Annotated in this window: 45 protein-coding genes and 2 tRNA genes; 23 read left to right on the top strand and 24 right to left on the bottom strand. The window is 68.8% G+C overall.

The window, feature by feature from the left end; genetic code table 11:
- Nucleotides 1-310: 310 nt before the first annotated feature.
- Complete coding sequence (locus tag KXC43_RS34975; protein WP_221380497.1) at nt 311-841, top strand: YbhB/YbcL family Raf kinase inhibitor-like protein; 531 nt, start codon at nt 311-313, stop codon at nt 839-841.
- 71 nt (nt 842-912) lie between these two features.
- Here KXC43_RS34975 and KXC43_RS34970 read toward each other — a convergent pair whose 3' ends face one another.
- Nucleotides 913-1,626: a class I SAM-dependent methyltransferase gene (locus tag KXC43_RS34970; protein WP_221380496.1), complete on the bottom strand. Its 714-nt coding sequence runs from the start codon at nt 1,624-1,626 to the stop codon at nt 913-915.
- A 239-nt stretch (nt 1,627-1,865) separates the two neighbouring features.
- Between KXC43_RS34970 and KXC43_RS34965 the strand changes: the two genes are divergently transcribed.
- Together KXC43_RS34965 and KXC43_RS34960 are read left to right on the top strand one after the other, a co-directional pair.
- Nucleotides 1,866-3,851 (top strand): DUF6311 domain-containing protein, encoded by a 1,986-nt coding sequence (locus KXC43_RS34965; RefSeq protein ID WP_221380495.1) that lies wholly within the window; start codon nt 1,866-1,868, stop codon nt 3,849-3,851.
- Nucleotides 3,852-3,919: 68 nt separating this feature from the next.
- The gene (locus tag KXC43_RS34960) at nt 3,920-4,309 is read left to right on the top strand and encodes a VOC family protein (RefSeq protein ID WP_221380494.1); all 390 of its coding nucleotides are present in this window, start codon (nt 3,920-3,922) and stop codon (nt 4,307-4,309) included.
- Here KXC43_RS34960 and KXC43_RS34955 read toward each other — a convergent pair.
- Together KXC43_RS34955 and KXC43_RS34950 are read right to left on the bottom strand one after the other, a co-directional pair.
- A complete protein-coding gene (locus KXC43_RS34955; RefSeq protein WP_221380493.1) occupies nt 4,306-4,809 on the bottom strand; it encodes a hypothetical protein in 504 nt (167 codons plus the stop codon). The two genes, KXC43_RS34960 and KXC43_RS34955, sit on opposite strands and share 4 nt — an antisense overlap.
- A gap of 92 nt (nt 4,810-4,901) precedes the next feature.
- The gene (locus KXC43_RS34950; RefSeq protein WP_221380599.1) at nt 4,902-5,621 is read right to left on the bottom strand and encodes a hypothetical protein; all 720 of its coding nucleotides are present in this window, start codon (nt 5,619-5,621) and stop codon (nt 4,902-4,904) included.
- 373 nt (nt 5,622-5,994) lie between these two features.
- On the opposite strand from KXC43_RS34950, the gene KXC43_RS34945 reads away from it, so the two are divergent.
- On the top strand, nt 5,995-7,524 hold the full coding sequence (locus KXC43_RS34945; RefSeq protein ID WP_221380598.1) for a peptide deformylase: 1,530 nt from the start codon (nt 5,995-5,997) through the stop codon (nt 7,522-7,524).
- 8 nt (nt 7,525-7,532) lie between these two features.
- Here the strand turns inward: KXC43_RS34945 and KXC43_RS34940 are convergent, their stop codons facing one another.
- On the bottom strand, nt 7,533-8,648 hold the full coding sequence (locus KXC43_RS34940) for a globin domain-containing protein (RefSeq protein ID WP_221380492.1): 1,116 nt from the start codon (nt 8,646-8,648) through the stop codon (nt 7,533-7,535).
- Nucleotides 8,649-8,743: 95 nt separating this feature from the next.
- On the opposite strand from KXC43_RS34940, the gene KXC43_RS34935 reads away from it, so the two are divergent.
- Complete coding sequence (locus KXC43_RS34935; protein ID WP_221380491.1) at nt 8,744-9,511, top strand: CPBP family intramembrane glutamic endopeptidase; 768 nt, start codon at nt 8,744-8,746, stop codon at nt 9,509-9,511.
- Here KXC43_RS34935 and KXC43_RS34930 read toward each other — a convergent pair.
- Complete coding sequence (locus tag KXC43_RS34930) at nt 9,472-10,128, bottom strand: hypothetical protein (RefSeq protein WP_221380490.1); 657 nt, start codon at nt 10,126-10,128, stop codon at nt 9,472-9,474. The genes KXC43_RS34935 and KXC43_RS34930 overlap by 40 nt on opposite strands.
- Nucleotides 10,129-11,474: 1,346 nt before the next feature.
- Here KXC43_RS34930 and KXC43_RS34925 point away from each other — a divergent pair.
- Nucleotides 11,475-11,565 (top strand) — tRNA-Ser (locus KXC43_RS34925).
- Nucleotides 11,566-11,601: 36 nt separating this feature from the next.
- Nucleotides 11,602-11,674, top strand: a tRNA-Arg gene (locus KXC43_RS34920).
- Nucleotides 11,675-11,750: 76 nt separating this feature from the next.
- Here KXC43_RS34920 and KXC43_RS34915 read toward each other — a convergent pair.
- Complete coding sequence (locus KXC43_RS34915; RefSeq protein ID WP_221380489.1) at nt 11,751-12,272, bottom strand: site-specific integrase; 522 nt, start codon at nt 12,270-12,272, stop codon at nt 11,751-11,753.
- A gap of 1,344 nt (nt 12,273-13,616) precedes the next feature.
- On the opposite strand from KXC43_RS34915, the gene KXC43_RS34910 reads away from it, so the two are divergent.
- Together KXC43_RS34910 and KXC43_RS34905 are read left to right on the top strand one after the other, a co-directional pair.
- Nucleotides 13,617-14,591, top strand: a complete 975-nt coding sequence (locus tag KXC43_RS34910; RefSeq protein WP_221380488.1) for a diacylglycerol/lipid kinase family protein — start codon at nt 13,617-13,619, stop codon at nt 14,589-14,591.
- Between the two features lie 109 nt (nt 14,592-14,700).
- Nucleotides 14,701-15,054 carry an STAS domain-containing protein gene (locus tag KXC43_RS34905; protein WP_221380487.1) on the top strand — a complete coding sequence of 118 codons (354 nt, stop codon included), beginning with the start codon at nt 14,701-14,703 and terminating at the stop codon, nt 15,052-15,054.
- A 10-nt stretch (nt 15,055-15,064) separates the two neighbouring features.
- On the opposite strand, the gene KXC43_RS34900 is transcribed toward KXC43_RS34905, so the two are convergent.
- Both KXC43_RS34900 and KXC43_RS34895 read right to left on the bottom strand, forming a co-directional pair.
- Nucleotides 15,065-16,321 (bottom strand): PP2C family protein-serine/threonine phosphatase, encoded by a 1,257-nt coding sequence (locus tag KXC43_RS34900; RefSeq protein WP_221380486.1) that lies wholly within the window; start codon nt 16,319-16,321, stop codon nt 15,065-15,067.
- Nucleotides 16,322-16,569: 248 nt separating this feature from the next.
- On the bottom strand, nt 16,570-17,157 hold the full coding sequence (locus KXC43_RS34895; protein ID WP_221380485.1) for an AAA family ATPase: 588 nt from the start codon (nt 17,155-17,157) through the stop codon (nt 16,570-16,572).
- Between the two features lie 349 nt (nt 17,158-17,506).
- On the opposite strand from KXC43_RS34895, the gene KXC43_RS34890 reads away from it, so the two are divergent.
- From KXC43_RS34890 to KXC43_RS34880, 3 genes are all read left to right on the top strand, one after another.
- On the top strand, nt 17,507-18,709 hold the full coding sequence (locus KXC43_RS34890) for an epoxide hydrolase family protein (RefSeq protein ID WP_221380484.1): 1,203 nt from the start codon (nt 17,507-17,509) through the stop codon (nt 18,707-18,709).
- Nucleotides 18,710-18,801: 92 nt separating this feature from the next.
- The gene (locus KXC43_RS34885) at nt 18,802-20,112 is read left to right on the top strand and encodes an epoxide hydrolase family protein (RefSeq protein WP_255645357.1); all 1,311 of its coding nucleotides are present in this window, start codon (nt 18,802-18,804) and stop codon (nt 20,110-20,112) included.
- Between the two features lie 185 nt (nt 20,113-20,297).
- A complete protein-coding gene (locus tag KXC43_RS34880; protein WP_221380483.1) occupies nt 20,298-21,881 on the top strand; it encodes a hypothetical protein in 1,584 nt (527 codons plus the stop codon).
- A gap of 93 nt (nt 21,882-21,974) precedes the next feature.
- On the opposite strand, the gene KXC43_RS34875 is transcribed toward KXC43_RS34880, so the two are convergent.
- Both KXC43_RS34875 and KXC43_RS34870 read right to left on the bottom strand, forming a co-directional pair.
- A complete protein-coding gene (locus KXC43_RS34875) occupies nt 21,975-22,433 on the bottom strand; it encodes a MerR family transcriptional regulator (RefSeq protein WP_255645356.1) in 459 nt (152 codons plus the stop codon).
- The gene (locus KXC43_RS34870; protein WP_221380482.1) at nt 22,430-22,768 is read right to left on the bottom strand and encodes a hypothetical protein; all 339 of its coding nucleotides are present in this window, start codon (nt 22,766-22,768) and stop codon (nt 22,430-22,432) included. The genes KXC43_RS34875 and KXC43_RS34870 overlap by 4 nt, the downstream gene beginning before the upstream one ends.
- A gap of 191 nt (nt 22,769-22,959) precedes the next feature.
- On the opposite strand from KXC43_RS34870, the gene KXC43_RS34865 reads away from it, so the two are divergent.
- A complete protein-coding gene (locus tag KXC43_RS34865) occupies nt 22,960-24,174 on the top strand; it encodes a WD40 repeat domain-containing protein (RefSeq protein ID WP_308129397.1) in 1,215 nt (404 codons plus the stop codon).
- Between the two features lie 51 nt (nt 24,175-24,225).
- Here the strand turns inward: KXC43_RS34865 and KXC43_RS34860 are convergent, their stop codons facing one another.
- The 3 genes from KXC43_RS34860 to KXC43_RS34850 all read right to left on the bottom strand — a co-directional run bounded on the left by KXC43_RS34860 (nt 24,226) and on the right by KXC43_RS34850 (nt 26,307).
- Nucleotides 24,226-24,675, bottom strand: a complete 450-nt coding sequence (locus tag KXC43_RS34860) for a hypothetical protein (RefSeq protein WP_255645355.1) — start codon at nt 24,673-24,675, stop codon at nt 24,226-24,228.
- A complete protein-coding gene (locus KXC43_RS34855; RefSeq protein WP_221380480.1) occupies nt 24,672-25,097 on the bottom strand; it encodes a hypothetical protein in 426 nt (141 codons plus the stop codon). The genes KXC43_RS34860 and KXC43_RS34855 overlap by 4 nt, the downstream gene beginning before the upstream one ends.
- Before the next feature lie 307 nt (nt 25,098-25,404).
- Nucleotides 25,405-26,307: a hypothetical protein gene (locus KXC43_RS34850; protein ID WP_221380479.1), complete on the bottom strand. Its 903-nt coding sequence runs from the start codon at nt 26,305-26,307 to the stop codon at nt 25,405-25,407.
- A gap of 149 nt (nt 26,308-26,456) precedes the next feature.
- On the opposite strand from KXC43_RS34850, the gene KXC43_RS34845 reads away from it, so the two are divergent.
- The gene (locus KXC43_RS34845) at nt 26,457-27,527 is read left to right on the top strand and encodes a glycoside hydrolase family 19 protein (RefSeq protein ID WP_221380478.1); all 1,071 of its coding nucleotides are present in this window, start codon (nt 26,457-26,459) and stop codon (nt 27,525-27,527) included.
- Nucleotides 27,528-27,609: 82 nt separating this feature from the next.
- The gene (locus KXC43_RS34840) at nt 27,610-27,954 is read left to right on the top strand and encodes a hypothetical protein (protein WP_221380477.1); all 345 of its coding nucleotides are present in this window, start codon (nt 27,610-27,612) and stop codon (nt 27,952-27,954) included.
- On the opposite strand, the gene KXC43_RS34835 is transcribed toward KXC43_RS34840, so the two are convergent.
- Both KXC43_RS34835 and KXC43_RS34830 read right to left on the bottom strand, forming a co-directional pair.
- Nucleotides 27,951-28,886 (bottom strand): aldo/keto reductase, encoded by a 936-nt coding sequence (locus KXC43_RS34835; protein WP_221380476.1) that lies wholly within the window; start codon nt 28,884-28,886, stop codon nt 27,951-27,953. The two genes, KXC43_RS34840 and KXC43_RS34835, sit on opposite strands and share 4 nt — an antisense overlap.
- Before the next feature lie 28 nt (nt 28,887-28,914).
- The gene (locus KXC43_RS34830; protein WP_221380475.1) at nt 28,915-29,781 is read right to left on the bottom strand and encodes a helix-turn-helix transcriptional regulator; all 867 of its coding nucleotides are present in this window, start codon (nt 29,779-29,781) and stop codon (nt 28,915-28,917) included.
- A gap of 121 nt (nt 29,782-29,902) precedes the next feature.
- Here KXC43_RS34830 and KXC43_RS34825 point away from each other — a divergent pair, with 121 nt between their 5' ends.
- Nucleotides 29,903-30,916: an alcohol dehydrogenase catalytic domain-containing protein gene (locus tag KXC43_RS34825; RefSeq protein WP_221380474.1), complete on the top strand. Its 1,014-nt coding sequence runs from the start codon at nt 29,903-29,905 to the stop codon at nt 30,914-30,916.
- Nucleotides 30,917-30,965: 49 nt separating this feature from the next.
- Here the strand turns inward: KXC43_RS34825 and KXC43_RS34820 are convergent, their stop codons facing one another.
- The 3 genes from KXC43_RS34820 to KXC43_RS34810 form a co-directional block, all read right to left on the bottom strand.
- Nucleotides 30,966-31,922: an FAD-dependent oxidoreductase gene (locus KXC43_RS34820; protein ID WP_221380473.1), complete on the bottom strand. Its 957-nt coding sequence runs from the start codon at nt 31,920-31,922 to the stop codon at nt 30,966-30,968.
- A gap of 90 nt (nt 31,923-32,012) precedes the next feature.
- On the bottom strand, nt 32,013-32,831 hold the full coding sequence (locus KXC43_RS34815) for an SCO2525 family SAM-dependent methyltransferase (RefSeq protein WP_221380472.1): 819 nt from the start codon (nt 32,829-32,831) through the stop codon (nt 32,013-32,015).
- A 222-nt stretch (nt 32,832-33,053) separates the two neighbouring features.
- Complete coding sequence (locus KXC43_RS34810) at nt 33,054-37,406, bottom strand: HEAT repeat domain-containing protein (protein ID WP_221380471.1); 4,353 nt, start codon at nt 37,404-37,406, stop codon at nt 33,054-33,056.
- A 151-nt stretch (nt 37,407-37,557) separates the two neighbouring features.
- Between KXC43_RS34810 and KXC43_RS34805 the strand changes: the two genes are divergently transcribed.
- On the top strand, nt 37,558-38,619 hold the full coding sequence (locus tag KXC43_RS34805; protein ID WP_221380470.1) for an SCO2521 family protein: 1,062 nt from the start codon (nt 37,558-37,560) through the stop codon (nt 38,617-38,619).
- A 2-nt stretch (nt 38,620-38,621) separates the two neighbouring features.
- On the opposite strand, the gene KXC43_RS34800 is transcribed toward KXC43_RS34805, so the two are convergent.
- Genes KXC43_RS34800 through KXC43_RS34790 form a run of 3 tightly spaced genes read right to left on the bottom strand, consistent with a single transcriptional unit; the run spans nt 38,622 to nt 42,369 of the window.
- Nucleotides 38,622-39,593, bottom strand: a complete 972-nt coding sequence (locus tag KXC43_RS34800) for an SCO2522 family protein (protein WP_308129396.1) — start codon at nt 39,591-39,593, stop codon at nt 38,622-38,624.
- Nucleotides 39,590-40,507 (bottom strand): SCO2523 family variant P-loop protein, encoded by a 918-nt coding sequence (locus KXC43_RS34795; protein ID WP_221380469.1) that lies wholly within the window; start codon nt 40,505-40,507, stop codon nt 39,590-39,592. The genes KXC43_RS34800 and KXC43_RS34795 overlap by 4 nt, the downstream gene beginning before the upstream one ends.
- Nucleotides 40,507-42,369, bottom strand: coding sequence for an SCO2524 family protein (locus KXC43_RS34790; RefSeq protein ID WP_221380468.1), 1,863 nt, complete (start codon nt 42,367-42,369; stop codon nt 40,507-40,509). Before KXC43_RS34790 ends, KXC43_RS34795 begins: the two co-directional genes overlap by 1 nt.
- Before the next feature lie 762 nt (nt 42,370-43,131).
- Between KXC43_RS34790 and efeU the strand changes: the two genes are divergently transcribed.
- From efeU to KXC43_RS34760, 6 genes are all read left to right on the top strand, one after another.
- On the top strand, nt 43,132-43,989 hold the full coding sequence (efeU, locus tag KXC43_RS34785; protein WP_221380467.1) for an iron uptake transporter permease EfeU: 858 nt from the start codon (nt 43,132-43,134) through the stop codon (nt 43,987-43,989).
- Between the two features lie 21 nt (nt 43,990-44,010).
- The gene (efeO, locus tag KXC43_RS34780) at nt 44,011-45,144 is read left to right on the top strand and encodes an iron uptake system protein EfeO (protein WP_221380466.1); all 1,134 of its coding nucleotides are present in this window, start codon (nt 44,011-44,013) and stop codon (nt 45,142-45,144) included.
- A gap of 59 nt (nt 45,145-45,203) precedes the next feature.
- Complete coding sequence (gene efeB, locus KXC43_RS34775) at nt 45,204-46,442, top strand: iron uptake transporter deferrochelatase/peroxidase subunit (RefSeq protein ID WP_221380465.1); 1,239 nt, start codon at nt 45,204-45,206, stop codon at nt 46,440-46,442.
- A gap of 31 nt (nt 46,443-46,473) precedes the next feature.
- Nucleotides 46,474-46,857, top strand: coding sequence for a BlaI/MecI/CopY family transcriptional regulator (locus KXC43_RS34770; protein WP_308129395.1), 384 nt, complete (start codon nt 46,474-46,476; stop codon nt 46,855-46,857).
- A 144-nt stretch (nt 46,858-47,001) separates the two neighbouring features.
- Nucleotides 47,002-48,570 (top strand): DHA2 family efflux MFS transporter permease subunit, encoded by a 1,569-nt coding sequence (locus tag KXC43_RS34765; protein ID WP_221380463.1) that lies wholly within the window; start codon nt 47,002-47,004, stop codon nt 48,568-48,570.
- Between the two features lie 262 nt (nt 48,571-48,832).
- Nucleotides 48,833-53,581, top strand: coding sequence for an ExeM/NucH family extracellular endonuclease (locus KXC43_RS34760; RefSeq protein WP_221380462.1), 4,749 nt, complete (start codon nt 48,833-48,835; stop codon nt 53,579-53,581).
- Between the two features lie 48 nt (nt 53,582-53,629).
- On the opposite strand, the gene KXC43_RS34755 is transcribed toward KXC43_RS34760, so the two are convergent.
- The 3 genes from KXC43_RS34755 to KXC43_RS34745 are packed head-to-tail and all read right to left on the bottom strand — an operon-like array spanning nt 53,630 to nt 57,554.
- Entirely contained in the window at nt 53,630-54,796 is a 1,167-nt protein-coding gene (locus KXC43_RS34755) for an aminotransferase class V-fold PLP-dependent enzyme (protein WP_221380461.1), read from the bottom strand.
- The gene (locus tag KXC43_RS34750) at nt 54,796-56,103 is read right to left on the bottom strand and encodes a pyridoxal-phosphate dependent enzyme (RefSeq protein ID WP_221380460.1); all 1,308 of its coding nucleotides are present in this window, start codon (nt 56,101-56,103) and stop codon (nt 54,796-54,798) included. Before KXC43_RS34750 ends, KXC43_RS34755 begins: the two co-directional genes overlap by 1 nt.
- Nucleotides 56,100-57,554 carry a type III PLP-dependent enzyme domain-containing protein gene (locus KXC43_RS34745; protein WP_308129394.1) on the bottom strand — a complete coding sequence of 485 codons (1,455 nt, stop codon included), beginning with the start codon at nt 57,552-57,554 and terminating at the stop codon, nt 56,100-56,102. Before KXC43_RS34745 ends, KXC43_RS34750 begins: the two co-directional genes overlap by 4 nt.
- Nucleotides 57,555-57,671 lie beyond the last annotated feature (117 nt).

Here is a 57,671-nt window from a genome sequence, read left to right as displayed (position 1 = left end):
TCTCACTCTGGGCACCCGATATAGCGGGATTCGTCCGAGGCCGGAGACGCAACTAACCCCATACAGCAGTCGGCACCCGCCTCGAGGGCGGGTGCCGACTTGCTATCTCGACCGGACGCGGGGATCTCTGCCGCACACACCCGGTCGGATGTCAGACAGAAGCATCACCCGGCGCCCTGGTTTACGTACGCACCAGCTGTGCGTCCGCCCGATCGGGTGACAGCGGGGTCACGCCGGCGAAAGGCGGGCGATACGAGAACGGACTACTCTGCGTGTCTGGAAGGTCTGCATCCCGCCGGAGGACATCACGATGAGTCTCGACCGCGCCGTTGCCCCGGATCCGTACGACATTCTGCCCCCGGTCCCGTCCTTCACCGTGACCAGCACCGACGTGTCCGACGGCCGGCCGCTCGACGAGTTGTTCGCCCACACCAGCGTGGGCGGCAAGAACCTTTCGCCGCAGCTCGCGTGGTCCGGCTTTCCCGCCGAGACGCGTGGTTTCGTCGTGACCTGCTTCGACCCCGACGCCCCCACGGGCAGCGGCTTCTGGCACTGGGTGCTGGTCAACCTGCCGGCATCCACGACCGAGCTGCCGCGGGGTGTCGATCCCCTGCCCGAGGGCGCGTTCTGCGTGCGCAACGACTACGGCGAGAACAACTACGGCGGTTCCGCCCCGCCGCCCGGCGACCGCCCACACCGCTATGTCTTCGCGGTGCACGCGATCGACGTCGACACGCTCGATGTGCCGCCCGAGGCCTCGCCGGCCTACGTGGGCTTCAACCTGGCCTTCCACACGTTGGCCCGGGCCACCATCCGTCCGACGTTCCAGGTCAAGGCCTGATTCCGGTACGACTCCGGGTACGCGAAAAGGCCGCCGGGTCGACCGGCGGCCTTTTCGTTGGTGCTTGCGTGTCAGCTGGGCGTGCGCGCCACGACGAAGACCGACTGACCGAACGGCGGCTTCATGATGCTCTCGGCGGCCTTGGTCACCGGCAGCACGAGCGAGTCGTACACCTTGACCATCGGGCCCTCCTTGGGCGCCAGCTTGAAGATGCTGGTCGCGCCGTAGTAGCCGATGAGGCCGAGCGCGTTCGCGTAGTGCATCTTCTCGATCTCGAGGCCGGCCTCGGTCATGGCCGCACGCATCGTCTTCTTCGTGTAGCGGCGGATGTGCCCGGTCGCGATGTCGACCTGGCTCATCGCGAACATGAACGCCGGCACGATGATGATGACCCGGCCACCCGGGCGCACGAGGTCGGCCATGCTGCGCAGCGCGCCGACATGGTCCTCGATGTGCTCGAGCACGTTGTACGACACCGCGGCGCTGTACTCGCCGTTCGCGTCGGGCGACGGCAGCAGCATCTGGCGCACGTCGATGTTCGGGTGGTCGGCCATGCGCTCCTTGAGCAGCACGAGCCGATCCGGGTCGGCTTCGGTCGCCGTGAACCGCGGAAGGTGCTCCGCCCACTCGATCGCGTAATCGCCGAGTCCGCTGCCGACCTCGATCGGGTTGTCCCCGAGGTAGGGGAGAGCGAGCTCGACGAACCACCGGCGGTGGTTGACGGCCGTGGCGAGGCCTTCGAGCACTTCGGACTGGATCCGCTGGTCTCCAGTGATGTCTGCCATATGTAAGGTTCCCTCGTCTTGCCGATCCGAGCTGACAGCGGGACCGGACGAGTTAACCATCCGGCGCGCGTATCCGAAAGTTGAGGCCGGGGCGGACGCTCATTATTTGCCTGATTGAGACATGCGGAGCCGGGTACTCCCGCTGGTTCGTCACCGAATACGACGTTCATATCGGCTCGATCACGCATGGGCAGCTCGTCACAGCAACGTTACCAACCTCGGTTAGGCTCGCCCTCGCTATGACGATTACGGGTATTGACTCGACAGGCCAGCCGGCTGGCGGGAACGTGCTGCCGCCCCGTCAAGTGACCGAGGCCGAGGAGCTCGAAGCCGAGCTGATCGCGCTCGGGACGGACGCTCCGACGACCGCTCCGACGTCGGTCGAGCCCGATGTCGAGGCCGCGCCTGAGCAGGTCGGAAGGCCTGCCAAGGGCTGGTGGCGGCGGCGGCCGAACTGGCGCGACGTGCTGGCGGCAGCGACGTTCGTCGTTGTCGCGTTCTATCTCACAGCACCGTTGTGGCTCAATCTCGATCACCAGTTGCGCGACGATCCGCAGGATCAGGCTTTCTTTGAGTGGATGCTGGCGCATGGTGCTCGCGTGCTCACCGATGGCGCATATCCGTTCTTCTCCGATCGCATGAATTACCCCGATGGGGTGAACATGATGGCCAACACCTCGGTGTTGGCCATATCGCTGCCGATGACGCCGGTGACCCTGCTGTTCGGCCCACATGTGTCGTTCAACTTATTTCTCACTCTGGCGTTGGCACTCACCGGTATCTCGTGGTATTTCGTGCTCTCCCGGGTTTTTGTTTCTTCACGGCTCGCGGCGTGGGTCGGCGCTCTCTTCTGCACCTTCGCGCCGAGCATGGTGTCGCACGCCGGCGGTCACCCGAACATCGTCTCGCAGTTCCTGGTCCCGCTGATCATCTGGCGGACGCTGCGGCTGCGGCAGCCCGGCCGGGCCGTCCGCAACGGCCTCATCATGGCCGCGTTGCTGATCTGGCAGGCGTTCATCAACCTCGAGGTCCTCTTCATGACCGCGGTCGGGCTGGGCGTGTTCTGCCTGGTCATGGCCGTCTCGCGACGGAAGACGCACCGCGGTGAGACCCGCCGGTTCCTGCGGGGACTGGCTGTCGCCGGCACCGTCACGCTGGCCGTGCTGGCGTACCCGTTGTCGGTGCAGTTCTTCGGCCCGCAGAGCTACCACGGCCTGCCGGAGTTCGTCCGCAACTTCGGCGCCGACCTGGGTTCGTTCACGGCCTATTCGAGCCACTCGGTCGCCGGTAATGCGGTGGTCGCCGAGCGCCTGGCCCAGAATCCGGCCGAGGAAAACGCGTTCTTCGGCTGGGGGCTGGTGATTCTCTTCGTCGGTCTGCTGGTCTGGATGCGCCGTTCGGCGGCGGTTCTTGCGCTGGGCGGGATCGCGGTTCTCTTCGCGGCGATGTCGCTCGGACCGCGTATTTTCCTTAACGGCATCAACACCGGCATCCCCGGCATCTGGGCTGTTCTGCACAGCGTTCCGGTGCTCAACTCGGCGGTTCCCACCCGATGGGCCATGGCCATCGCGCCGGTTGTCGGCATCCTGCTGGCGCTCGGAGTGCAGCGCGCCATCGACCTCACCCGCGCGCAGCCGGCCGCCCGCGGCCCGGTCCGGGTCGCGATGATCACGGCCGTCGCCATGGCGCTCGTGCCCCTCGTGCCGGTGCAGCTCGCGACGACCCCGATGGCTCCGGTCCCCGAGTTCGTGACGTCGGGCGCGTGGAAGCAGTTCGTCGACGACAACCACACGGTCGTCGCGCTGCCGCTGCCCGACTCCAGCTACCCCGACCCCCTGCGGTGGACGGCGATGACCGGTCAGGACATGCGCATCGCCGGCGCGTACGCGCTGCTGCCCAACCAGAACCCGCTCAACCCGACCGACCGCACCGCGCTGTTCTCGCCCCCGTGGCGCCCGACCAGCGGCTTGATGGCCTCGATCCGCCAGGGCAACCCGATCCCCGAGATCAACGACACCCGTCGCGAGATGACCCTGGCCGATCTGCGCTACTGGAAGGCGGGCGCGGTGGTGCTGACACCCCAGGTCCGCGACATCGAGATGCTGCGCGCGATGACCGGCCTGCTGGGCTTCCAACCCACGTGGACGGGCGGCGCCTGGGTCTGGGACGTCCGCCACCTGGTCGACGACCCCAACGCCGTCCTCACCGGCCCCGACATCGGCTGACCATCTCGCACGGCGTCATGCCACCCGGCGTGGCATGACGCCCCGGTCGCCCCACTAGGCTGCCCGGCATGGCGAGCCGGATCGGCGACATGGTGATCGATTGCGCGGACCCGGAGCTGATGGCCGCCTTCTGGAGCGCGGCCCTCGGTTATCGGATCTTCGCCCGGGACGACACCGGGGTGGCCATCCGGGGCGCTGCGACCAGCCCCGACATTCTCTTCATCCGGGTGCCCGAGCCCAAGCCGGCCAAGAACCGCCTGCACTTCGACATCTGCCCCACCGACCGCGGCCAGCCGGCGGAACTGGACCGTCTGCTCGGTCTGGGCGCCCGGCGGTCAGCCATCACCGCGAGCGGCTCCTGGGTCGTCCTGGAAGACCCCGAGGGCAATGAGTTCTGCCTGATGTCCAAGCAGATCCCGGCCGAGCCGCAGCCCTTCCACGACGCTGCTGAGGGTTAGAGGGCCTCGATGGGGCCGTGGGCGCCGGTTCCGTCCGCCAGTTCCTGCATCAGTTGAACGACGCGGGCCCAGTGGCGCTGCACGATGCGGTCGGCCTCGACCATCAGGTCGTCGCGGGACCGGGTGGCGTCGGACATGGCCTTCTCGAGGGCGGCCCGGTGGTTCTCGGTCAGCCATTCGAGGTTGTGGTCGCTGGCGTGGCCGAGCGCCTCAAGAAACCGTACCGAAGCCGACAGCGAGCCCAACTCGGTCAGCGCGGCGAAGTCGGGTCCGGCCGAACCGTTGGTCTCGTAGTGAACCGAGCCCATGAAGATGCCGTGCGGGGCGGGCTGGATCTCGTGGACCCGCGCGCCCAGGTGCACGCTGACGACGCTGCGTCCGGCCAGGCCGGACAGCAGGATCCCGGTGGAGATCTCGTCGACCTTGGTCGGCCGCAGAATCTCAGCCGGGTAGGCGATGACGAGCGGGACGGCGCCGCCTACAAATCGGAACGGTTTCACGCAGGCACTGTAGAACGGCCACCGAAGCGCTTCGACCTCGAAGGGGGTTGTCCTGTGAACTGCAACGCCGATGAAGCACGGATGAAACAGCGTCACGACTTGATGCAGCAGCCCTTGCAGACCTTGGGCTGGGGGAGAGTGAAGGCCAGGCAGCAGGTCTTGCGCTGGACGTCGAGCTTGCCGTTGGCCCCGGGGACCAGGTCGATCAGGTCTTCGACGCCGAGAGCGCGGTGCAGCTGGGCGATCGTCTCGGCGGACGGGCCGGGGAGGACGTCGGCCGAGCGCAGGACGCCGTAGGCCACGCCCGAGGAGAGCGAGCCCAGCAGGGTGCGCTTGCCCAGGCGGACCCGGTCGTGGATGGCGTCGAGCAGCGGGTTCAGGTGTTCGTCGAGCAGGGAGCGGCGCAGTTCGACCAGCAGCGCGGCCTCGTCGGCGACCACCCGCACCCGGGGATGGCCGGCCAGGGCGATCGGGTCGCCGGGCAGCACCGCGACCGGGATGTCGGCGCGCAGGCCCAGGGTGACCAGGGGGCGCGGGTCGGCGAAGTGCACGAGCACGTCGTCGGCGGTGAGCAGCGGGACGCGACGGGCCGAGGCCCAGCCGAGCACTGCGGGCAGCGTCAGCCAGTAGGTGTAGGCCTTCCAGGCCAGGGCGGCCGCGGCGTGGGGCTGGGCGTTCCAGCGGCGGCGGGCCGAGTCGAGCAGGGTGTCCAGGTTGTCGCCGGTGAGGGTCCGCGCGGGGAGCCAGCCGGTGGTGTCGTGGACGAGCAGGTCGGGGGCGACACCGGGCAGTTCGGTGCTGGTGCCGAACATCGCTCTCAAGGTCGCCGTGACCGGGCCCAGCGGCTGCGGGGTGGTGACGGTGCGTGCGGCGCGTTCGAGGGCGGTGGTCACTGGGTGTGTCCGCCCCGCGGCGACATCGTAACCAGGGTCACCGCATTCACCTCGCCGAATAGATAGGGAGCACGGTGGCCGATACGCCTCCGTGACGACGACCCACCGTACACCTCTTAGGCTAGGCTAACCAAGCAGAACTTTCGGACGAATACCCTACGCAGGGGTTACCTAACGGCGGGCGCGCACGTTGCCTGGTTCGTCAAGGTATCTGTCGTGTACTCGCTACTAGCACCATCCGGACACGAGCGGCGGCGACACTGAAATTCTCGTCGCGAAGGGGACATCGATGATGACCACCTCGCCCGTCGAGCGGGCCGCTGACCAATTTGTGACGGCGTTGGCTCACTGGCGGGTCGAACGCGGCATGAGCAAGAAGCAGCTCGCCGCTCGGATGGGGTTCGACCCCTCCTACGTCAGCCACGTCGAGGGGCGGCGCCACAAGCCCACCGAGGACTTCGCCCGGCGGGCGGAAGCGGTGCTCGGCGCGGGCGGGGTGATCTGGCAGCGGTTCCAGGAGTACGACGAACTGCGTCATGCGCGCGGCACGGCCCTGCACCGCGATCCCCCCGTACCGGTGCAGTGGCTGCCCCCGGGAACCGGGCTGATCGTCGAGCGTGAGGTGGCCGAGCTGCGCTACGCCGACGGCACCTACCGCTGTCGCGTGCGTCGTGCGCTCTACAACGCCGGCTCCGAGCCCGTGACGCGTTACCTGGTGAAGATCGCGGTCGACCGCTACCCGAACGACCCCACCGGCTCCAACCGCCACCACCGGGAACACCCGCTGAGCTTCGAGGAGATGGCGTTCAACGCCTGCGCCGGCGAGGGCGACGCGGTCGAACCGATGGACTGGCGGATAAAGCTCGACCGCGACGCCTCCAAGGAGGTGTGGTTGCTCTTCGCCAACGAGGGCGGCCAGTTCGCGCTCTACCCGGGTGAGAGAACCACCATTCAGTACGAATACACGGTCGGCGTCGAGAAGTGGGGCCAGTGGTTCCAGCGGGCTGTGCGGCTGCCCACCCGCCGTCTCACCGTGCGCCTCGACTTCCCCGCCTCGTTCGACCCCCAGGTCTGGGGTGTCGAGACGTCCCTGGCGGCTGAGGTTCCGGTGCGTACGCCGATGGAGCGGCACGACGACGGCGACCGCGCGGTCTTCGAGTGGTCGACCGACACGCCCCAGCTGAACGCGCGCTACCGGCTCGAATGGCGGTTCCGCGGCGTCGGTGCGCCGCCCTTCCCGTCGCTGGCGCCGGCGAGCAACGGTAACGGGCAGCCGCGCGCGTCGGGCCAGATGCGCGGGATAGGCATCGTGCAGCGGGGCTCCGAGATGCTGCGGCAGCGCGCCCGGCACTATCAGCTGCCGCGCGAAGAGGTCGAGGCCCGCGAGGTGGTGGCGGCGCTGCGCGAGGCGCTGGCCCGGCTCGAGCAGGTGCACGACTTCACCAAGGGCGTCGGGCTGTCGGCGCCGCAGATCGGCCACTCGGTCGCCGTCGCCGTGGTGCGCTCGGCCGATCCCGGCGCCGAACCCCAGGTGCTGATCAATCCGCGGGTGGTCGGCGAGTCGGCCGATCGGGACGAACAGTACGAGGGCTGTTTGTCGTTCTTCGACTACCGCGGACTGGTGCGGCGACCCCTGCGCCTCGAGGTCGAGCACGCGATGCCCGACGGCACGCGGGTCGTCACGACGTTCGAACGCGCGCTGGCACGGCTGGTCGCCCACGAGATCGACCACCTGGAGGGGCGGCTCTACGTCGACCGGATGAACGCCGAGTCCAGCCTGGTGCCGGACTACCACCAGAGCGGACGTCCCTGGGTCTACTGAGGCCTGGTTCAGAGGTCGCTGAAGCTGTCGTACTTCACGCGGATCGACGGCACCTGGAGTTCGGTGAGCGTCTTCAGGGTGGCCTTGACCATCGGGCCCGATCCCGAGACGAAGAAGTCGTGCTCGCTCCAGGGGCCGTAGCGGGCCACGACGTCCGAGATGTTGCCCTGCTCACCGGGGTAGGTGGGGTCCTCGCTGCACGCCGTCACGACCGACAGCCACGGGTAGCGCGCGGCCAGGCGGTTCAGCTCGGCCAGGTCGTACAGGTCCTCACGGTTTCTGGCCCCGACGAAGACGTGCACCCAGCGCGTGCGGTTGTAGCGGGTCAGCTCCTCCAGCAGCGACTTGATCGGCGCGAGGCCGGTGCCGCCGGCGACGAAGACGGTGTCGCGGGTCGAGCGGCGGTCCAGGTTCATCGTCCCCATCGGCGCGGCCAGCCGGATCATGTCGCCGACCTCGAGACGACGTACGAGGGCACTGGAAACCCAGCCCGCGCCGATGGCCCGTACGTGGAACTCCAGGGTGTTGTCCCGGCGTGGCGCATTCGCGATCGAGTAGGGGCGCCACAGCCGCGGTTGTATTCGGGGGCACTCGATGCTGACGTACTGGCCGGCACGGAAGTCCAGGGGCTGCATGGGCTGCACGGTGAAGACCGAGATGTCGGTGGCCCGCCGCTCATGGGCCACCACCTCGGCGTACCAGTAAGGGGGGCTGCTGTTGTCGGACTCGGCGCCTTGGAGCATGACCGAGGCGATCTTCGCGTACGCGTCGGCCCAGGCCTGGTCGTACTCGACGCACCACTGCTCGCCGGCGTGCACCCGCATCGCCTCGATCAGCGCGCCGCCGACGACCTCGTAGTGTTCTGGTTCCACGTGGAACTTGCGGTGGTCCCGGCCGAGCCCCCGCAGGTATGCGGTGAACTTGTCAGCGTCATCGATCGACTGGACCGCGGTGACGATCGCGTTCAGCAGCCGGGAACGCTGCACATCCATGTGCACCGGGAAGAGATCCCGCAGGTCCGGGTAGGACAGAAATATGCGTGCGTAGAAATAGCCGGCGACCTTGTCCTGATGCTCCTCGACGAGGCTCCAGCTCTCCTTGAGCAAGCGTCCGAGGTCTCCCATGCATTCAGGGTGGTCAGATCAGTCGGATAGACGACGCACGGCCCGTGCGACTCATCTCAATTCATCCGCGGGAGACCTGCTCCTAGAGTTGTGCCGTGACCCTAGATCGCCAGCAGGCCACCCGGCCGATCCTCACCGCCGAGATCATCATCGTTCTCCTGCTGTCGCTGGGGCAGAGCGCGATCTACTCGGTCGTCTCGATCATCGCGAAGCTGACGGCCGACCAACCGCTCTCCCAGCAGGCGGCGGTGCTCAACGCGTCGCGCTCGGCCCGGCCGTATCTCGACCTCACGTACCAGCTGCTCGGCATCGCCTTCGACCTCATGCCGGTGGTGCTGGTGCTCTATCTGCTGCTGCGCGACCACATCTCGCCGCGGAGCGAGCTCGGCCTGTCAGCCGACCGGAAGGGCTTCGACTGGGGCTGGGGCGCGTTGCTGGCTGCCGGCATCGGCATTCCCGGGCTGCTTCTGGTGTACGTGGCCAAGCTGCTCGGCATCAATGCCGACATCGTGCCGGCGGCCCTCCAGCCCGTGTGGTGGGCGGTGCCGGTACTCATCCTGGCGGCGGTCAAGAACGCGGTGCTCGAGGAGGTGATCGTCGTCGGCTACCTGATGACCCGCCTGCGCCAGTGGGGCATGTCGACGGTCGCGATCATCGCGTGCTCCGCCCTCCTGCGCGGGTCGTACCACCTCTACCAGGGCTTCGGCGCCTTCATCGGCAACGCGGTCATGGGCGTGGTGTTCGCGCTGTTCTTCCTGCGCTACAAGCGCGTGATGCCGTTGATCGTCGCGCACACGCTGCTGGATGTCGTCGCCTTCGTCGGTTACACCGCCCTGCCCGAATCCTGGCTGAGCTGGGTATAGCGGTAGTAGGAGGTGGCGCGGGCCACGGTGGCCTGGGCCGCCGTGGTGCTCGAGAGGAAGGCGGCCAGCAGGCTGGTCCCCGGGTAGGCACGGTTGATCGACCGCAGGGCCGTCCAGGCCGCGGCCTGCGGGATGACCAGGCGGCTCAGGCGCCAGACGGCATCGCCGCTCCCCACCCCCTGATTCTCACGGCCGGAGGCCGCGATGGCCGCCTCCGCCTCTGTTGCCGTCTCGTGCACGCCGGTGATCACCAGCAGGTCCACCGCCCGCCGGGGATCGGTCGGGTCGAGGCCGTGAGCCGCCGCCAGGTGCAGCACCAGCTCCGCATCGGTGAGCGCCCGCCCAGCCAGCAGAGCGATTGCCGCGTACGACCCCGAAACCGCCCCGAAGATGCTGGTCAACGCGCCGAAGCGAGTGAACTGCCGGCCCGCCAGCCGAGCCAGCGCGGCCGGCCCCGCGGACGGGTAGTCGGCGCTGATCGCGGCGGCCCACTGCCGGGCGCGCGGCCCGATGATCTCGACCGCCGCCAGAGCCAGATGCTCGGGCGCGTGGACGGGATCGGAAACAAGCTTCGCCCACCGGTCCCCGCCTCGCGGCTCGACCTCGGCGGCGCGCACCGTACTGGTCGCAGTCCTGGTGTTGTCCGCCGGCTCGCGCGCCGCTGAAGTTGAGGAGCCGGTCGCCCGGACTGCTTCGGTGGTCCGCTGGGCGACCTTGCCGTCGGCCTGGCCGGAGAGACTTGTGGTCGCCGTTACTTCTGGTCGGGCGCGAGGGGGTGAGGTAGGCGCTGCGTCGGTCGTCGATGGCCGTGCGGTAGGGACCGCTCGGGCCGTTCTCGTTGCTGGGGCGGCAGGGACCGGTGCTGCGTCCGCGGAGGTGGCTGTCTTTCCGCCCGTTGGTGTTTGCGGCGTTTCGGCGCTCGGTCGTGATGGCTCCTCGGCCGTCCGGGCCGGTGGCGAGGCGTGCTTCGCGGCAGTGACCGGTTCCATCTTCGAAGCTGGCGGCTGATTCGTCTCGGAGCCGGGCGTCTTCACCGCAGGAGATGAAGTGACGTCTTCTGTGTCGCCTTGTCCTGCCACCGGAGCCGACTGGATTGTCGGTGCCTTCCTGCCGGACGTGGACTTCCGTGCCGCCCGCGCAGTGGAAGCCGGATTCGTCTTCGCGGCCGGAGCAGTCTCGGTCGGTCCGGTCGTTTCCGACGCCGCCGCTGTCTTCGCCGGGTCCTCAACCGCCGCGGCAGCCTTCACCGGAGTGGGGTTCGCCGGAGCACGGTTCGGCGATGCCTTCGCAGCCGGGGACTGCGCTGGTGCCTTCTTCGCCGCGGCCGGACTCGCCTTCGCCGCGGCCAAGGCGTTTGTCTTCGGCGGCGTGGCTGGGGATTGGGCGGGCGCCGTCCTTGTTGTGGTGGTTTTGGCCTGCGCCGACCTCGCTGAGGCAGCACTCGCTGCGGTGGCTTCAGCTTGTGGAGGCGCCTTTCGCGGTGCGGACTCCGGCGCGGCCTTGGCGGGGTCGGCCTTCTTGGCTCGGGCGGGCCTTTTCGCAGGCTGGCTGCTAGGACCGGGCTCGGGCTGGGTGCCGCGCTGCCTGCGTGGGGCGGGCTTGCCTCCAGGGTGCTGGGGAGACTCCGTACCCGCCTGCGGGTGATTTTCGGCACTTGGCGGCTGGAACATGACCGGCGGCGCGGCCTTCGCGGGCCGGCGTGGCGACCGCTCTTCCGCAGTCTCGTCCGGCGGCGTCTCACCCGACGTGTTGAACGGCGCCCGCGACGGCCGGGCGCGCGAAGCCTTGCGAGGATCAGTGGGCGAGATCTCCTCCATGCCGCAGCAGCCTAGCCGTCGCAGCGCCGTTTCACCTGTTGGAGACACCTCAGACCCACCCGCCGCGCGCAAGGATGGCAACCTCTTTGTGCGGGGCTGAGTGGGTCCGGTATCCTCAACCGTCGGTGGCCTTCGCAGGCCGCCGGGGAGACTTCGCCTAGTCTGGTCTATGGCGCCGCACTGCTAATGCGGTTGGGGTTTTAAAGCCCCTCCCGGGTTCGAATCCCGGAGTCTCCGCGTGCAGAGCCGGTGTGTATGCTGGCAAAGCACCGGGCGCCCGTAGCTCAATGGATAGAGCATCTGACTACGGATCAGAAGGTTAGGGGTTCGAGTCCCTTCGGGCGCACAGTACGAAACGGCCTTCCACCAGCGGTGGAAGGCCGTTTCGCTGCTGGCCACTGATCGCTCTACATCCGGGTTGCTCACGGATTGCTCACAGAGCGTTTCGGCTTCTTGAAGCGATGACGAGTCAGCAGCTTCGACACTTTCTCGACCTGCTTGGCGGTGATCCGCCGCAGCACGTGCTTGTACACGCGCCGGGTGACATCAGGGCTTGCGCGACCGAGGATCGCTTGGGCGACCTCGATCGGGACGCCACCGGCCAGCCGCAGCGGGCAGACCCTGTGTAGGGCGTCGTGCAGCGGGATGACGGGGAGATCGCACTCGCGGACATGCCGCTCGAATTCGCCGGTGACCCGGTCCGGCAGCAATGGCGCGCCGCCGTACCGGCAGAAGATCAGGTCGTGGTCGTCGTGGTCGTCGTGGTCCGGGCCGAGAAGGTCCTTCTCTACCTTCTGCCCGGCCCGGTACCGGGCGAGAGCCTCCTCTGCAGGCTTGGCCAGCGGTACCCAGCTCCGCCCGGCTCGGGACTTCGGCGACTTGAGTAGCCGTCCGACATGAATCGCTCCGCAGCCCGGCGTAGCCGCGCTAACCGGCCGGTTCAACCCTGAAACAACTGAGGCCCGATCTTTTCCCGGAGAGAAGTCCGGGGCCTCGGTTGAAAGAGGGGTCCATCGCCGCCCAGCCCCGCAACCAGTTCACGTTCGGGTACACCTCATTCCTTTGCGGTCGGCGTACGCGTAGCGTCTTCAGCAGGCTTCCGACGTCAGGTACTCGGGACCTGACGGCCATACTGTTACGAGGTCGCTTATGGGATGGGACCCTTACGACCACAGAGAGCGCCCACCACAGTGGGCAGTCGAACAAATGGAACGCCTCCGTCGCACGGAAGCAGAACTTGCCGAGACTCGCAGAAAGTCAGAGGCTTCCGCCGCAGCGCACTGGTCAAGCACCCCCGAGGAGTCAGCGGCTCTCCGCCAAGCGGCGGAGGAGGCAGCGCACCGCAGGGAACTGCCTGATCCCGAGTGGCTGCGTGCGTTGCGCATCCTTGGCGGCATCGGACTCGGCCTACTGGTCCTGGCATTCTGTTCTTACGGCGCGTATCTATTCATCGTCAGCAACAACATCCTCTAGCACAGCCCAGTCACAAGAGTCCGGTCGAACCGCTAACCCTCGGTGCGACGCGCCCCCGCCGGTCAGATTGGCCGAACCTTTCCCCCACGGTCGGCAGATCTATTACGAGGGCGATGAGCCTCACGAGTTCCGCGGCGAGATCAAAGAAAGGGTTTGGGTTCGATCCTGGGCAGACCCACTCTGGGGTCATCACTTCGGCGACAAAAAAGGCGGTTGGATGTCCTACAGCTTCCACTGCCCAGCAGACCTGCTCGACGACATCTACGGCGGCTCGAATAATCCGGTGGGTTCTCAGCCCGTTGGATCGGCGCCGGCAACGCTCACACAGACGTTGGCAACGGAGGGCAGCCGCAACCTTCACCCGGCAGGACGCTAGTCATCCGAGCTGCGTCACCGGCGGTGGCGCAGGTGGCTCGTGACAGCATCCACGCCACCACTGGGCCGGTCCGCCCCGGCGGCGACCAGCAGATCGCCTCGCCGACGACGGGCGGCACCGGCAGCCAGCCCGAGTGACGCAGGTCCTGTTTGGAAAGACTTACCCAGGGCAATTCTTCATCGACGGCAATCAACGCTGATCGCCTGACGAACTTCCTCGCTCAATCTCGTTCGGCCAATGCGGCGACTACTTCCGCGCCGACCGCGCCTGGTTCTACGTCGTGCTGCTGACCATCGGCTACCTGATCAGCCGCGGCCTGGCGAAGTCCGGCAGCCGCGAGCACGCCGACGCCTGATCGCGCTGACGACCGCCGCCGACCCCGGACGGGGACGGCGGCGGTCGCATCTCTACAACTGAAAAGGACTCTCCCGTGGACGTCATGACCATTGCAGGCCCGCTGCGATCAGCCGTCGTTGTGAACCCGGTGAAGGTGCCGGACCCCCACGAGCTGCGCCGCACCATCACCGAGGCGCTGACCGCCCGGGGCTGGCCGGAACCGATGTGGTTCGAGACCACCGTCGACGACCCCGGCGCCGGCCAGGCCGCCCAGGCCGCCCGTGACGGCGCACAGCTCGTCTTCGCCTGCGGCGGCGACGGCACAGTGATGGCCTGCGTCACCGCCCTGGCCGGATCCGATGTCGCCCTGGCCGTGCTGCCCGCCGGCACCGGCAACCTGCTGGCCGCCAACCTCGGACTCGCAGGCGACCTCGCCACCGGGCTCGAAGTCGTCCTGCAGGGCGGCCGCCGCCGCATCGACGTCGGCGCGGTCGGGGAGCAGAGCTTCGCGGTAATGGCCGGCATGGGGTTCGACGCCCACATGCTCGACGCCACCAACGACACCGCCAAGAAACACATCGGCTGGCTCGCCTACGCGGCCGGAGCCGCCCAGCACCTACGCGACCGGCCCATGCACCTGCGCATCACCCTGGACGACAAGAAGGCCTTCACCCGCCGGCCGCGTACGGTCATCGTCGGAAACGTCGGCCGGCTGCAGGGCGGCATGCGACTGCTCAACGACGCCCAGCCCGACGACGGACTGCTCGACGTCGCGATCCTCAGCCCCCGGACCCTGCGACACTGGGTTGCGTTGGGCTGGGGTGTGCTGCGCCGCAAGCGGACGGTCTCGAGCATGGAAACGTTCACCGCCACTCGGGTGCAGATCCACAGCAAACGCCCCCAGCCCCGACAGCTGGACGGCGATCTCATCGATCCCGGCAAGGACCTGGTGGTCACCGTACGCCCGCAGGCTCTGCTGCTGTGCGTGCCGCAACCGGCCGCCAGCCCCGACCTGGCTGACGATGCCGCCGCAGCCGATCACGACGCCGACGAGGTGCGGAAATCCGCGATCCGCTGAACTACTGCCGGGCATGGCACGTGCAGCCGATTCGACGGCCACCGGGTGCATGACTGAGAGCAGCAGCCCGGCTCCGGCAGGACGGTGATCTTCGTTCTTCGGAGGCGTTGTGGATCTGCAGTTGTCGGCCCGGGCGGGACGGGCATGCACCGTCGTCTCGGTCGGTGGTGAACTGGACATGGACACCGCTGCTGAGCTGCATGACTTCCTGCAGGAGGTCGCCGACACCGGTGCTGTCCAGGTGGTGTTGGACTGCGCCGAGTTGTCGTTCATGGATTCCAGTGGCCTCGGCATATTTCTGGTGTGGTTCAAGGAACTGCAGGGCAGAGGCGGCCGGCTGTGCGTCGCCGCCGTGCAAGACACCGTCGCGTACGTGCTACGGGTGTCAGCGGTGGAACAGGTGCTGGACGTCTACGACACGGTGGACGCGGCTGAGGCGGGAGTGCCCCCGGTCGTGCCCTGACAGCGGTGTGTCAGCGGCAGTCGGCTGAGCTGGCGGCGGAGACGTCAGCGCCCGCGTTGGTGCGGCGTGGTCGTCCGTGGTGGCCGTGCCAGTCGATGATCAGGAGTGTGGCGTCGTCGGCGAGGACGGGCCCGGCGACGGCGAGCACGCTGTCAGCCAGGGCCCGTGCCGCCTCGCGGGGATGCAGGGCGGTCAGCGAGCGAAGCTGGGCCGGCAGATCAAGGCGGGCAGCGTCGCGTTCGCGCATGCCGTCGGTGACGATCACCAGGCGGTCGCCGGGCCGAAGCGTGACCTGACCGGCGGTGAACTGTTTGTCGGGGAACATTCCCAAGGCGAAGTTGCGCGGCAGTTGCAGTTCCTGCGGTTCGCCGTCGCGCATCAGGATCGGCGGCTCGTGTCCGGCGTTGATCACGTCGCATGTTCCGGTGTTCAGGTCCAGGCGTCCGAGCACGGCGGTGATGAAAGCGCCTCGGGCCGGCGAGTTCTGAGCGACCGAGGCGCCGGCCTTGTTGGCCTGCTGGGTCAGGCTGTGACCGGCGCGGCGGGAGTTGCGCAGGCTCCCTACGCCGAGGGTGGCGATCAGCGCGCTGTTCACGCCGTGGCCCATGGCGTCGGTGACGCTGAAGTGCAGGGTGTCACGGGCGAGGCTGTAGTCGAAGGTGTCTCCGCCGATGCTCGCCGCCGGCTCCAGCCAGCCGGACAGGGTGAATGCGCCGCCTTCGCAGGTGAAGGCGCTGGGCAGCAGCCGGCGTTGGATCTCGGCGGAGAGGCTGAACGGAGTGGTGCGCTGCCCCCACTCGAACAGGTCGGTGTGGCGTCGGTTGGCGATCACCACGAACGCCAGCGCATGAGCGGTCCGGGAGATCTCGGCGAGTGCCTGTGGCGCCGGCTCGGCGGCGAGCCCGATCTCCAGCAGGCCGATGACCTCGCCCCGTTCGGTGACCGGCGCCAGAACCGTCCATTCCTTGTCGCCGTCCACCACTTGCACTGTCTGCGTTCGTAGCACCTGCTCTTGAGGGCCGCCGTCGAACGGCACCACGGTCGCGACCTCGCCGCCGTCTCTGCGGCTGTCACCGACCGGGCCGAACGGGATATGCGCCAGCCGTACCAGTGCCCGGCCGCTGAGGTCGGCGATGAGGAACGACACAGCCCGCGCGTGCAATGCCGCGCCGAGTTCCCGGGTGACAGCCTCAACGGCCTGTACCGGGGTGGCGTCCTCGGCAGCAGCCAGCATGCCGGACAGCGCCACCTCGACCGACGGATCCATTCCGAAAATTATACGGACGGCCTGGCGCGGCCTACCGCTTTCCGCGGACCCAGCACAACCAGCGGCAGCAACGCGGCAAAGTCGTCTGGGCCTGCTTCGACACATCGCCCAACGCCCGTACCTTCGGCGGCACACCCGGGTGAGAAAGTGCTGCCACTCCGGGCAAGTGGACCCGCCGGGCCCTGTGGCGGGCGAACGGCATGTCGGCGACGTGCTGGCGGCCGTGGCGGCCAGTGAAGCGAGAGGTATCAGGCCGGTTCGTGTCGCTCCTTCCGAGTGCAGCGTGGACAAACCAGCGGGCAGGGGGTGAGGGCCGCAGCCTCGGCCAGGCCGCTGACGTGCAGGATCTGCGCCACCGTCTCCTCGAAGTCGGAGGTCTCCGCGATGACCTGCTCGCCGGGCACGCGGAGCAGGTCCAGCGGGGTGTACCAGGAGCGCATCGTCTGCGCAGACACGTCGATCGGCTCGTGGCGGCGTTCGTGGCGGCGCACGGTTTCCTCGAACGACACGTCCATCCAGAACGTGGAGGACGGCCCAGGGTGCTCGGCGATCAGCTCGCGCAACGGTGGCCCGTACGAGCCGGAATGCAGGATCCCTTCCAGTACGACGTGGTAGCCCGCGGTGAGGGCTTCGCGGACCATTGTCGTGATGAACCGCGGCGCGATCGTCGGCGAGCTGTCGCTGCCGTGTTCGCGTAGTACGACCCGGCGCAGGTAGTCCTGCTCGATCAGTGCCGTACCGCGCCCGTACCGGCGCCGGACTTCACGGGCTGTGCTGGTTTTGCCGCTGCCGGAGTTACCCCGGATGACCACGAGCGTCGGCGGCGGCGTGGTCATCGGTTGCTCTCCGGCCAGGTGATTGCGATCAGGGCGACGTCAGATCGTCATCGCATAACCAGTATCGGCTGCAGACGAGGCGAACGTCAGGTTGCTGCTCCGGTCGACAGCCATCGGGCTGACCGAGACGCTCTTCACCACCTGACGAGGCAAGCCTGCGCGGCCGGCCGGTACCCGGGACACCCGGGTCCAGCTGCGCACCCCGGGTGTACGGCCAGGGTCTTTGCCTGGCGCGACATAGGTCAGGCGTTGCCAGGCTTATGGGCGTCCTAAGAGTCCGGATGGCAGGCCGTTGAGGCAGCCCGCGTCCGGGCTCTGTGCCGGCTTCCGACTGAAAGGCTGCGGCGACGTGACGACGCTCGAGCAACGAACCAGGCGTGCAATTCGACCGTTCACCGTGCACTTCCGCGACAAGGAGATAGATGACCTTCGGCGACGGCTGGCCGCGACCCGGTGGCCGAGCCGGGAACTGGTCGGCGACCGGTCGCAGGGGGTGCAGTTGGCCACGATGCGCGCTCTCGGCCACTACTGGGCGAAGGAGTACGACCTGCGGAGGGTGCAGTCCCGGCTGAACGCGCTGCCGCAGTTCACCACCGAGATCGACGGTGTGGACATCCACTTCCTGCACGTACGGTCCAAGCACCCGGACGCGTTGCCGCTGATCATGACGCACGGCTGGCCGGGGTCGGTGATCGAGATGCTCGACTCGGTGGGTCCGCTGACCGATCCGACCGCGCACGGCGGCACGGCCGCGGATGCGTTCCATCTCGTGCTGCCGTCACTGCCGGGGTACGGCTTCTCCGGCGAGCCGACCGAGGTCGGCTGGGATCTCGTGCGTACCGCGCGGGCCTGGGCAGAGCTGATGGAGCGGCTCGGTTATGACCGCTACGTCGCCCAGGGCGGTGACGTGGGCGCCGGCGTGACCGACGCGATGGGACGGCTGGGCCCGGCGGGCCTGGCCGGCATCCACACCAACCTCCTGGTGCCGGCGCTCAACGACCCGTCCGTGCTGCCGAGCAGCACCGCGGAGGAGAAGGCGGCACTGGCCGCGATCAAGACTTTCCAGACCTCCGGGAACGGCTACTTCGTGGAGATGGCGACGCGGCCGGAGACGATCGGATACGCGTTGCTGGATTCGCCGGCCGCCCTCGCCGCCTGGATGATCGATCACGACACGGACGCCTATTACAAGATCGCCAGTGCGTTCGTCGACGGTAAGCCGTCCGGCGGCCTCACCCGGGATCACATCCTTGACGACGTCACGGCCTATTGGTTGACCGGCACCGGTGCGTCGACGGCCCGATCCTATTGGGAGGCGTACGGCCCGGACGCTCCCGCCGCGGGCCGGCCGCCGCTGCCCGACCCCCGGGTTCCGGTCGGCTTCAGCACCTTCCCCGGAGAGATCTGGCGGACGCCGCGCAGTTGGGCCGAGTTCTCCTATCCGACGCTCAACTACTTCGGGGTGGCGGAACGGGGCGGTCACTTCGCGGCCTGGGAAGAGCCGGAGCTGTTCGCGGAGCAAGTGCGGGCCGCGTTCCTTCCGCTCCGATGACGACTCGGCGCGATGTGATCCAACCGGTGGCCGCCAAGCGGTCCTTGCCCACGCCTGAGTTGCCGGCCAGGCGCAGCATCCACAGTCGATGAATGAAGAGGAAGATGATGACTTCGTCCGGGTTTCGACCTACTCGACGGCAGGTCTTGCAGGGCGGCTTCGCAGCCGGCCTCGCGGTGGCCGCATCGACCGTCATCGGCCGAGCGCCGGCGGGCGCCGCACCGTCCATCGCCCCGGCTGGGATCCGCCCGTTCCGGGTCGCGGTTCCTCGCGAGCAGGTGGCCGAGATGCGCCGGCGTGTTTCCGCGACCCGCTGGCCGACTCGCGAGCTCGTGAACGATCGGTCGCAAGGCGTTCAGCTGCGAACCGCTCAGTCCCTCGCCCGGTTCTGGACGACCAGCTACGACTGGCGCCGGTTCGAGGCGAAACTCAACCGCCTGCCGCAGTTCCTGACCGAGATCGACGGCGTGGACATCCACTTCATCCACGTACGGTCCCGGCACCGCAACGCACTGCCGCTGATCATGACCCACGGCTGGCCCGGCTCGATCGTCGAACTTCTCGAAGCCGTCGGCCCTCTCACCAATCCCACCGCGCACGGTGGCACGGCTGCCGACGCGTTCCACCTCGTACTGCCGTCAATTCCCGGCTATGGGTTCTCCGGCAAACCGGACGAACTCGGCTGGGACTCCAACCGGACGGCGCGCGCCTGGGCCGAACTCATGCGCCGGCTCGGCTACACCCGCTACGTCGCCCAGGGCGGAGACGTCGGCGCCGCCGTCACCGACGGCATCGGCCGTCTGGCTCCCACAGGATTGCTGGGCATCCACTTGAACCTGCTCGCCCCCGCACTGGCAGGCACCGCGAACCTGCCCAAGAACACCGCGGAGGAGAAAGCGGCCGCCGCCGCCCTCCAGGTCTTCTCGACCAGCGGAAAGGGCTACATAGTCGAGCAGTCGACCCGGCCGCAGACGATCGGCTATGCGTTGCTGGACTCGCCCGTCGCCCTCGCGTCCTGGATGCTCGACCACGACACGGACAGCTACCTCAAGATCTCTCGCGCCTTCCGTGGCGGCGCGGCGTCGGGCAACCTCACCCGCGAACACATCCTCGACAACATCTCCCTGTACTGGCTGACCGGCACCGGCGAGTCGGCCGCCCGCATGTACTGGGAGAGAACGCGGACCGCTGCCGCGGGCCGGACTCCTTTACCGGTGACCGTCCCCGTCGGGTTCAGCGCCTTCCCGGGCGAGATCTTCCAGGCCCCTCGCAGCTGGGCCGAGATCGAATACCCGACCCTCAACTACTACAACCAACCCCGGCGTGGCGGACACTTCGCGGCATGGGAGCAACCCGAGCTGTTCACTCGGGAGGTCCGTGCCGCGTTCCGGTCGGCCCGCTGAATCGATGCCCCTGATCGGACGTCACGGAGCGCGGCGGCCGCACCCGCCGCGCTCCGGTCGGCGGCCTCGATGAGAGGGGGAACGGCGGTAGCACCGAGCCGCCCGAGAAGGGGACGACACCGTACCGTCGTCTATGGCATGATCGCGGCTCCGCACCTCTCCCCTTCGCCGCACAGGGATCACCCATGCTCAATCTCGTCAAGCGTGCCCGCCTCGGCCGTGGGCTGGCCTTCGCCGTGGTTCCAGCCTTGCTGTTGGGCATGGGCGGCACCGCGGTGGCTGCCACTCACACACTCACCGTCACCGTGCTGAACCGCAACGGCGCCAAGGTCAACGCGGGCCTGAAGCTGGTCGACGTGGCGACCAGCTCGACCATCTCGATGCGCTCCGGCACCGCCAAGAAGCTGCCCAAGGGCACGTACGCCGTATTGACCTCGGTGACCACCGGCAACACGATCACATTGTCCGGCAAGACGGTGAAGGTGTCCGGCTCTTCCAAGCTGACGATCGACGCCCGGCACGGCAAGCCGGTCGGGCTCGGGCTCAGCCCCGTACCCAAGGGCCTCCAGTACTCCCTGACCATGCGCGTCTGCACCCGGACCAGCGCGAGTGACGACGTAGAAGCGTCCGCCTTCCCCGACACGAAGTTGTACGTCGTCCCGAACACCTCGAAGTACCTCGGCTTCGCCGCGCTCGGTTCGTGGAGCGACGGCTCCGGCGCCTCCACCAGCTATGCGGTGCTGCACCAGACCACCGGCGTGCCGGGTGGGCTGGGCAAGACCTACAACGCGAGCAAGCTGGCCAACTTCAGGGTGGTTCAGAAGCGCGGCCCGTCCGGTTCCGTCTACTCCAACCTCGCGGTGCAGCCGCAGACGAGCGGGTGTGGCAACAACCTGTACGCCGGGCTGGGCGGCACCGACAAACCGACCATCAGCAACGTCCGCGTCACCCCCGGCACCTGGGACGTGCGGGCCGAGTCGTCGGCGACCACGAAGTCCGGCGAGACCTGGAACATCGGCGGCTACTTCGCGAAGCGCACGGTCAAGGCCGGGAAGTCGTACAACCTGAGCTTCTTCAACTCGGCCTGGGGTCCCGGTGCGCAGCTGCCGGTCACGATCCGCGGTGTGGTCCAGTTCGGCCTGAACGACATGTTCAGCGACCCGGCGTTCCCCCGCGACGGCTCGGTGGAGGGTGGCGACAAGGCCTCGGCGGCGCTGCGTTTCGGCGGTAAGGCGGTTGCCGTGAAGCAGGACAAGGGCTGGGAGCCCGAGGCCACCTACATGTACTACACGGTCAAGAAGGCCGGCTGGTACACGCTCACCAACACCGCGACCCGCTACTACCCGGAGATCACCTTCCCGTCCGGGATGCTGTCCACGACCAGCCGGGTGACGTACCACTTCCAGACCAAGCCGAACGCCAGTGCGCTGGCCGGGGTCTACTCGGTGCACCTTTCCCCGACCGGCCTCAGCACGAGCAACAAGGCCAAGCCGGCCAGCACCACCAAGGTCGCGATCAAGTTGCTCCGCGGCGCGGTCGACCCGGACGCCAAGCGTGGCGCCGACCCGAAGGTGACCAAGATGACCGCGCAGATGTCGCCGGACAGCGGCAACACGTGGCGCACCGTCCCGGTTCAGAAGATCGGCGGCGCCTGGTACGCGACCGTCACCAACCCGAAGACCAGTGCGGTGGCGCTGAAGGTGCGGGCCACGGTCGCCGGGGGCGCTTACACCGAGGTCACCGTCTTCCGGGCGTACGGAATCGGCTGATCAATTTCGCGGCGGGATCCACCGGTGGCGGGTCTCGCCGCGCTCGTTGTACCCGGGCGGATCGCAGCGTCCTTGCCGGCGATCGTGACGGGTTCACTCCGTCTCGCCGGATGAGCGGGTGGTGCCGATGGTCAGGTACGGGAGCGGGCAGTCGGCGCAGGTGCAGTTGGTGAGGCTGTCGCAGCGGGCGTCGACGACCTCGGCGAGAGTGCCCCGGATGGCGGCCAGGTCGGCGATCTTTCGGTCGATCTCGGCGATCTTGTCGATGGCGCGTTGCCGCAGATCCGCGCTCGGGTGCCGGCGTCGACCGGCGTCCAGCAGTTCGGCGATCTCATCGAGGGAGAACCCGAGCCGCTGCGCCGCCTTGATCACGTTCAGCAGGACGACCGTGTCCGGCGGATACAGCCGATGGCCCCCGTTCGAACGGCCCGGCTCGGCAAGCAGCCCGCGGCGTTCGTAGTAACGCAACGTCTGAATGTTGACGCCGGCCCGCTCGGCGACCTCGCCCGTACGGAGCCCGTCCATCAGGAGTTCCGGCCGTCCGGCGGTCATGACTTGGCGCCGGCGTCGGCACGCTGGGCGAACGAGGCGAGAACCTCGGCGTACGCGGCTGGGACCTCGATCTCGATGACGACGGCCTCACCGGCGGTGGCCGATTGCGAGGTGACGGTGAAGGTGAGGAACGAGCAGCACTCGGCTTCCCGCGCGGCCAGATCCCGTACCCGCGCTGTCAGACCGGCCGGGCCGTTCAGGTGCAACCGGGCGTGTGTCGCGTCGACGTGGTCGACTTCGCGAACAGCGGTGGCGAAGAGCTCGTCGAACTCCGCCAGCCGCAACGGCCGCTCCGCCGTCGGCAATGTGCAGGCATCCGGAACCGTGAAAGACATGCCGGCCTCCTCGAACGCGGGCGCACTGTCGGCGCCGTCCATCCGACGGTAAGCCTGTACCTGGGTACCGAATGCAACCACGATCTGCGTTACGCGCTCGCCTGGCGGCGATGCGAGGCGAGTGCACCCGGCCGGATGAACCCCGGCAAACAGCCCCGAAATCCGCCCTTGACCCTGGCTACGGTGCCGTAGTGACTACCAAGAGAGATCGTAAAGACACGAGCAGTGACTCTACGGTCGGCGGCCACCGGCGGCGTGCCGGGTGGGCCGCCGGCGTGGCCCTGCTCGGGCTGCTCGCACTGGGCGCCATCACCACGGTGGTGGCACCGCAGCCCGCGCTCGCCGTGACTTCGGCCGCGGATGCCGTCGGCGCCCGCTCCCGGAGCGTCGTGCCGGGCTCGGCGGGGCTCATCGCCCTGCGCCCCGACGGGAAAGTGTTCGCCACCGTGAGTCGCGCGGCAGTTCGGCAGTGGAGCACCGTGACCGGCCGCCGATCCGGCCCCGCGCTGGCTGCCCGGACCGGGCCCATCAACTCCATCGCGTACAGCTCAGACGGCAAACTGCTGGCTGTAGCGGGCGACAGCCGGGTGACGCTGTGGAACCCCACCACGGGGCAGCAGTCCGGTACGCCGCTGACCGGCCATGTCGGGCCCGTGCGCTCGGTGACCTTCAGCTCCAGCGGCCAACTGCTGGTCACGGCCGGTGACGACGGCACGGTACGGCTGTGGAATCTGATCACCGGCAATCTGGTACGCACCATCACCGGCCACACCGGGGCCGTCCGCATGGCGGTGTTCAGCCCGGACGGCGAGCGCCTCGCGTCCGCCGGCGCCGACAGCGACAACACCGTACGGCTGTGGCAGACCAGCAACGGCGAGCCGATCGGTGAAGCGCTGACCGTGAGCCCCGGCCCGGTGTACGCGCTGAGCTTCAGCCCCAACGGCAGGCTGGTGGCCGCCTCCGGCGCCGGCCGGGTCGTACGGCTGTGGAACTCAGCCACCGGCGAACCCGCCGGCAAACCGCTCACCAGCAGCTCGGCCCCCGTGTACGCCCTGACGTTCAGCCGCAGCGGAAGGCTGCTGGCCACCTCGTCCGGCGGCGACAACACGGTGCAGCTGTGGAACACCGTGACCCGCCAGCCGGCCACCGAGCCCCTGGCCGGTCATGCGGGTCCGGTGCGCGCGATGCGCTTCAACCCGGGCGGAAGGCTGCTGGCCACCGGCAGCGACGACGGCACCGTACGGCTGTGGGACACCGCGACCGGCACCGTGAAGGGCACCCCGCTGACCGGCCACAACGGCCACGTCTGGGCCCTGCGGATCAGCCCCGACGGCAAACGCCTGATCACGGCCGGCGCCGACAACAAGGTCCGTCTGTGGCGCATCCCCACCAAGAACGCGGCCTGACCTGACGACCCGAGCCGCCACCGCGAAAACGCGGTGGCGGCTCGTCGTGTGTCATCGGGCCCAGTCGGGCGGGGGCACCACCGGCAAGCCGGGTTCACCGGCGATGGGTTCGAGGGCGTACAGGATCGTGAGGGCGTCGCTGTCGGGGTCGGTCATCACCCGGCCATAACTGCCATCGGTGGCGACGAGGAACCAGTAGTCGGGGGCGGGGCTGCCGTCGTCGAGCAGGGCTCGGGTCCGTGCCACCCGGCAGACTGCCTGGGCGAGTTCCAGAGGTGTGGCGTTCGTCAGTTCGCGGAGCGTGGCGCCGCCGCTCAGTTCGTGCCCGAATGCGCCGTCGACCGGCGTGATGAGAACGATCGGGTCGGGGCCAGGGTAGGTATTGAGATCTTCATACGGGCCGACGTAGATCCGCTCGAGGGCCACGTTGTAGACGGTGTGCAGCGCCTGCCGCAAGTCGCCGGCCGGGGTGCCGCTGTCGAAGTAGATGCCGTAGGTCATGCGTCACCCCGGTAGCTCTTGTGGTGCCGGAAGACTTCCAAGGCCATTGTCCAGTCCGGGTCGCTCACGCTGGGGTCACGACGGAGAGCGTCGCGCGCCGCGGTGACGTCGCCCTCGGCGCCGACCAGTTCCTTGAGGACCTTGTACTCGGAGCGGGACAGGTTGACCAGGCCGGGGCCGGAAACCGGGAAGACGGTCCCGGTTGGTTCGACCTTGTAGCTGCGTCCGTTCACCTCGTATGTGTTGCTTTCCGGAACCCAACGTGCCCGCCCTCCGGATATGTCAGCCAGGTCGCCGGCGACGTCGGTGCCGGGCATCACCATGGTGTTCTTGTCGGAACTGCGGCTCGTGGGCCGGACGCCGTTGATCGTGTGCCGGGCGTTGGGTGGCCTGAGCGGCACGTTGGCGGCCGGCCCCTGCACAACGCCGGCGGCCCCTTGGGGCGAGCCCCCGTCGCCTCGGCCGAGTCTTCCCTCCTGCGACCGGCATTGGGCGCGGGCCTGGGCGGCGGCGATGTTATCGGGGTCGCCGGCGGGTCTGGGGCGTCGGGGCTGGGTTGGGTCACCGCCGCCGCCACCGTGCGAGCCGGACCTGGGCATAGGGGCAGCGTATCGACGGATGTCGAGCTGTGGCCGAGCTGGCGTGGCCTGGTCCGGATGGCCTGGTGTTCCCGCCAAGACACGTAGCTGACCTGGATGCAGGCAGTCATTGGAGCGATGCGGTGGTGGCTCAGCGAGCCGGCGTGTGTTGCCATGGCAGCGGGTAGGGGATGTGACGCCACCACCACTGGGACGGCAACGGGCCGGTTTCGGCGGTCAGGGCCTGACCGCCGTCGTCGTCGGTGAGGTCGGCGAATCGCGCGTCCACCTCGGCCAAGGCCGCGATCGCGGCGGGCGGCATCAGGTCGGCCTCCGCCGCCAGTTCGTCTCGGATTTGCAGGTCTTCGCGGTAGTAGTCAGCGGGGTACCAGCCGTCGGGCGCCCAGCCCTCGGCGAGCCGGCTGACCATGCTCTCCCACGCGCCGAGCCGCATGATGAAAGTCCGCGTGGCCGAGGCCGACAACTGCAGCCGATCAGTGATCGGCGTCGGCATGCGGTATTCGCGGATCACTTCAGGTATGGCTGCCACCGGAAGGCCGGGAAAGGCGGCCAACGGTTGCTCGACCGCGTCGATGCGAAGGACGGTAGGGCCATCGGTGTCCTCTTCGTAGATGCGGGCCCGCGTGCGCTTGCCGTCCGGGCCGACCAGGTAGAAGGCGCTCGGTGGGGCGGGCAAAGCCTGGTAGGCGACGACGGTGCGCAGCCGGTTGGCGAGCCATGCGGCGGCTGCCGGCTCGGTCGGCGGGTTCGCGACCGCCTCGCCGACGTAGACGTCCAGATACCAGTGCAGTTCGCCCGCAACGGGAGTGACCGTGCAGCTCATTGGAGCATCCCAGTCGCCGACGTCGAGGTCGTCCGGCGCCACTGCGAGCAACTCGGCCAGCGCTGCCGACAGTCGCGCCCGATCCAGCTCTCCGTGGATCCAGAATCCGTAGTTCACGGCCCGCACGGTCGTTGCCGCGACGCCGTCGACGATGCCGTCGCCGGCAGCCGCGATGTTGTCGGAGTCACCGCCGCTGCGTGACTTGGGCATGGGCGCAGCGTATCGATGGGTGTCTAACGGTGGCTTGTCTGCCCGAATGACTAAAGTTTCTTTACAGATGTTGACTTGAGTGTCCGATATTTGGTCTTGTCGATGTGTCGCGCGGCTTTTCATCCCCCTCGGTGCACGAAAGGTCCGCCATGAAGAGAAAACGTCTGCTGACGATGCTGGCCGCCCTCGGCCTGGGCATCGTCGGTGCTCTGGTGCCTGTGGTGGCGTCCGAAGCGGCCGCCGCCTGCGTGACCCCGTACAACAACAGTGCGGTTTACACCGGTGGCATGACCGCGTCCCACAACGGCCGGAACTGGACCGCCAAATGGTGGACCCAGTACGAAGCGCCGAGCACCGGCGGCTCGAATGTCTGGCAGGACAACGGCGCCTGTGACGGCAACAGCGGCGGTGGTGGTGGTGGTGGTGGCGGGTCCACCTGCAACTATCCGAGTTGGGTGGCCGGGCAGTACTACGCGGCGGGCGCGATCGTGCGCTACACGAACGGTCAGTACTACCAGGCGTCGCATGAGAATCCAGGTTATGACCCGGTCATCAGCACCTGGTATTGGTCGCCGTATTCGTGCGGCGGTGGGAACACCGGCGGCGGGTTCGTCGTCAGCGAGGCCCAGTTCAATCAGATGTTCCCGGGCCGGAACAGCTTCTACACGTACGCCGGTCTGACCGACGCCATGCGGAAGTTCCCCGCCTTCGCCACCTCCGGCAATGACACGGTCAAGAGGCAGGAAGCCGCTGCCTTCCTGGCCAACGTCGGCCACGAGACCGGCGGACTGGTCCACATCGACGAGACGAACCAGGCGAACTGGCCGCATTACTGCGACTATTCGCAGCCGTACGGGTGCCCGGCCGGCCAGTCGGCCTATCACGGCCGCGGCCCGATTCAGCTGAGCTGGAACTTCAACTACTACGCGGCCGGTAACGCTCTCGGGGTCGACCTGCTCAACAACCCGAACCTGGTCGCCAACAACTCGTCCGTCTCGTGGCAGACCGGTCTCTGGTACTGGATGACCGGCACCGGCGCCGCCGGCACGACGTCGCACAACGCCATGGTCAACGGGAACGGCTTCGGCACGACGATCAAGGCCATCAACAGCATCGAATGCAACGGGGCGCACCCGGATCAGGTGCAGAGCCGGGTCAACAACTACAACCGCTTCGCCGGAATCCTGGGCGTGCCCACCGGCGGCAATCTGACCTGCTGATCCTTTCTCCGAAGCAGGTGCCGCCGGGAGCGCCCGGCGGCACCTGTGTCTCCTGGTTTGCGGGGCGTACGAAACCGGATTCGTGTTCGCTGGAATCGACGAACAGCGGACCGGGGAGGTCGGCGAGATGGCCCGTACGCTCAATGCCACCGCCGAGGCGATGGCGGGCACCGTCGGGCGGGTGCACGCGAGCTCCGACCTGCTGGCGTCCGCCTCGGAAGAGTTGTCGTCGGTGTCCTCGCAGCTGGCGGCCTCCGCCGAAGAGACGTCGGCACAGGTCGGCACGGTCTCCGCATCGGCCGGCCAGGGCGTCGCCGAGGCCGCCAACCAGGTGACCTCGGGCGCGACCGAGACGCAGCGGACGGCCTCCGAGCTGGCCCGCACGGCGGCGGACCTGCAGAGCACCGTGTCGACCTACCGCCTCTAGCTGGATACCTCGTCGAGCGCGGCCTTCTCGTCGGCCGTCAGCTCGAGAGTGGCCGAGGCGATGAGGGCCGGCAGCTGCTCGACGGTGCGGGCGCTCGCGACCGGTGCGGCCACCCCCGGGCGCGTACGCAACCAGGCCAGAGCCACCGAAGCCGGCTCCACGCCGTGGGCGTCGGCGACCTCGGTCAGCACCTTGATCACGGCCAGGCCGTCCTCGGTCAGGTAGGCCTTGGCCCCACCGCCGCGCGGGCTGCTTGCCAGGTCGCCGGTCGTCCGGTACTTGCCCGTGAGGAAGCCGGCGGCCAGCGCGTAGTACGGCAGCACGGCCAGGTTCTCCTCGGCGGCGACGGGTGCGATGTTGTGCTCGTACGCCCGGCGCTCGACCAGGTTGTAGTGCGGCTGCACGGCCACCGGCAGCACGAAGTCGTTGCGCCGCGCGACCTCGAACCACTCGCGGATGCGCTCGGCCGTGTAGTTGGAGACGCCCACGGCACGCACCTTGCCCGCCTTGACCAAGGCGTCGAAGGCGCCCGCAGTTTCTTCGAGCGGGGTGCCGGCGTCGTCGTAGTGCGCGTAGTAGAGGTCGATGTAGTCGGTGCCGAGCCGCGCCAGGGACGCGTCGGCCGCGGCCGCGACGTTGGCGGCGGACAGGCCACGGAACTGCGGGTGCTGGCTGACCTTGGTGGCGACGACGACGCTGTCCCGGTTCTTCCGGGCCGCCAGCCACGTACCGATGATCGTCTCGGATTCGCCGCCGGAGTTGCCGGGTGCCCAGGCCGAGTAGCCGTCCGCGGTGTCGACGAAGTTGCCGCCGGCCTCGGTGAAGGCGTCCAGAACCTGGTGGGAGGTGGCCTCGTCGCTGGTCCAGCCGAAGACGTTGCCGCCGAGGTTCAGCGGGAACACCTTGATTCCGCTGTTGCCGAGAGTGCTCATGGTGATCGTCTCCTTGTTCGTCTGACGATCAGATACCCGCCTCCTGGTTTTCCAGTGAGTGAGCTTCCTCGCCCTGACTCAGCCGTAGCAGTCGCAGTGCGTGCTGGTCGGCGCTGCCCGCAGGCGTGGTGTAGACGAACATTGTCTGCTCGGCGTCACCGGGCATGGTCAGGGCCTGGTAGCTGATGGTGAGGTCGCCGACGATCGGATGGCAGAACCGCTTGCTGCCGCTGGTGCGGGCCAGCACCTGGTGGTCGGCCCACCAGTGGCGGAATTCCTCGCTCTTGACCGACAGCTCGCCGACCAGGGCCGACAGGTCGGGGTCGTCGGGGTGGCGGCCGGCGTCGACCCGCAGCGTGGCCACGGTCTCGGACGCGATGACGGCCCAGTCCGGGTGCAGGTCGCGCGCGTTCTCGTCGAGGAAGATGAACCGCGCGTAGTTGCGCTCGCGGGCCGGCAACGCGTTGAAGTCGCAGATCAGGGCACGGGCGGTGTGATTGATGGCGAGCACGTCCATCCGGCGTCCGATGATGAAGGCGGGCGCGGCGGCCTCGTCGAGCGTTTCCAGCAACTGGTACGTCGCGGGGGCGACCCGCTGCGGGCGGCGCGGCGGCCGTCGCCGGGTCTCGCGGGGCCGGGCGAGCTCGAAGAAGTGCGCCCGCTCGGTGTCGTCGAGGCGCAGCGCGCGGGCGATCGCGTCGAGCACCGCCTCGGACGGATTGAGGTTGCGGCCCTGCTCGAGGCGTACGTAATAGTCGACGCTCACCCCGGCCACCGCGGCCAGCTCCTCACGCCGCAGCCCGGGCACGCGACGGATGCCGACCGTCCCGCCCTCGGGCTGCAGGCGTGCCCGCCGGGACCGCAGGAACTCCTTGAGGTCAGCGTTGTGAGCCATACGATCCAGTATCGGCGTGGCCGGGCGGCTGTCGTACCCCGAACCTGGTACCGGCGTTCCTAGGGAAGGCCTTGCCTGTTTGGACGGCCCGGCTGGGGTTCCGGTCGGGTGGTATTGCGGCATGACCACATTTCGTTCCGCTCAGGTCACCGCGCCGGGCGCCCCGTTCCGCATCGTCGAGACCGAGCTGCCGACCCCGGGTCGCGGCCAGGTGCGTGTCACCGTCGAGGCCTGTGGCGTCTGCCGCACCGACGCCGCGTTCGTCAACGCCGCTTTCCCCGTGTCGTTCCCGCTGGTCGCCGGTCACGAGATCGCCGGCCGGGTGGATGCCGTGGGCGACGACGTCGCCGAGTGGGCGCCCGGTGACCGGGTCGCGGTCGGCTGGTTCGGCGGCCACTGCGGCGTCTGTGCGCCCTGCCGGGCCGGTGACTTCATTCATTGCGTACGGCTGGAAGTTCCCGGCTGGGCCTATCCGGGCGGCTATGCCGAGACCGTCGTCGTGCCGGTGACCGCCCTGGCCCGCATTCCCAACGCGATCAGCGCGGTCGAGGCGGCCCCGATGGGATGCGCCGGCGTTGCCACATTCAACGGCCTGCGCCGCAGCACCGCCCGCGCCGGTGACCTGGTCGCCGTGCTGGGCTTGGGTGGTCTGGGCCACCTGGCAGTGCAGTTCGCCGCCCGGATGGGTTTCGAGACCGTGGCTGTCGCGCGCGGAGCCGCCCGGGCCGAGGTCGCGGCGGAGCTGGGCGCTCATCACTACATCGACAGCGCGGACGGTGACGTGGCGGCGCAGCTGCAGGCTCTGGGCGGTCCCCGGGTCGTGCTGGCGACGGCCGGCGACTCGGCCGCGATGAGCGCCACCATCGATGGCCTGGCCCCGGCCGGCGAACTGGTCGTCGTCGGCGCCGACCCCGCGCCGATCGAGGTGAGCCCGTTCCAGATCATCTCGACGTCCCGCACCGTTCACGGTCACCCCTCGGGCACCCCGCACGAGGTCGAGGAGACGCTGCGTTTCGCCGCGCTGACGGGGATCCGACCGCTGACCGAGACGCGGCCGCTGGACGAGGTGCAGGCCGCCTACGACCGCATGCTCAGCGGCGAGGCCCGGTACCGCATGGTGCTGACCCCTCGCTGATCGAGGCCGGCTGACGCTCAGCGAACAGGGACGACCGAATCGCTGAGCGTCAGCCCAGCAGGCTCAGGACGTAGCGGGCGCAACCCCACGAGATGCTGACGCCGGAGCCGCCGTGGCCGTAGTTGTGCAGGATCACCGTGCCGCGGCCGTCGGGGTTCTCGCGTTCGGCGCGGACCCTGTCGCGCGACGGGCGGATGCCGACGCGGTGGTCGACGACCTCGGCCTCCAGAAGCTTCGGCTCGATCACAGCGCAGCGGGCAATGATGTCTTTCCTGACCCCTTCGTCGGGGACGAGGTCCCAGCGGTGCTTGTCGGCTGTGCCGCCGAGCACGACGACGTCGCGATGAGGCAGCAGATAGGTGAGGTCGCGATCGGCGTCGGAATGCTCGGCCACGAAGCGGGTGATGCCGGGATTCCGGACCACGACCAGCTCGCCGCGGATGGGGTACAGATCGTTGTCGTGCACCAGGTCGCGGGCGCCCATGCCGGTGCAGTTCACCACCACGGACGCGTACGCCGAAGGCTCGTCCAACGTGGAGATGTGGCGTCGCAGGATGTCACCGCCGCTGCGCTTCAGCCGATTCTGCAGATAGCGCAAATAGAGAGGCATGTCCACCAGGGGGACCTCGTAGCTCCACCCACTGTGGAAACCGGTTGGTAACTCAGCCGGGTGGCATTGCCGAAAGCTGGGCACCGCGCGCGCCCAAGTGGGCGGATCAACCGGTTGGCGGCACACTTCCTGCCCGAATGCCATGGTCACGCCGGTGTCCTTGTCGCCCGCCAGGGATTCCAGCACGGCGAACGTCTGCGTCGCCCACATGGGAGCCCGCTCGTCCTTCAGCAGAAAGGGCGAGTAGATCGCGCCGGCGGCATACGAGGTCGTGTCGGCCTCCTGGCCCGCGGCCCAGACCTGTACGGAGTGGCCCGCCTCGGCCAGGCACACGGCCGTGGTCAGGCCGGACACGCCACCACCGACGACAATGGCGTCCCAGGAGCGGCGATTCATCAGCTGAGCGTAACGGCACACTGCAGCATCCGTGAATATCCGGAGCCGTTACGCGTGCACCATGATCAATGCATGAGGCGCGCTCACGTCCTAAATGGCGTGTCCCAGCGCTAAAATCATTCCCTCGTAGCCTGGCCGCAGCTGCCAGGTCGGCGCCTTGTCGGGTGCGTTGTCGCCCTGGATGAACTGGCCACGTTCGTTCACCGTCTCGATGGTCTGCACCGCGGCGACCTTGTCGAGGTAGAGCTTGATGTCGTGCTCGTCGATCTGCAGCGCGGGGAACTCCTGGCCGTCGACGCTGTAGCCGTTGGAGTTGCGCATGAACGCGGCGGCGAACGGCGCGCCGGGCTTCAGGCAGCCGAGGAACTTGTCGATCGCCTCGTGGAACTCGTCGGGATCGTTGGTGATGGACTCGGCCACGAAGAACATGGTGCCGACGTGGTAGCGCCGCTTCGGCAGGTCGAAGAGGCTGCCCTGTTCGACCTGCGCGGCCCGGGCCAGTCGGCTGCGGGCGTTGGCGCCGATCTTCGCGTACGCGGGGTGGACGCGCAGCGTCCGCCAGTACGGGTCCCAGAGCGTCTGATACTTGCGCGCCGACTGGCGGAGCCAGGCGCAGTTCGCAGCGCCGTACTCGAACAGCGTGACCTTGTCGCAGAGCGGCAGCATCGCCAAGGCGGGGTAGAGATTCGCGCCCGATCCGACGTCGATGCCGAGGCGCTCGCCGTCGACCGTGGCTGGTTCCTCGGCGCCGAAGAAGTCGCGGATCAGGTTGAGGAAGCGGCGATCGTCGCCCCGCAGATACGCGTAATTTTCTTTCCAGTACGGATGAGGCTGGAAGGTGTCCCAGTTCGGCGGCGTGGTTGAGGCCACGGTGGGCTGAGCCGTGGCGTCTTTCGTGGCCGCATTCACAGGGCAACTCCTCGTGCTGCGCACGCTGAAGGTGGAAGGCCTCGACGGTCATCCGGCTACGCAGTGCGATAATCTGGCTACTCAATCTTACGCTGTGCCCGCTAGCCCGAAGGCGCAAACGAAGGTAATAACGACCACAGGGCATGCAGGGTATCGCGGGACTAGGTCAGTCGATCGGACAGGTTGTTCTGGCTCTTTGTACGGAACTTACCGGTCAGAGGTTCAGCCGGGACGGCGCAGGCTGGGCATGCGGTCGGGATCCGCCTGGGGCAGCCAGCTCAGAGTCTGGCCCGCCACGAGGCTGAGCTGGGGATCGGCGGTGTTCTCGGCCAACCGGGCCAGTTGTAGCCAGGTGCTTCGCTCGGTGCCGAAGAAGTCCGCGAGAAGCCGGACGGCCGCCTCACGAACGGAGAAGTCGGCATCGGCCAGGCTCTCGTTCAGGGTCTTGCGTACGTCTTTGCGGTGGGTGAAGTAGCGCACCAGCAGGGTCAGCACCTCCCGGCGGACGAGCTGGTTGTCATCCAGCCGAGCAGCTCGCAGCAGCGTGCTGAACGTTCCGGGCATGAACGCGTAACGCTCGCCCAACACCCACATCGCGGCTCGCCGCACGCTCGCGTCGTCGCCCTGGGCCCGCTCGACCAGCACCGCGACGTGATCGGCGGCCGCGTTCTCGTCGCCCGCGCAGGCGTCGGCCAACGCTGTCGCGGCCGCCTCGACGACGGCCGCGTCGAGGTCGGAGCCGGCCAGACCGACCAGGAATTCGAGAACTCCGGCGTCGTCGGGGTAGAGCCCGCCGAGAAGCCGGGCCGCGGCCGAACGCACATGCGCGTTGCTGTCGTGGCCGGCCCGGCGGATCAGGACCGCCTGGCCGGCGCTGTCGCTGCTCAGCCAGTCGGTGACGGCCTCGGCCGCGCAGGCGAAGACGCTGCCGGACTTCTCGTCGAGCACCCGTCCGATCAGGGTCTCGTGAACGGTCTCGACCACGTCGTCGAGTTCCGCCAGAGCGTGGACGGCGGCCAGGCGTACCTCCCGGTTGCGGTCGTTGCGGCACCGCTCGGCGATGAGCCGCTGCGCCTCGCTGTTACCGCCGTGCCGCTCGGCCAGCACCCGGACCGCCTGCTCGCGCAGGGACGCATCGGTGTCTTCGACGACGACGCGGCTCAGCAGGGCGCGCGCCCCGGCGCCGTCCCAGCGCGCGGCGACCAGACCGTTCAGGGCGGCGCTGCGGACCGTGCGGTCGAGATCGTCGAGGGCCCGGCTCTCCAGGGCCGTGAGGATCGCGGTGTCCTGCGGGGCCCAGCGCACCAGGGCGGTGACCGCCGCGAGGCGGACGTCCGCGTCGCTGTCCGACGTCACCGTCCGCAGGGCGGCCGCCCGTGTCTCGGCGTCGTCCTGGAACTGCTCGCACAGGGCCTGCACGGCCACCCGGCGGATGTCTCCGTTGGGATCGTCGGCGAGGCGGGCGATCAGCCTCGTCAGCGCCGTGCTGCGGTGCTGTTCCAGCGCCCGGGCCAGGAAGCAGCGCGCCGCCTCACGGAGCGCCGGGGCATCCTCCTCGTCGGTCAGACGGTCGAGCAGCAGGCGGACGACGTCCGGCTCGTCGGCCCAGCGCTCGCCGAGCAGCCGGACGGCAGCCCGGCGGACCGAGCCCTCCTCGTCCTCGACGGCCCGCCGCATGAGGGGACGGCCCACTTCGTCACGGGCGTCGAACTGGTCGGCGAGGGCATTGGCGGCGGCCACGATGACATCGGCGTCCCGGTCGTCCTCGAGCGCGCCGTGCACCAACTGGTGTACGGACGGATCCGCCGGGAAGCTCCGGGCCAGGAGCCGCACCGCCTCGCGGCGCACGGTGGCGGCCGGATCGGCGGTGAGGCGATCGGTCAGCAGGGCACGCATGTCCGGCGAGGGTTCGTGCCGTTCGCCGAGCGCCCGCATGGCAGCCTGGCGCACGTTGGCCGAGCCGTCGACCGTCGCGCGTTCGATGAGGACGGCGGCCAGCTCGGCGTCGACCCGGAAACGTTCGCCGAGGGACTGAACGGCGGCCAGGCGTACGAGATTGTGCTCGTCCTGGCAGACCCGCCGGATGAGCAGGGCGCGGGCGGGTGAATCAGCGGCCTGGGAACCGGCCAGGTCGGCCAGGCCGGCGACCGCGGCGTAGGCGGCCCGGTTGTCGCCGATCTGGGCGAGCTCACCGTCGAACAGATCCTCGAGGTGGTCGGCCGGCGTGGCCAGGATCGCCGCGAGCTGGGCGGCCAGGCTCATGGTGGGGCTCCAGACCAGGTGGACTCCCCGGCGCCGGTACCACTTCAGATATCTCTGCCGGCCCGGCCAGCGGGGGCCGATGGTCCGCGCCGCCGGCAGGATCTCCTCGGTCAGCAGCGCCGCCAGATCGGGGTCGTGACGGCCGACGCTGTGTTCCAGCAGCAGGATGAGCTTCTTCAGCACCGCCTCGGCCGGTCCCGCGAGGTCTTCGTGCAGGGTGCGGGCCTCGCCCAGGCATTGGACGGCGAGGGCCAGGTTCCACGGCAGCACGGCGAACTCGCCGGGTGGCCAGTCGGTGTTGACCTCGTCGACGAGCAGACGGATCACGTCGGCGTTGTGCCGTTCGTGCAGCGAGCCTGCGACCAGCCGCAGCACCTCGCGCCAGGACGGGTCGGCCCAGTGGTCGCGGTACTGGCGGCGGATCTGCGCCATGCGCCACTGCTGGTCGTGCTGGAACTTGGCCACGATGGCCTCGGCGCAGAAGTATTCGAGGAAGGTGCGGTGCACGAATCCATAGATGTCGCTGCCGTAGCGACTCAGGATGAAGTTGCGCGACCGGAACTGGTTGATCATGGCGCCGGCCAGGGACCGCGCCTCGCGAACGGGCGTGCGGTGGCGCCATCGGAGGTAGTCCTCGAAGACCTTCCGCAGGTCGGCCTGTTCGATGTAGTTGGCGCTCAGCGCCCGGCCCGACGACTGCATGTGGAAGGCGAGCTGCCTGAGCAGGGCCTTCTTGTCCTCGAGGTCGATGTAGTCGGTCTGCCCGGGCCGGCCCAGCTGCCGGTGCACGTCCCAGTTCTCGACAAGCACGGTTGTCGCGTGGTCGTAGAGGGCCCGGCGGTCGCGGGGCAGGGCCCGATGCCGCCCGATGATGACCAGAACGGTCAGCAGCAGCGGGTTGCCGGCCAGCTCGCGCAGCGCCGGTGACTGACGCATCGCCTCGACCAGGCGGTTGCGGACCCGCTGGACGTCGCCCGTTTCGGGACGGTCGGCGGAGCTGCCCGGGTACCACCGCCGGAGGAATTCGTCGATCTGGCCCTGGTCGAGATCCTGCAAGGTGTAATGCTCGAACTTCGCCTCGGTGAAGATCCGGCGCGAGTAGCCGACGACGCGGGAGGTCACGACCACGCGGATCCCCGGGTGCCGGGCGCGGAACTCGACGATCCGCCGGATGATCGCGATGCGGGCACGCTGGTCGAAGACCTCGTCGAGGCCGTCGAAGATGAACAGCGCCTGGCCGCCCGAGCTCAGATAGCTGTCCAGAGCGCCGCGTTCGAGGCCCAGGCCCTCGTGCCGGCTCAGATGATCGAGGTAGCCGAGGAAATCGGAGCACTCTTCCTCGGCGACCAGGGTGGCGTAGGCGCGCAGCTCGATGAGGATCGGCACGTGATTGGCGAGATCGGGCGGCAGCCGGCCCACGCGGCCGTCGGCCAGGCTGAGGGCGAGGTAGCGGGCCACCGTGGACTTGCCCGACCCCGGGTCGCCCAGCACCACGGTCGCTCGCCGGGTCGGGGACGCGATCACCTCGAACAGTCGTTGGAGCGGCTTGGCCCGGTACGACTGCCGCAGGCTGTCCAGTTCGGCCACGTCGACGAGTTCGGGCACGTCGTCGACGTCGAGCTCGCCGCGGTTGTGCAGCCGTTCGAGCCACTCGCGGGGCAGTTCGGCGGGCGGCGGGTCGGCCCGCACGTGCGGCTCGACGAAGACCGAGGTGAGCTTGACCTCCAGATATTCCTCGGTGCGGGGCGGCGTCAACGAGTCGAGGTCGAGTCCGCCGTACTCCCGTACCAGGCGGTCGTAGTACAGCGTCAGATGCGCGTCGCTGAGCGGGCTCACCGGCGGCGCCTCGGACCGCTCGCGGCTCCAGACCGCGATGGCGGGGGCGATCACGTTCTCCAGGTCGACGGGGTTGGTGAAGAAGCTGACCGTGCAGTTCTCCTTCAGGTCAGCCCGGAGAGTCTCGATCCGGCCGGCCTCCGGACCCAGGTCCATCAGGGTCCGGCTCCAGGGTGCGTCGTCGGCGAGTAGGAAGATGAGGCGGGGGATGTTGAGCCGCACAGCCTCGCGGTATTCGGCTTCGGTGATCGACATATCGTGGTCGGCGGGAACGTGGCCGTACCGCCACGCGAAAATGCCAATGTAGAGGTCACATTTCGCGACGTCGGCCAGACACTTCTCGAGCGGCCGGGAATCGTCGGCGACGTAGTCCTCCATCGCGAGGACGTCAACGACCTGACGCCCGAGCGCGCGGCGAGCTGCAATTCGGAATTCTCGCAGGTCAGAGTAGGTAGAGGACAGATACGCCCGAGTCATCACCCGCCCCCAAGCCCAGCGAAGCTGTTTGGTGACTCAACGTACCAGCCGAGCGCTATTGATCGGGATCTACGGACGACAGGCCGAGCGGATGGTTGTGGAAAGGCGGCGCGATGCGATGGAATCGGCACAACAGGTGATCCGAGAGGGGATGGGTGATCTTACGAACGCCGCACCGGCACGCGCCGGCGTGCTGACCTTCGGCGAGATCCACACCGGACTCCTGCAGAACTCGACCCCCCTGTCGAGCGCACGTGTCTCCGCGCTCCTGGACCTCGTCGTAGGCGAGCGGGTACGCCGCTTCGAGCGCCCCATCGCCCACGTCGTCTCGCCCGACCGGCTGGACGGTGTGGACTGCTGGCTGCCCTCGGCGACCAAGACCCAGGCGATCGGTACGGTGGTCCACCATCTCTCGGTCACCGGCGGGCACATCGTCCAGGGTTCGGCCCATACGGCGATCGACCCGGTTCTGCGCGACGGGCTGCGCCAGCCGTGGTCGTACTATCTGGCCCGTCCCGGCACGCTGGAGCCGATCAACAAGGTGAACCTGTCCGACGTCGTGGACCGCTTCCTGGCCGGATCGCCCGGGCCGGGCGTCCTGGATGTCGGTGCGATCAGCGCCCGCGCGATCGACCAAATCCAGAGCTCCAAGCTGCTGGACCGCAAGCGGCCCTTCCTCAGCAGCCGCGCCATGCTGCGCTGGGCGGCGGTTCCGGCAGCCGGCGCAGAGAACAGCGCCTCGTTCGTCATCGAGTCGCCCACCGCGCGGACCCTTCTGCTGCGGCTCGACCCCGAGTTGGCCGAGACGTTGCCGGTCGATGCCGTGCGGACGTTCTGCGAGACACTCGCGCTGCACGACTGGCTGCTGACCACGATTTTGTCGTTGCTCGACCGGAGCCTCGAGACGCCGGGCAACCGGCCGCGGCTGGCCGCGAAGCTGCATCCGGCGGTCGAGTTCCTGATGCACCTGTGGATGCCCGAGGCGCGGGTCGATCCTGTCCTGTTGCCGCTGTGGGAGGCGGTGGATCACCGGTCGAGCCTGTCGAAGCAGTGGCGCACCTCGGTCGACCGCATCCGCGACCAGCTCAACCTGAGCACGATGGCGCTGCTCGAAGCATCGGTCGAGGCCGCCGAACGAGCCGTCGTGGTCGCCACGGAGACGACGGCCGCGCTCGAGCGGATCCGGCCCGGTTCGCCGCCGGCCGCCGCCTGACGCTACCGGTCGGCCACGAACAGATACTCGATGCGCTGCCACAGCTCGTCGGGGAGTGTCAGGCCTTCCCGGGCGCCGCGGGCCTTCACCTGGTCGGTGACGATCTGTTCGACGTTCACCTGCTGCAGGATCGTCCGCACGGCCTGCTCGACGGGCAGGAAACGGTTGCCCAGCACCGAGAACGTCGAGTAGGCGCTGAAGGCGTCGGCGTCGGCGTTGACCTGGACGACGGCCGGGAGGAGATCCCAGTCGTCGGGCAACTGGTCGGCCAGGACCGGCGCCGCGACGGCAGCCCCGTCGTATCTGATCAATCCGAGGCGCAGGAGTTGCCACACGGCAGCGAGGTAGGGGCAGGACCACTTGCGCTTGCCCTCACGGACGTCCCAGAGCTGGACGTCAACGAAGATCGAGTGGCTGTTCATCGCGCCGTTCTCGGTCGGCGGATCCCACTGCCGGGTGGTCGCCGACATGGCCTGGCCACTGGACGTGTCGGGGCTGCGCTGGCCGTTCGACAGCCAGCCGGTCACCGTGACCGGAGGCCGGACCCCGGTGCTGCCCGGAGCCGGATCGGGCACGATCCGGTCGAGCACGAGGTCGGCCAGCGGCACCCCGTCGGCGACGGCGCAGCCCGATTCGCGGGCGATGTAGTCGATGGTCAGGCCCTGGGCGTCGGCCGCCTTGACGAGCTGAGGCAACACCTCGGCGGGCGAGCTGAACCGGGTGAAGTAGTCGTCCACCAGGAAACAGGTGCTGATCCGGGGCCGGCCCTTCGGCGTCCGCCGGCGCAGGATGTTCGTGGCCGCCTGGACCCACGGGCTGATCCGTTCGAAATAGCGCTCGAGCCCTTCCGGCCCCTCCTGGAACTCCTTGAGATAGAGATGGCCGAGCTCGATCGAGAGGTGGGAGAGCGGGGTCGCCACCGCGCGCCGCTCCGCCACCGCCTCCTTGACGTCCACCGACCAGGGGTAACTCACTGCGGCTCCCAGGCTGAGTCGTCCACGATCCTCTTGGCCAAGGTTTCGAAGGCCGCTCTGGTCGACTCGTTCGCGATGCCTCGCATGAGGACGTCGCTGTCCGAGATGAGCTGCTCGCGCCATTGCAGCACGGGGTCGAGGGGGATGCTGCCGAGCAGCAGGGATCGCCCGACCCGCAGCTGACCGGCCAGGTCTTTCAGATAGGCGTCGCAGATGCGCAGCCAGGCCACCTGTTCCGGCTGGAGACCGGCCAACTCGACCGAGTCGGGGTTCACGACGGCGGTGTGGACGAAGCGAAGAGCGTTCTTCAGCTCCCGCGCGCTGTGACCGAGCTCTTCGCCGGTGGTGAGGATGCCGCGCTCGCCGTACACGAGGCCGGAGGCCGCGATCACGTGCTGCCTGGTCCAACGGTGATAGATCAGCCAGCGGCTCCGCACCGCCTCCATCGACGGATGGGCCGTGGCGGCGAGGACCAGTTCCAGCGCGTGCGACCGGCCCGCGCTCAGGTCGACCAGGCACAGATCGAACTCTTCGTCGAGCCGCAGGAAGAGGTTGCAGCAGCGTTCGACCGTCTCGGCGGTGTGGCTGAACTCGCCGCTGGCGATGTCGCCCGGCATGAGCACCATGCGGCCCGCGCCGGCCGGCCGGCCGCGCAGCTCGCGGCGGTCGGACTCCTCCCAGATGTCGACCCGCTGCGGCGCACCCGTGATGCCCCGCAGATAGGCGTGCAGGCCGCCGACCTTCGTGCCGCGCTCGACCGAGCCGAGATCGAAGATGGCGCCCGACGTCGGCGAACCGAAGTCGAAGTCGAGGTAGCAGACGTCGTTACCCTGCAGAGCACTGCGGTATATGACATTGCTGCTGGTTACCGAGCGGCCGGTGCCGCCCTTGTCGGAGGCTGCGAAGATCAGCATCAGGCCTCCGACGAGGAGTCGCCGCGGGCCGCGTCGAGGCGGTCGAGCTCCCGCAGGATGTCGAGCGCCAATGCGGCCGAGGTGCCGGGCCGTTCGGTGCGGATCTCGCGGGCCCGGCGCAGCGTGATGTCGACCCGTTGCAGGGTGTTGCGCAACCCGGGACCACCCTCGGCGCTGCCGTTGAGCAGCTCGCGGTCGTAGATCTGCTCGGCCTCGCGCAGCAGGTCGTCCGCGTAGTTCGCCAGGTCTTCGTTGCGGCTCGGCGGCTGGTCGAGCACCTTGGCCACGGTGACCAGCGCCTCGACCACACGCTCGGTGTAGTACCAGGAGGCTTTCTGGCCGGGCCGGGCCAGATCGGGGAAGACCCGGGACGCGTCGTCCCAGAGCCCGGCGCCCTCGCCCGACTGCAGCCGGCGCCGAGCCAGGTGGTCCCAGACCTGGTCGCCCAGGTCGAGCAGGCGTGAGCGTTCCTCGGGGTCGCCGATCAGCGCGGCGACGTTGGCCGCGCGCAACAGGAGGAGCGCCGCGAACTCCGGCACCGACCAGGCCAGCAGGGGCAACTTCTCGTCGGTGTCGGCCGGTTCGTCACTGCCACCGAGGGCCAGCCGCACGCCCGGGTAATGCATGACCAGATTGGGGTCGTTCTCGACCGCGCGGCTCGTGATCCGGGCGCGTTCGGCCAGCGTGGCCAGCACGCGGCCGACCCGGGCAAGTTCGGTGTCGCTGCTGCGGACCTGTTCGAGGCCCTTCACCGCGAGAGCGGTCACCTGGAGGGTGAAGTAGTCGGACTGCTCGCCGTCGGTCGTCCGCCAGGGGATGTTCTCGAGCGGCCACTTCCCGCTCTCGCCGAAGGTGGCCACCGTCGCCCAGTAGGTGCGGGTCAGGTCGGACCGCAGTTGCAGAGCACGAGCCAGGCGCTGCTGCTCCTCGTTGAGCAGGCCCAGGATGCGAGTACGTTCGGAGAACAGGTTCTCGACCGCGTTGAGCGCGATGACGGTGAAGTAGAGATAGGGCTTGTCCTGGCCGACGCCGGGCGCCTGCTCGCCGATCTTCTCCACGGTGTCGATCTTCGGTGCGCCCCGGACCACGGTCCACGACCAGCCACATTCGAAGAGACGGTCCGGCAACTCCAGGTCGTTGGTCTGGCCGGATCCGATCAGGACCTCGCGGAAACTGGCGATGGTCTGGCGGAGCCGCAGATGCAGCTGGTGGACCACGGCGCGTCGCGGCATGGCGTTCTGATTGACGGTGGTGCAGAGCCGGTCGCCCTCCGGCGAGTCGACCGCGAAGACGTTGACCGAGAAGCTCCGCAACAGGCCGACCATGGCCGCGCTGAGCCGCCGGCTGGCCGCCGCCTCGAGCTCGCCGATCGCCGATCGCACGTCCTCCCGGTTCACCGATCGCCGGTAGACCCGGACGAAACCGAGGGTGGCCAGGGAAAGCGTGATCGAGAGGGCGTACGAGTCGACGATCGGGAGCGTCTGCAGCTCCGGCGGCGCGGTCTTGTCGAACTCTTCGCTCTCGTGGAGCTCGTAGTAGCCACCGCCGGAGAAGACCGGCGTGTCGTTCTCGGTGTACCGGTCGAAATAGTCGTTCAGGATCCGGGTGACGATGCGGGGGATGTCGGTGGCGGTGCCCATCCGGCGCAGCGCGTGGACCATTCGCTCGGCCGTCTGATCGGGCCGGTCCAGATTGAACGCCTCGACCTGGGTGGCGGGAAGCAACAGGCAGAGCAACTGCTCGGCGTCGCTGATGGAGTTTCCGCCGAACTGCCCGCCGGCGATCCACTTACCGTCTTTCCAGGAAGCCCGTGCGGCAGCCTCCCAGATGTCCAACAACTGTTGCCGCGGCTGCACCCTCATAGCCTTGAACCCCGTCCACGACTTGGCTGCCGCAGCCGGGTGAACCCGGCAAACGGCCCGTTGGAGGCCATTGAGCGTAGCGTAGTGGACAGTCGCCCGACCGCCCCATAGCGCAAGCTTCCGGCGTTCCCGTAGTGCGCCGGGCGTCCCCCATTCGGTGACCTTGAGCGGCCGATCTCGACGGACCCTCGGGTGAGCGGCCGCCGGTCACTCCCGGGCGGCAACAGCAGCGCAAATGAAGATTCGAACGGGATATTTCCAGCGGCGCGGACCGGAACCAGGTGGCGGCCGGAGCGCGACCAGCCGAGCGCAAATGCCGGGATGGTCCGGGTTCACTGCAGTGCGCATCAAGGTGCGAATCGTCCGATGAGGTGACCTGCTCTGCGTGTCGGCCCGCTGCGCCTCTCGCGACTCCAGCTGGACATCACTGGGGTGGTCGTTGATTGCTTTCACTAGGTAAGCAGCGTTCGACGAAGGCCGGGCATCCCCGGGCCGAGTGTCCGATCGGCCATCGAAATAAGTCAATAGATACCGGAAGTTTCGGCGACCCGGTATCGGCCAGCCGGAATTGACCTCTGCTGGAAGCGCCCCGAAAGTTCCAGCGAGGCCGCTCGATCGGATCCATGTCGGGTGGGGCTGGCAGCTCGACCGTCGCCTTGCCCCCGGGCCGCCGCAGCGGTCACCGAGGTCGAGTTGACTTCTACAGCCGAATAAAAGAAGGTAAGCCTCAGCTATTTAGGGTTGGCTTACCTGAGGAGTCCGATGACCGCCATCTACCTGATCGGGCTTCGCGAGGGGCTGGAGATCACGCTGGTGGTCTCCATCCTGGTGGCGTTCCTGGTGAAGTCGGATCGCAGGCCGCTCCTGAAGTGGGTGTGGGCCGGTGTCGCGGCCGCCGCTGTGCTGTCGATCGGCTTCGCGGCGCTGCTCCAGTTCGGGGTCGCCCGGCTGTCGTTCACCCATCAGGAGCTGTTCGAGGCCATCGCGTCGTTCGTGGCCGTCACCTTCGTGACCTGGATGATCTTCTGGATGCGGCGGATGGCCCGGCACATGGGCCGCGAGCTACGGGGGCGGCTGGAGGAAGCGATCGGCGTGGGCCGGTGGGCCATCGTCGGCGTCGCGTTCCTGGCGGTGATCCGGGAGGGGCTGGAGACCTCGATCCTCTTCTACGCCGCCGCGCAGGAGTCCACCGACAGTGTGCGTCCGCTCGTCGGCGTCTCGCTCGGCCTGCTGACCGCGGTGGTCCTGGGCTGGCTGCTCTATCTCAGCGCTCTGCGGATCAACCTCACCCGCTTCTTCACCTGGACCGGTGCGCTGCTGGTGCTGGTGGCGGCCGGGATTCTCAAGTACGGCGTCCACGACCTGCAGGAGGCCGGCATCCTGCCCGGGCTCAACAACACGGCGTTCGACATCAGCGGTTCCTGGACCCCGGGGGCGTGGTACGCCGAGCTGCTCCGCGGGATGGTCAATTTCACGCCGGCGCCCACCGTCCTGGAGACCGTCGCGTGGCTCGCCTACGGCATCCCCGTCCTCGTGATCTTCCTCTGGCCGAGCCGGCCCCAACGGCCGGAACCGTCCAGCCACTCCGCGGAGCCGGCCCCGGCTCCCGCCGCTTCCTGAACGACCACATAGGAGAACCCCTTGCGCACCACCCGCCTGCTCGCTCTCTTCGCGGCCACCGCGGCGACCGTCCCGCTCGCCGCGTGCGGTGGCGACGACGCCGGGTCCGACGCTTCGTCGAGCGGCAAGATCACCGTGGCCGCCTCCGACACCGAGTGCACGGTCGCCTCGGCCCAGTCGGACGCCGGCACCGTCACGTTCGACATCGCCAACAAGGGCAACAAGGTCACCGAGTTCTACGTGTACGCCCCGGGCGACCGGGTGATGGGCGAGGTCGAGAACATCGCGCCCGGCCTGTCCCGCGAGCTCATCGTCGAGCTGGCCGCCGGCACCTACGAGACGGCCTGCAAGCCCGGCATGATCGGTAAGGGCATCCGGAACGCGTTCCAGGTCTCCGGCTCGGCCGCCCCGCTGACCGAGGACGCGAAGCTGGCCCAGGCCACCAAGGACTACCAGCGGTACGTCAAGAGCCAGACCGGCGCGCTGATCGAGCAGACCACCGCCTTCGTGAACGCGGTCAAGGGCGGCGACATCGAGAAGGCCAAGACGCTCTTCCCGATCGCGCGCACGTACTGGGAGCGCATCGAGCCGGTGGCGGAGAGCTTCGGCGACCTCGACCCGAAGATCGACGCGCGTGAGGCCGACCTGGCGCCGGGCGAGAAGTGGACCGGTTTCCACAAGATCGAGAAGGATCTGTGGGTCGCCAAGGACGTCAGCAAGTCGGGCCCGGCCGCCGACCAGCTGCTCGTCGACGTCCGGACGATCGTCGACAAGGCCAACACCGTGACGCTCTCCCCGGTGCAGCTCGCGAACGGCTCCAAGGGCCTGCTGGACGAGGTGGCCACTGGCAAGATCACCGGCGAGGAGGACGCCTTCTCGCACACCGACCTGTGGGACTTCGCGGCCAACGTCGAGGGCTCGCAGGCCGCGATCGCGGCGCTCCGCCCGGCCCTCGAGGAGAAGGACGCCGCCCTGGTCAAGACGCTCGACGACCGGTTCGCCGCGGTCGAGGCAGCGCTCGAGAAGCACCGCGACGGGGACGGCTGGAAGCTGCACAACACGCTGAGCCAGGCCGATCTCAAGACGCTGAGCGACGAGATCAACGCGCTGTCCGAGCCGATCAGCAAGGTCGCCGCGCTGGTCGCCGGCAAGTGATCCGGGATGCCGGGCCCGCATCGGGCCCGGCTTCCGCCGTACGCGGGAAGGGTTGAAAAATGCAGCGGCGCAAGGTGATCGGTTTGGCCGGCGCCGGCGTGGTGGGCGCCGCGACGGCCGGTGCTGTCGCTTGGCGGGCGACCGGCGGAGAAGCCGAGCCCGCGGCGCCGGCGCCGGACAGGATCTCGTTCTACGGCGAGCGGCAGGCGGGCATCGTCACCCCCGCCCAGGACAGGCTGCACTTCGTCGCGTTCGACGTCATCACCAAGGACCGGGCCGCGCTGATCGACATGCTGCAGTCGTGGACGGCCGCGGCGGCGCGCATGGCCCAGGGGAAAGAGGCGGGCGCACTGGGCGCGGTCGGTGGCCTGCCCGAGGCGCCGCCCGAGGACACCGGCGAGGCGCTCGGGCTGCCCGCCGCCGATCTCACCCTCACCGTCGGCTTCGGCCCCAGCCTGTTCGACAACCGTTTCGGGCTGCGGGCCAGGAAGCCCGCCGCGCTGGCCGACCTGCCGAAGTTCCCGGGCGACACCCTCGATCCGGCTCTTTCCGGCGGCGACATCTGCGTTCAGGCCTGCGCCAACGACCCGCAGGTAGCGGTGCACGCCATCCGCAATCTCGCGCGCATCGGCATGGGTGTGGTGAGCGTCCGCTGGTCGCAGCTCGGCTTCGGGCGTACGTCGTCGACCTCCACCTCGCAGGCGACCCCACGCAACCTGTTCGGATTCAAGGACGGCACGGCCAATCTCAAGGCGGAGGAGACGGCGCTGCTCGACGATCATCTCTGGGTGCGTGCCGGCGACGGGCCCGACTGGATGACCGGAGGGTCCTACATGGTCACGCGCAAGATCCGGATGCTGATCGAGCCGTGGGACCGCACCTCGCTGCTGGAGCAGGAGACCATCTTCGGCCGGGACAAGGGCGAGGGCGCACCGCTGACCGGCAAGGGCGAGTTCGACGAACCCGATTTCGCGGCGCGGGGTGACGACGACGAGCCGGTGATAGCCACCACGGCGCACGTTCGCCTGGCCCATCCGACGCAGAACGGCGGCGCCCGGATGCTGCGCCGCGGCTACAACTTCGTCGACGGCTCGGACGGTCTGGGCCGGCTCGACGCCGGGCTGTTCTTCATCTCGTACCAGCGGGATCCACACCGTCAGTTCGTGCCGGTGCAGATGAACCTGGCCCGGCGGGATCAACTGAACGAATACATCCGGCATGTATCGAGCGGCATCTTCGCCTGCCCGCCCGGCCTGCGAGCGGCGGACGACTTCTGGGGCCGATCACTGTTCGCATGATCTTCACAGGAAGCATCGATAGGGTTGAGCGGTGACCCCCACGGGGAGTGGCCGGCGGAGGCCCGGGCAGCTCGAGACCGAGATCATGACGGTGCTCGACTCCGCGTTGCGCCCGCTCACCCCGGGTGAGGTCCGTGATGCTCTCGACTCCGGCGGTGGGCTCTCCTACAGCACCGTTGTGACGACTCTCACGCGCCTGTTCGAGAAGGGTGCGGTGGCCCGGCATCGCGCCGGAAGGGCCTTCCGTTACGGCGCTCTGAGCGCCCCGGCGGGCCTCGTTGCCGACCGGATGAGCCGTCTGATGGCGGTTGAACCCGACAGGGCGACGGTTTTACGCCGTTTCGTGAGCAATCTCAGTGCCGATGACGAGCGCCTGCTGCGTGAACTTCTGGATGAGGATCCCTCCGAAGGCTGAAACGCGCGGGTGACTCGCTTCCTGAGGGCATGCTGAAAACGGGATGCTGCTGGAAGCGAAGCAGTGGCAGCATGGACGCTTCTGTGCGCGCGGGGGTTCGAGGAGCGCGCGGCCTGAAAAGGCAGAAACTGGGGGAGTTCTCTCGTGACCGACCAAACCGCCGCGCCACCGGCCAAGCTCGACGCCGCGGTGCTCAAAGTCGCCGGGGTGGTGGTGCTCGGGGCGATCATGTCGATCCTCGACATCACCGTCGTCAGCGTCGCCCTGCCCACGTTCCAGAGCGAGTTCGACGCGACGTACGCCGAGGTCGCCTGGACCATGACCGGGTACACCCTGGCGCTGGCCACGGTGATCCCGCTCAGCGGCTGGGCTGCCGACCGGTTCGGCACCAAACGGCTCTACATGATGGCCCTGCTGCTCTTCACGCTCGGCTCGGTGCTCTGCGCCACCGCCGGCTCGATCGAGCAGCTGGTCACCTACCGCGTCCTCCAGGGTCTGGGCGGCGGCATGCTCATGCCCATCGGCATGACGATCATGACCCGCGCGGCCGGTCCGGACCGGATCGGCCGGCTGATGGCCGTGCTGGGCGTCCCGATGCTGCTCGGCCCGATCGGCGGCCCGATCCTGGGTGGCTGGCTGATCGAGGTGGCCAGCTGGCACTGGGTGTTCCTGATCAACCTGCCGATCGGCGCCATCGCGCTCGTCTACGCGTACTTCGCGCTGCCCAAGGACGACCCGCAGCCGGCGGAGGCGTTCGACTTCGTCGGCATGCTGATGCTCTCGCCCGGACTGGCCCTGTTCCTGTTCGGCGTCTCGTCGCTGCCCGAGGAGGGCACGATCACGGCGACCAAGGTGTGGACGACCATGCTGGTCGGCGCGCTGCTGGTGATCGGCTTCGTCCTCTACTCGTTCAAGCCGAAGCACCCGCTGCTCGATCTGCGCCTGCTGAAGAACCGGAACCTCTCGGTGGCGTCGCTGTCGCTGTTCGTCTTCGTGATCGCCTTCATGGGCGCCGGCCTGCTGTTCCCGAGCTACTTCCTGCAGATCCGCGGTGAGGGCACGCTCGAAGCTGGTCTGCTGATGGCCCCGCAGGGTATCGGCGCGGTGCTGACCATGCCGATCGCCGGCATGCTGGCCGACAAGATCCCGGTCGGGCGCACGGTGCCGTTCGCGATGGCCCTGATCGCGCTCGGGTTCTTCGGCTTCACCCAGGTCGGCACGGACACGTCGTACCTGTTCCTGTGCGGTTCGCTGTTCGTCATGGGCCTCGGCATGGGCGGCACGATGATGCCGATCATGACGTCGGCGCTGCGGACGCTCCAGCCGGTCGAGGTGGCCCGGGGCTCCACGCTGGTCAACATCCTCCAGCAGATCGGTGGCTCGGTCGGCACGGCGATCATGTCCGTGATCCTGACCAGCCGGCTCAACGGTTCGCCCGAGGTGCCGGGTCTCGTCAACCAGCAGACGGGTGAGCCGATCACCGAGGCCGGCGCCGCGATCGCCACCCAGCAGGGGGTGCAGATCCCGCTGCCGCCCGAGATCCTGGCTCGTGGCCTCCAGTACGCGGCCGACTCGTTCGCGACCACGTTCTGGGTGGGCTTCGGCCTGGTGCTGGCGACGTTCATCCCGATCGCATTCCTGCCGCGCAAGCGTCGCCCGGCCGGCACGCCCGGCGGAGAGCCCGTCGCCGACGCGCCCATCATGATGCACTGATCTGTCCCGCTTCATGACGCCCCGTCTCGCTTCCCGCGAGGCGGGGCGTTTTGTATTCGCGACCGCACAAAATCCTCGTACCGAGTTGTCGTGTCCGCGGCCGTACAAAAGCGAACAATGACGAACGGACAAAACGATCGATCAGGGCCGGAACACCGGGCATTCACCTGCTGCAATGCCTTTTCGTTACCGTAACGAGCGGCCTTCGTCATGCGCGATCCATAGCCTCCGGCGAATCACCTTCTTCGGAGGAAAATCTTCCATGCATCGATATCTGCGCGGTGGTCCGCGCGCGGCGGCGCTTCGAGCGATCGGCGCTGCCGCCCTCGCGACCGTCGTCGGCGTGAGCCTGGCCGGACCGGCCGTGGCCGCCGAGCCCGGCGACCCGTTCATCAGCGAGATCCACTACGACAACGCCGGCACCGACAGCGGTGAGTCGATCGAGGTGCAGGCGCCGGCCGGCTTCGACCTGACCGGCTGGCAGATCGTCCTCTACAACGGCAGCGGCGGCGCGGGCTACAACACAGCCACGCTGAGCGGCGCCGTCCCGGCGGCGGGCGTGGTCGTGCAGACCTACCCGGCCAACGGCATCCAGAACGGCCCGCCCGACGGTGTCGCCCTGGTCGAGCCGGACGGCTCGGTGGCCGAGTTCCTCAGCTACGAGGGCGTCCTGACCGCCACCGGCGGCCCGGCCAACGGCCTCACCAGCATTGACATCGGCGTCTCGGAGATCGACTCGACGCCGGTCGGGCACTCGCTGCAGAAGATCGACGGCAAGTGGCAGGCCCCCGCAGCCGCCTCGTTCGGTGCGCTGAACGCCGCCGTGCCGCCCGAGGAGCCGGAAGAGCCGGCCGACTGCACCATCGCCCCGACCCACACGATCGCTCAGGTGCAGGGTGCCGGCGCCGACACCCCCGTGGCCAACACCAAGGTCACTGTCGAGGGTGTCGTCACGGCCGACCACCGCACCGGCGGTTACAACGGCGTCTACGTGCAGACCGCGGGCACTGGCGGGGACCGGCCGGTCGCCGCGGGCACCGCCTCGGACGCGATCTTCGTCTTCTTCGGCACCAATAAGCCGTCGGTGACGGTCGGCGATCGGGTGCGCGTCACCGGCACGGTCACCGAGTTCAACGGCCTCACCGAGATCACCACCACCGCCCAGGCGGACACCGCGGTCTGCGCGACCGGTGTGGCGCTGCCGGCCCCGGTGGCGTTGAGCCTGCCGCTGGACGACGCGGCCCGCGAGTCGGTCGAGTCGATGCTGGTGGCGCCGGTCGGCGCGTACACGGTCTCGGACGTCTACAACACCAACCGGTTCGGCGAGATCATCCTGGCCGCCGGCAATGAGCCCGCCCGGATCCCGACCGACCTGGCCCGCCCCGGCTCGGCCGAAGCCGGCCAGATCAAGGCGGCCAACAAGACGCGCCGGATCCTGGTCGACGACGGCCGGACCACCAACCTGGCCACCGCGGGTCTGCCCCCGGCCTATCTGACCAAGGACAACCCGATCCGGGTCGGCGACGCCGTCGAGAAGTTCGGGCCGAGCGTGCTGAGCTTCGGCTTCAGCGAGTGGCGCCTGCAGCCCACCGATCCGGCGGCGCTCGGCACGACCTTCAAGGACAGCAACCCGCGTACGCCGGCCCCGGCGAACGTGGGTGGCGACGTGCGCGTCGCGAGTTTCAACGTGCTCAACTACTTCGTCCACTTCGGTGGCGAGGCGCGCGGCGCGGTGGACGCGGCCGCGCTGGCCAAGCAGCAGGCGAAGATCGTCTCGGCGATCAGCGCGCTGGACGCCGATGTGGTCGCGCTCATGGAGATCGAGAACTCGGTCCGCTTCGAGCCGGACGATCCCCAGGTGGCGCTGCGCACCCTGGTCGGCGCGCTGAATGCGGTAGACGGTGCGGGCACATGGGACTACGTGCGCTCGCCGGCCGAGCTGCCGGCGGCCGCGCAGCAGGACTTCATCACCACGGCGATCATCTTCAAGCCGGCCGCGGTGACGCCGAAGGGCGCCTCGCGCTCGGTCAGCGACGAGTCGGTGTGGTCGAACGCTCGCGAGCCGATCGCGCAGACCTTCACGGCCGGTTCGGCCACCTTCACCGTGGTCGCCAACCACCTCAAGTCCAAGAGCGCGTCGACCCCGCCGACGGGCGACAACGTGGACACCGGGGACGGGCAGGGTCCGTACAACGGTGACCGCAAACGGCAGGCGGCCGCGCTGGCCACCTTCGTCAAGTCGCTCGGGACCTCCGACGTGCTCCTTCTGGGCGACTTCAACGCGTACAGCCAGGAAGACCCGATCCAGGTTCTGGCCGACGCCGGCTACACCAACGTGGCCGACGCCGACCAGTCGTCGTACGTCTTCGGCGGCGAGTCCGGCTCGCTCGACCACGCGCTGGCCTCGGCCTCGCTCGCCGCGCGGGTGACCGGCGTCGACGTCTGGAACATCAACTCGGTCGAGTCGTTCGCCTACGAGTACGACGGCTACGCGCCGTTCTACTCCGACGGCCCGCACCGGGCCAGCGACCACGACCCGGTCGTGGTCGGGCTCGACACCGGCGCGAGTGGTCCGGTCGACCTGCAGCTGCTCAGCATCAACGACTTCCACGGCCGGCTCGAGCAGCCGTCGGCCGGCAACGGCGGCGCGGCCCAGCTGGTCGGCATGGTCGACGAGCTGCGCAAGGCCAACCCCAACACGGCGTGGATCTCGGCCGGCGACAACATCGGCGCGTCCACGTTCATCTCGGCCATCGACGGCGACAACCCGACGATCGACGCGCTGAACGCCGGCGGCCTGGCCGTCTCGGCGGTCGGCAACCACGAGTTCGACAAGGGCCTGGCCGACCTGCAGGGCCGCGTCTCGGACCGGGCCGAGTTCCCGTTCCTGGCGGCCAACGTCTACAAGGACGGCGAGCGTGTGCTGCCCGGCTACAGCGTGCAGACGCTGGGCGGGGTCAAGGTCGGCTACATCGGCGTGGTCACCGAGCAGACCGCGTCGCTGGTCAGCCCGGACGGCATCGCCGGGGTCCAGTTCCGCGACCCGGTCGCCGAGGCCAACACCCTGGCGGCGCAGCTCTCCGACGGCAACCAGGCCAACGGCGAGGCGGACGTGCTGGTGCTGCTGGCCCACGAGGGCGCGGCGACCGAGAACATCGGCTCGGCGGCGGCGCTACAGGCCGACCCTGTGTTCGGCCAGTTCACCCGGGTCAGCGCCGAGATCGACGCGATCTTCAGCGGGCACACCCACCAGCCGTACGCGTTCCAGGTTCCGGTGCCCGGCACCGACCGCACCCGCCCGGTGATCCAGGCCGAGGACTACGGACTGCGCCTGGGCCAGGCGGTGCTCACGTACGACCCGGCCACCAGGTCGGTGACCGGGTCGACCGCCGAACTGCTCGACGTCAAGGGCTATCCGGCGAACGCCGCGGTCGCCGGCATCGTGGCCAAGGCCAAGGTGACCGCGGACGAGCTGGGCAAGCAGCCGCTCGGCAAGATCACGGCGGACATCAAGCGGGCCTACACGGCCGCCGGCGCCGAGGACCGGGGCGCCGAGTCGGTGCTCGGCAACTTCATCGCCGACGTGCAGCTCGACCAGACCAGCGCGCCCGGCCGCGGTGGCGCGCAGATCGCCTTCATGAACCCGGGCGGTCTGCGGGCCGATCTGCTCTACGGCGCCGACGGCACGGTCACCTACGCCAACGCCTTCTCGGTGCAGCCCTTCGCCAACGATGTCGTCACCCAGACGCTCACCGGGGCGCAGATCAAGCAGGTGCTCGAGGAGCAGTGGCAGCCGGACGGTGCGTCCCGCCCGGTGCTGCACCTCGGCGTGTCCAAGGGGCTGACCTACTCGTACGACGTGAACCAGCCCCGCGGCTCGCGGATCATCGCGTCGTCGCTGAAGCTGAACGGCGTCGTGCTGAACCCGGCGGGGAGCTACCGCGTCACGTCGAACTCGTTCCTGGCCGCCGGCGGCGACAACTTCGTCACGCTCGGACAGGGCACCAACGAGATCACCACGGGCGACAACGACCTGACGATGCTGGTCGACTACTTCGCCGCCAACTCCCCGATCACCGCCGACCCGGCCCCGCGCAGCACGCCGGGCGTCGAGGACAGCACGCCGCCGACCGGCACGTTCAAGCTCGGCGCGGTGACGCTGTGGCCGGGACAGTCGGTGACGCTGACCCAGGTCGCGGTGGCCGACGACGTCGCCGAGCGGGTCGTCAACTGGGGCGACGGAACGTCGTCGGCGCTGGACGCGAACACAGCGACCCACACGTACGCCGCGACCGGCACCTACACCGTGTCGGTGCAGCTGACGGACAAGGCCGGCAACACCGCCGCGGCCGCCTTCGAGGGCTCGCCGCAGGTGAAGGTGGTGGCACAGCCCGGCCGGTATCTGCTCGAGCCGCGCTCGATCTGGGCCGGCCAGTTCACGGTGCTCGCGGTGAGCAAGGTGGACGGCGCCAGCAAGATCGTTGTCGACTGGGGCGACGGCGCGTCCGCCACCATGTCGGCCAACGGCGCGCTGGTCGCCCACACCTACACCGGGGCCGGCACGTTCACGGTCAAGGTCACCCCGCACAACGCCGCGGGCGCGGGCCGGGCCGTCACGGCCGGTTCGGTGAAGGTCACCGCCGACACGGTGGCGCCGGTCGTCCTGCTCGACGTGCCGGGCAACCCGGCGGCGGCGTCCTCGTGGCGCTCGGTGTCGGGCTTCGCGGCCGACAAGGGTCTGGGCGTGGCCCAAGCCCAGGCGTCCCTGATCCAGGAGCGCGCGGGGAAGTGGCACTTCTACGACGGCAGCAAGTGGGTCAAGGCGTCCTCGCAGTCCGAGGCCGCCGCCAAGGCCAAGGTGCTGACCGACACGCCGTCTCTGCTGCTCGGCCACTGGAGCATTCCGGTGAAGGGCGTCGAGAAGGGCACCCTGAAGGTCACCTACACGGCGACCGACCGGGCGGGTAACACCGCCGAGGCCAAGACCTACACGGTCAAGGTCACCAGGTAGCACCCGTGGGAAGCCCCCGTCTCCAATTCGGAGGCGGGGGCTTTTCCGTCAGGAATCGAGCGCGGACAGCGTGGCGAGCAACCGGTCGACCTCGTCGGCCGTGTTGTAGACGTGCAAGCTCACCCGTACGGACGAGGTCTTCTCGCCGTCCGTGCCCTGGCAGTGGCCGTCGGCCCGCACGAGCAGGCCGTCCGCGGCCAGGATGAAGCCGAGGTCGTTGGAGCCGATCTCGCGGTGCCGGAACGTGACGATCCCGTGGCGCCGCTGCACCGTCGATTCTGCGGCCAGGCTGTCCTGGCAGCCCAGCACCTCGTAGCTCGGCAGAGTGGCGAGCCCCGCCGTCAGCCGGGCGCCCAGCGCGACGATCGACGACGAGATGCGCGACAGGCCCACGGACGAGAGCCAGTCCATGGCTGCGGCGAGGCTCACGATTCCGGCCGTGTTCGGTGTGCCGCTCCAGCCGGCGGGAGCGAACGTGGGGCCGCGCCGGTTGCGGGCCCACACCGCACCGATGCCGGGCAGCGCCATCGCCTTGTGACCCGAGAAGACCACGAAGTCCACATCGAGGTCGCGCACCGAAAGCGGCAGGTGGCCGAAGCTCTGCGCGGCGTCCAGGCAGATCGGGATGTCGGGACCGGCCGCCGCGCGCAGGCGGTGCACGTTCATGTCGTTGCCGTAGACGTGGTGCACGTGGGTGGCGGCGATCAGCCGGGTACGCGGGCCGACAGGGAGGCGCGCCACGTCGTAGTCCTGCGCCGAGTCGTACGGCATGGGCCGCACCACTACGTGCGTGCCCTGACGTCGTAGCAGTTCGGCGGTGTCCAGCCAGGGCACGAGGTTGGCGCTGTGGTCGGCGAACGGCACGATGATCTCGTCACCGTCGCCCAGCACCGTGGGTAGCCAGTCGAGCGCGATGGTCCGTAACCCCTCGCTGGTGCCGCTGACGAAGTGCACGCCCGACGTCTCGGGGGACGGATCGTCGAGGAATCGGCGCAGCTGGTCGCGGGTCTGCGCGATGCGGGTCGTGGTGCGGTTGGCCCAGGGGTAGGTGCCGCGCGCGACGTTGGCGTTCTCGCTGGTCAGATAGGTCATCACCGCGTCCAGTACGGCCTGCGGCTTCTGCGCGGTGGCGGCGCTGTCGAGGTAGGCGACGCCCGGACTGCCCACCAGCTGGGGAAACTGTGAGCGCACGTCGAGGTCGAGGGCGAGAGTCATCAGTCACGCACCAGCCGCGCGCCGGCGTCGCGCCAGGCGATGACGCCGCCGGCCAGCGACCGCACCGAGGGGTGACCCATCCTGGTCAGCAGTGCGGCATAGCGGGCCGACTTCTCGCCGACCGGGCACACCAGCAGCACGGGCTGCCGGCGGCTGAACGGCAGTCCACCGTGGAGCAGCTCGGCGAACAGCTCGTCGACGATGTTGATCGAGCCGTCGATGTGCAGGGCCTGGAACGCGTACGGGCTGCGCAGGTCGACGACCAGGCCGGGCCACCGCTGCGCCTCCTCGACGTCGATCGTCGGCGCCGCCGCGACCTCGGCCTCGTCCAGCAGGCGGGTGTCGTTCCTCCGTGGCGGCCGGCCGAACAGGGCGGGCCGCCGTTCCCGCAGGTAGGAGAGGTAGCTCTCGACCCGGTCGCAGACGATGAAGACCGCTGTCCGGCGCTCGGTGAGCGAGTCGTCGAGCGTACGCAGGTGACGGACAGCGCCGTGGAAGGCGCCGCCACCGGTGGGCCCGGCCGGCGTGCCGCAGCGACGCACGAGGGTCAGCAGGCCGTCGATGGCGTCGTCGGCTGTGATGGTCTCGATGCTGTCGTAGACGTCCGGTTCGAACAGCCCGACCTCGTGCACCTCGTCGATGGTCCGGATGCCGGGGATGAAGTCGCTCTTGGCCGCGACGAGCCCGATGACCCGCACGTCGGGGTCGTGCTGCCGGAGGGCCCGGGCCACCCCGGTCGACGACCCGGCCGTGCCGACGCAGGCGATGAAGTAGTCGGGCGCGTGCCCGTCGAGGTCCTTGATGATCTCGGGCCCGGTGCCGTGCAGGTGTGCCTCGACGTTGCGCTCGTTGAAGTACTGGTCGGTGTGCACATATCCGCTGCCGTTGCTGGTCAGCGTGCGGTGCATGCGCGAGAGAGGGTCCTCGGTGTCGCTCGGGTCGAGGCATTCGGCCTGGCCCGGCAGTTCGTCGATCTCGGCACCGAGCAGCAGCAGAAGGTCTTTGACCTCGGGGACCTTCATGCGGTTGGTGACGCTCTTGAAACGCAGCCCGTGCATCCCGGCGATCATGGCGAGGGCCTTGGCCGTGTTGCCGCTCGAGAGCTCGACCACCGTGTCGCCCCGCTCGGCCGCGCCGGCCAGCAGTGGACGGGCCATCTGCCAGGCCGCGCGGTCCTTGAGGGAGCCGAACGGGTTGAGCAGCTCCATCTTGGCGTACAGGTCGATGTTGCGCAGGCCGTGCACGTCAGGGTCGATGCGGACCAGCGGGGTGTTGCCGATCGCCTCGGTCATGTCGTCGTATCTCATGCTGCCTCCGCGCGCTCGGGGACGGGCCAGTACTGCTCGTCGAGGCACCAGCTCCACCGGCCGCCGGTGCGGAAGAGCGCGACCTTGCGGCCGATCGGCTGATGCAGGGCGCGGGTGGCGCTGAAGTCCATGAAGTAGCCGGCCGTGTTGACGAAGGCGAGCAGGTCGCCGGGCCGGGGCCGTACGGGCAGGACCACCTTGCGCCGCGTGATCAGGTCGGACTCCAGGCACAGGTTGCCGAGCAGGAAGACCTCCGCCGGCCCGGCAAAGCCGGCGGAGTCCTGCGGGATGACGATCGGATCCATCAGAACCCCGTGTTCCTCGAGGCTCACATCCCGCGAGTTCATCTCGAGCCGTACGAGAGTGTCCGGCCCGTCCCGCACCTCGAGCACGCGGGCCAGCACCAATCCACACTGGTCGAGGAGCGCCCGCCCGGGCTCGATGTCGAGGTCGGTCATGCTGTCGAGCAGCAGCGTGCCGAGCGGCCGGCGTTGCTCGGGCGCGGTGGCCGCGAGCAGTTGGCTCAGGTAACCGGGCCCGGAAACCGGCCGGTGAGCCGGGTAGAGCCCGAGCGCCCCCCGCAGCGTGCCGGCCTCGTTGCGCAGCCCGTAGCCGTGCCCGTTCCAGGTCAGCGGGGGCCGCCGCCCGAGCACAGCCTGGGCCAGCTCGGACGTGTACCGCTCCCACTGCTCCCCGTCGTCCAGGTAGTTCACGCCGAAGCCGCCGCCGATGTCGATCGACCAGGCCGGCGCGTCCCGGCGGCGGCACTCGTCGAGCGCGGCCAGGCAGCCCTCCAGCGCGATCGCCTTCTCGGCTACGCCGATGGTGTCCAGGTGGTACGCCACCCCGGCCAGCTCGAGCTGATCGGCGTGCTTGTCGATGCGGTCGAGCGCCTCGGGCAGCAGCCCGGCCGGCACCCCGAAGCGGCTGCGGCGACTGACCATGTGCACGCCGCGGGAGGCGAACTCGGCCAGGCGCACCATGACGCGTACGCGGGGTAATCGGCCCGCCGCCACCAGGCCGGCCAGTTCGCTCAGTTCGTCGAGCGAGTCGGCGTTCACGGTGCTGCCACTGCGTGCGGCCAGCCAGAGGAACTCGCGGTTCTTCGGGCCGGTGGCCATGATGCGACCGGGACCGAACCCGGCGCCGAGCGCGTGCTGCAACTCGCCCAGCGAGGCTACGTCCACCCCGGCGTCGGTGGTGGCCAGGTGGCGGAGCAGGGCCGAGGAGCGGTTCGCCTTGTGCGCGAAATAGATCTGGCCGCGCAGCCGGTGCTGCCGATAGACCGCCCGGAAAGCCGCCACATTGGCGTCCAGCGCCTCGGGCAGAACGATGTTGAGCGGGGAACCGAGTCCGTCCGTGAGTTGTCGCAGGAGTGCGGGACCGGCGAGAACCGATTGGATGATCGGGTCCATTTTCGGGGTCAGCAGGAGCGGGTCTGAATCAGGCACAGTACGACTCCCCGGATGGCCGTTGAGCAGGTCAGTTCGGCAGGGTCGACAAAGCCAAATCTCGTCGCTGAGATGCGTTTCCTCAACGTAACCGATGGCCGGACGACCCGCCAGGGG

The organism is Paractinoplanes polyasparticus, assembly GCF_019710575.1.
Classification (GTDB): Bacteria; Actinomycetota; Actinomycetes; order Mycobacteriales; family Micromonosporaceae; genus Actinoplanes; species Actinoplanes polyasparticus.
Note: the sequence above shows the minus strand (reverse complement) of the source record. Positions and strands in the feature narration are given on the sequence as shown.

Excerpts from the sequence above, each read along its gene's own strand:
- KXC43_RS34975 (WP_221380497.1), top strand. The coding sequence starts at position 311 with ATGAGTCTCGACCGCGCCGTTGCCCCGGATCCGTACGACATTCTGCCC.
- KXC43_RS34970 (WP_221380496.1), bottom strand. The coding sequence starts at position 1,626 with ATGGCAGACATCACTGGAGACCAGCGGATCCAGTCCGAAGTGCTCGAA.
- KXC43_RS34965 (WP_221380495.1), top strand. The coding sequence starts at position 1,866 with ATGACGATTACGGGTATTGACTCGACAGGCCAGCCGGCTGGCGGGAAC.
- KXC43_RS34960 (WP_221380494.1), top strand. The coding sequence starts at position 3,920 with ATGGCGAGCCGGATCGGCGACATGGTGATCGATTGCGCGGACCCGGAG.
- KXC43_RS34950 (WP_221380599.1), bottom strand. The coding sequence starts at position 5,621 with ATGTTCGGCACCAGCACCGAACTGCCCGGTGTCGCCCCCGACCTGCTC.
- KXC43_RS34945 (WP_221380598.1), top strand. The coding sequence starts at position 5,995 with ATGACCACCTCGCCCGTCGAGCGGGCCGCTGACCAATTTGTGACGGCG.
- KXC43_RS34940 (WP_221380492.1), bottom strand. The coding sequence starts at position 8,648 with ATGGGAGACCTCGGACGCTTGCTCAAGGAGAGCTGGAGCCTCGTCGAG.
- KXC43_RS34910 (WP_221380488.1), top strand. The coding sequence starts at position 13,617 with ATGACCATTGCAGGCCCGCTGCGATCAGCCGTCGTTGTGAACCCGGTG.
- KXC43_RS34900 (WP_221380486.1), bottom strand. The coding sequence starts at position 16,321 with ATGGATCCGTCGGTCGAGGTGGCGCTGTCCGGCATGCTGGCTGCTGCC.
- KXC43_RS34895 (WP_221380485.1), bottom strand. The coding sequence starts at position 17,157 with ATGACCACGCCGCCGCCGACGCTCGTGGTCATCCGGGGTAACTCCGGC.
- KXC43_RS34885 (WP_255645357.1), top strand. The coding sequence starts at position 18,802 with ATGAAGAGGAAGATGATGACTTCGTCCGGGTTTCGACCTACTCGACGG.
- KXC43_RS34880 (WP_221380483.1), top strand. The coding sequence starts at position 20,298 with ATGCTCAATCTCGTCAAGCGTGCCCGCCTCGGCCGTGGGCTGGCCTTC.
- KXC43_RS34875 (WP_255645356.1), bottom strand. The coding sequence starts at position 22,433 with ATGACCGCCGGACGGCCGGAACTCCTGATGGACGGGCTCCGTACGGGC.
- KXC43_RS34870 (WP_221380482.1), bottom strand. The coding sequence starts at position 22,768 with ATGTCTTTCACGGTTCCGGATGCCTGCACATTGCCGACGGCGGAGCGG.
- KXC43_RS34860 (WP_255645355.1), bottom strand. The coding sequence starts at position 24,675 with ATGACCTACGGCATCTACTTCGACAGCGGCACCCCGGCCGGCGACTTG.
- KXC43_RS34850 (WP_221380479.1), bottom strand. The coding sequence starts at position 26,307 with ATGCCCAAGTCACGCAGCGGCGGTGACTCCGACAACATCGCGGCTGCC.
- KXC43_RS34845 (WP_221380478.1), top strand. The coding sequence starts at position 26,457 with ATGAAGAGAAAACGTCTGCTGACGATGCTGGCCGCCCTCGGCCTGGGC.
- KXC43_RS34835 (WP_221380476.1), bottom strand. The coding sequence starts at position 28,886 with ATGAGCACTCTCGGCAACAGCGGAATCAAGGTGTTCCCGCTGAACCTC.
- KXC43_RS34830 (WP_221380475.1), bottom strand. The coding sequence starts at position 29,781 with ATGGCTCACAACGCTGACCTCAAGGAGTTCCTGCGGTCCCGGCGGGCA.
- KXC43_RS34825 (WP_221380474.1), top strand. The coding sequence starts at position 29,903 with ATGACCACATTTCGTTCCGCTCAGGTCACCGCGCCGGGCGCCCCGTTC.
- KXC43_RS34820 (WP_221380473.1), bottom strand. The coding sequence starts at position 31,922 with ATGAATCGCCGCTCCTGGGACGCCATTGTCGTCGGTGGTGGCGTGTCC.
- KXC43_RS34810 (WP_221380471.1), bottom strand. The coding sequence starts at position 37,406 with ATGACTCGGGCGTATCTGTCCTCTACCTACTCTGACCTGCGAGAATTC.
- KXC43_RS34805 (WP_221380470.1), top strand. The coding sequence starts at position 37,558 with ATGGGTGATCTTACGAACGCCGCACCGGCACGCGCCGGCGTGCTGACC.
- KXC43_RS34795 (WP_221380469.1), bottom strand. The coding sequence starts at position 40,507 with ATGCTGATCTTCGCAGCCTCCGACAAGGGCGGCACCGGCCGCTCGGTA.
- KXC43_RS34790 (WP_221380468.1), bottom strand. The coding sequence starts at position 42,369 with ATGAGGGTGCAGCCGCGGCAACAGTTGTTGGACATCTGGGAGGCTGCC.
- efeU (WP_221380467.1), top strand. The coding sequence starts at position 43,132 with ATGACCGCCATCTACCTGATCGGGCTTCGCGAGGGGCTGGAGATCACG.
- efeB (WP_221380465.1), top strand. The coding sequence starts at position 45,204 with ATGCAGCGGCGCAAGGTGATCGGTTTGGCCGGCGCCGGCGTGGTGGGC.
- KXC43_RS34760 (WP_221380462.1), top strand. The coding sequence starts at position 48,833 with ATGCATCGATATCTGCGCGGTGGTCCGCGCGCGGCGGCGCTTCGAGCG.
- KXC43_RS34755 (WP_221380461.1), bottom strand. The coding sequence starts at position 54,796 with ATGACTCTCGCCCTCGACCTCGACGTGCGCTCACAGTTTCCCCAGCTG.
- KXC43_RS34750 (WP_221380460.1), bottom strand. The coding sequence starts at position 56,103 with ATGAGATACGACGACATGACCGAGGCGATCGGCAACACCCCGCTGGTC.